At 70.4% G+C, this 40,601-nt stretch carries 38 protein-coding genes; 17 read left to right on the top strand and 21 right to left on the bottom strand.

Annotated elements, in window-relative coordinates:
* The first annotated feature begins 162 nt into the window (after positions 1-162).
* The 6 genes from VGF64_10245 (at position 163) to VGF64_10220 (ending at position 11,893) form a co-directional block, all read left to right on the top strand.
* Positions 163-693 carry a hypothetical protein gene (locus VGF64_10245; GenBank protein HEY1635129.1) on the top strand — a complete coding sequence of 177 codons (531 nt, stop codon included), beginning with the start codon at positions 163-165 and terminating at the stop codon, positions 691-693.
* A 246-nt stretch (positions 694-939) separates the two neighbouring features.
* Positions 940-3,270, top strand: a complete 2,331-nt coding sequence (locus tag VGF64_10240; GenBank protein HEY1635128.1) for an HAD-IB family hydrolase — start codon at positions 940-942, stop codon at positions 3,268-3,270.
* A complete protein-coding gene (locus VGF64_10235; GenBank protein ID HEY1635127.1) occupies positions 3,267-4,484 on the top strand; it encodes a zinc-binding dehydrogenase in 1,218 nt (405 codons plus the stop codon). The genes VGF64_10240 and VGF64_10235 overlap by 4 nt, the downstream gene beginning before the upstream one ends.
* Positions 4,481-6,070 (top strand): lactate racemase domain-containing protein, encoded by a 1,590-nt coding sequence (locus tag VGF64_10230; protein HEY1635126.1) that lies wholly within the window; start codon positions 4,481-4,483, stop codon positions 6,068-6,070. Before VGF64_10235 ends, VGF64_10230 begins: the two co-directional genes overlap by 4 nt.
* A gap of 8 nt (positions 6,071-6,078) precedes the next feature.
* Positions 6,079-6,990 (top strand): lysophospholipid acyltransferase family protein, encoded by a 912-nt coding sequence (locus VGF64_10225; GenBank protein ID HEY1635125.1) that lies wholly within the window; start codon positions 6,079-6,081, stop codon positions 6,988-6,990.
* Between the two features lie 109 nt (positions 6,991-7,099).
* Complete coding sequence (locus VGF64_10220) at positions 7,100-11,893, top strand: glutamate synthase-related protein (GenBank protein ID HEY1635124.1); 4,794 nt, start codon at positions 7,100-7,102, stop codon at positions 11,891-11,893.
* Positions 11,894-12,073: 180 nt separating this feature from the next.
* Here the strand turns inward: VGF64_10220 and VGF64_10215 are convergent, their stop codons facing one another.
* On the bottom strand, positions 12,074-13,471 hold the full coding sequence (locus tag VGF64_10215) for an HAD-IB family hydrolase (GenBank protein ID HEY1635123.1): 1,398 nt from the start codon (positions 13,469-13,471) through the stop codon (positions 12,074-12,076).
* A gap of 195 nt (positions 13,472-13,666) precedes the next feature.
* Here VGF64_10215 and VGF64_10210 point away from each other — a divergent pair, with 195 nt between their 5' ends.
* The 5 genes from VGF64_10210 to VGF64_10190 are packed head-to-tail and all read left to right on the top strand — an operon-like array spanning position 13,667 to position 19,375.
* Positions 13,667-14,704 carry a LysR family transcriptional regulator gene (locus VGF64_10210; protein ID HEY1635122.1) on the top strand — a complete coding sequence of 346 codons (1,038 nt, stop codon included), beginning with the start codon at positions 13,667-13,669 and terminating at the stop codon, positions 14,702-14,704.
* Complete coding sequence (locus VGF64_10205) at positions 14,701-16,548, top strand: GAF domain-containing SpoIIE family protein phosphatase (protein ID HEY1635121.1); 1,848 nt, start codon at positions 14,701-14,703, stop codon at positions 16,546-16,548. Before VGF64_10210 ends, VGF64_10205 begins: the two co-directional genes overlap by 4 nt.
* Positions 16,549-16,602: 54 nt before the next feature.
* Positions 16,603-17,064: an ATP-binding protein gene (locus tag VGF64_10200; GenBank protein HEY1635120.1), complete on the top strand. Its 462-nt coding sequence runs from the start codon at positions 16,603-16,605 to the stop codon at positions 17,062-17,064.
* Between the two features lie 31 nt (positions 17,065-17,095).
* A complete protein-coding gene (locus tag VGF64_10195) occupies positions 17,096-18,010 on the top strand; it encodes a glycosyltransferase (GenBank protein ID HEY1635119.1) in 915 nt (304 codons plus the stop codon).
* A 21-nt stretch (positions 18,011-18,031) separates the two neighbouring features.
* Positions 18,032-19,375 (top strand): alpha/beta hydrolase, encoded by a 1,344-nt coding sequence (locus tag VGF64_10190; protein HEY1635118.1) that lies wholly within the window; start codon positions 18,032-18,034, stop codon positions 19,373-19,375.
* Between the two features lie 37 nt (positions 19,376-19,412).
* On the opposite strand, the gene VGF64_10185 is transcribed toward VGF64_10190, so the two are convergent.
* The 8 genes from VGF64_10185 to def all read right to left on the bottom strand — a co-directional run bounded on the left by VGF64_10185 (position 19,413) and on the right by def (position 27,305).
* The gene (locus tag VGF64_10185) at positions 19,413-21,062 is read right to left on the bottom strand and encodes a class I adenylate-forming enzyme family protein (protein ID HEY1635117.1); all 1,650 of its coding nucleotides are present in this window, start codon (positions 21,060-21,062) and stop codon (positions 19,413-19,415) included.
* A gap of 14 nt (positions 21,063-21,076) precedes the next feature.
* Positions 21,077-22,291, bottom strand: a complete 1,215-nt coding sequence (locus tag VGF64_10180; protein HEY1635116.1) for a cytochrome P450 — start codon at positions 22,289-22,291, stop codon at positions 21,077-21,079.
* A gap of 28 nt (positions 22,292-22,319) precedes the next feature.
* Complete coding sequence (locus tag VGF64_10175) at positions 22,320-22,580, bottom strand: acyl carrier protein (protein HEY1635115.1); 261 nt, start codon at positions 22,578-22,580, stop codon at positions 22,320-22,322.
* Positions 22,577-23,266 carry a GNAT family protein gene (locus tag VGF64_10170; GenBank protein ID HEY1635114.1) on the bottom strand — a complete coding sequence of 230 codons (690 nt, stop codon included), beginning with the start codon at positions 23,264-23,266 and terminating at the stop codon, positions 22,577-22,579. Before VGF64_10170 ends, VGF64_10175 begins: the two co-directional genes overlap by 4 nt.
* Entirely contained in the window at positions 23,263-24,129 is an 867-nt protein-coding gene (locus VGF64_10165; GenBank protein ID HEY1635113.1) for a MauE/DoxX family redox-associated membrane protein, read from the bottom strand. Before VGF64_10165 ends, VGF64_10170 begins: the two co-directional genes overlap by 4 nt.
* Positions 24,130-24,148: 19 nt before the next feature.
* Positions 24,149-25,171 carry a hypothetical protein gene (locus VGF64_10160; protein ID HEY1635112.1) on the bottom strand — a complete coding sequence of 341 codons (1,023 nt, stop codon included), beginning with the start codon at positions 25,169-25,171 and terminating at the stop codon, positions 24,149-24,151.
* Between the two features lie 190 nt (positions 25,172-25,361).
* Complete coding sequence (locus VGF64_10155; protein HEY1635111.1) at positions 25,362-26,612, bottom strand: hypothetical protein; 1,251 nt, start codon at positions 26,610-26,612, stop codon at positions 25,362-25,364.
* 135 nt (positions 26,613-26,747) lie between these two features.
* A complete protein-coding gene (gene def / locus VGF64_10150) occupies positions 26,748-27,305 on the bottom strand; it encodes a peptide deformylase (GenBank protein ID HEY1635110.1) in 558 nt (185 codons plus the stop codon).
* A gap of 203 nt (positions 27,306-27,508) precedes the next feature.
* On the opposite strand from def, the gene VGF64_10145 reads away from it, so the two are divergent.
* Positions 27,509-27,925, top strand: a complete 417-nt coding sequence (locus VGF64_10145) for a hypothetical protein (protein ID HEY1635109.1) — start codon at positions 27,509-27,511, stop codon at positions 27,923-27,925.
* Between the two features lie 37 nt (positions 27,926-27,962).
* Here VGF64_10145 and VGF64_10140 read toward each other — a convergent pair whose 3' ends face one another.
* Both VGF64_10140 and VGF64_10135 read right to left on the bottom strand, forming a co-directional pair.
* Positions 27,963-28,160: a hypothetical protein gene (locus tag VGF64_10140; protein HEY1635108.1), complete on the bottom strand. Its 198-nt coding sequence runs from the start codon at positions 28,158-28,160 to the stop codon at positions 27,963-27,965.
* Entirely contained in the window at positions 28,157-29,290 is a 1,134-nt protein-coding gene (locus VGF64_10135) for an RNA polymerase sigma factor (GenBank protein HEY1635107.1), read from the bottom strand. The genes VGF64_10140 and VGF64_10135 overlap by 4 nt, the downstream gene beginning before the upstream one ends.
* A 410-nt stretch (positions 29,291-29,700) precedes the next feature.
* Here VGF64_10135 and VGF64_10130 point away from each other — a divergent pair, with 410 nt between their 5' ends.
* From VGF64_10130 to dinB, 3 genes are all read left to right on the top strand, one after another.
* Positions 29,701-29,961, top strand: a complete 261-nt coding sequence (locus VGF64_10130; GenBank protein ID HEY1635106.1) for a hypothetical protein — start codon at positions 29,701-29,703, stop codon at positions 29,959-29,961.
* Positions 29,962-30,087: 126 nt separating this feature from the next.
* On the top strand, positions 30,088-30,432 hold the full coding sequence (locus VGF64_10125; GenBank protein HEY1635105.1) for a cupin domain-containing protein: 345 nt from the start codon (positions 30,088-30,090) through the stop codon (positions 30,430-30,432).
* An 88-nt stretch (positions 30,433-30,520) separates the two neighbouring features.
* A complete protein-coding gene (gene dinB / locus VGF64_10120) occupies positions 30,521-31,711 on the top strand; it encodes a DNA polymerase IV (protein ID HEY1635104.1) in 1,191 nt (396 codons plus the stop codon).
* Between the two features lie 35 nt (positions 31,712-31,746).
* Here the strand turns inward: dinB and VGF64_10115 are convergent, their stop codons facing one another.
* The 7 genes from VGF64_10115 to VGF64_10085 all read right to left on the bottom strand — a co-directional run bounded on the left by VGF64_10115 (position 31,747) and on the right by VGF64_10085 (position 37,304).
* The gene (locus VGF64_10115; protein ID HEY1635103.1) at positions 31,747-32,160 is read right to left on the bottom strand and encodes a TIGR03667 family PPOX class F420-dependent oxidoreductase; all 414 of its coding nucleotides are present in this window, start codon (positions 32,158-32,160) and stop codon (positions 31,747-31,749) included.
* A 34-nt stretch (positions 32,161-32,194) separates the two neighbouring features.
* Positions 32,195-32,905: a hypothetical protein gene (locus tag VGF64_10110; GenBank protein ID HEY1635102.1), complete on the bottom strand. Its 711-nt coding sequence runs from the start codon at positions 32,903-32,905 to the stop codon at positions 32,195-32,197.
* A gap of 111 nt (positions 32,906-33,016) precedes the next feature.
* Positions 33,017-33,439: a hypothetical protein gene (locus tag VGF64_10105; protein ID HEY1635101.1), complete on the bottom strand. Its 423-nt coding sequence runs from the start codon at positions 33,437-33,439 to the stop codon at positions 33,017-33,019.
* A 149-nt stretch (positions 33,440-33,588) separates the two neighbouring features.
* Positions 33,589-34,266, bottom strand: coding sequence for a response regulator transcription factor (locus VGF64_10100; GenBank protein ID HEY1635100.1), 678 nt, complete (start codon positions 34,264-34,266; stop codon positions 33,589-33,591).
* A gap of 3 nt (positions 34,267-34,269) precedes the next feature.
* Complete coding sequence (locus VGF64_10095; protein HEY1635099.1) at positions 34,270-35,751, bottom strand: ATP-binding protein; 1,482 nt, start codon at positions 35,749-35,751, stop codon at positions 34,270-34,272.
* 109 nt (positions 35,752-35,860) lie between these two features.
* Positions 35,861-36,793: a hypothetical protein gene (locus tag VGF64_10090; protein ID HEY1635098.1), complete on the bottom strand. Its 933-nt coding sequence runs from the start codon at positions 36,791-36,793 to the stop codon at positions 35,861-35,863.
* Positions 36,786-37,304: a GNAT family N-acetyltransferase gene (locus tag VGF64_10085; protein HEY1635097.1), complete on the bottom strand. Its 519-nt coding sequence runs from the start codon at positions 37,302-37,304 to the stop codon at positions 36,786-36,788. Before VGF64_10085 ends, VGF64_10090 begins: the two co-directional genes overlap by 8 nt.
* Before the next feature lie 90 nt (positions 37,305-37,394).
* Between VGF64_10085 and VGF64_10080 the strand changes: the two genes are divergently transcribed.
* Both VGF64_10080 and VGF64_10075 read left to right on the top strand, forming a co-directional pair.
* Positions 37,395-37,694: a metalloregulator ArsR/SmtB family transcription factor gene (locus tag VGF64_10080; protein ID HEY1635096.1), complete on the top strand. Its 300-nt coding sequence runs from the start codon at positions 37,395-37,397 to the stop codon at positions 37,692-37,694.
* A 14-nt stretch (positions 37,695-37,708) separates the two neighbouring features.
* Positions 37,709-38,191, top strand: a complete 483-nt coding sequence (locus tag VGF64_10075) for an SRPBCC family protein (protein ID HEY1635095.1) — start codon at positions 37,709-37,711, stop codon at positions 38,189-38,191.
* A 39-nt stretch (positions 38,192-38,230) separates the two neighbouring features.
* Here VGF64_10075 and VGF64_10070 read toward each other — a convergent pair whose 3' ends face one another.
* The 3 genes from VGF64_10070 to VGF64_10060 form a co-directional block, all read right to left on the bottom strand.
* Positions 38,231-38,878, bottom strand: coding sequence for a VC0807 family protein (locus tag VGF64_10070; protein HEY1635094.1), 648 nt, complete (start codon positions 38,876-38,878; stop codon positions 38,231-38,233).
* Positions 38,879-39,055: 177 nt separating this feature from the next.
* Positions 39,056-40,294, bottom strand: coding sequence for a permease (locus VGF64_10065; protein HEY1635093.1), 1,239 nt, complete (start codon positions 40,292-40,294; stop codon positions 39,056-39,058).
* Positions 40,291-40,572 carry a metal-sensitive transcriptional regulator gene (locus tag VGF64_10060; protein ID HEY1635092.1) on the bottom strand — a complete coding sequence of 94 codons (282 nt, stop codon included), beginning with the start codon at positions 40,570-40,572 and terminating at the stop codon, positions 40,291-40,293. Before VGF64_10060 ends, VGF64_10065 begins: the two co-directional genes overlap by 4 nt.
* Positions 40,573-40,601 lie beyond the last annotated feature (29 nt).

Below are 40,601 nucleotides of genomic sequence, written 5' to 3'. Positions count from 1 at the left end.
GTCCTCGTTCCGACGGGCAGCAGCGCCCTCGACGAGGGCCCGATTGCCCTGGGCGAGCCCCGGGGGACCAGCCCCGTCGAGAGGTAGCGTGGGCGAAATGGAGAGTGTTTCCGCCCCCGACCCGCTCCCTGCTGCGTCGGTACCGCCGGGCCCGGGGCCGTCGTGAACCCGCTGGACCAGCGGCAGCGCCAGATCACGCTGGCCGCGGCGGGCTTGGCCGCCGTCGTGGTCCTCGCCATCTGGATTCCCCAGCTCGGTGACCACGTGCGCAAGGGTCAGACGACACCCTTGCTCGCCCTGATCAGCGGGCTCATCCTGGCCGGGCTGCTGGCCAGCTCCCTGCTGGTCAACAAGCGCTACATCGTGGGGCTGGCTGCGCTCTTCCTCGCCTTCATCGGCCCTTGGGGCAACTACCCGCTTCTCGCCATCCCTTACGCCGGGTTGGCCGGGTGGCTCGTGATCACCGCCGGCCGCCAGGCCCGGGACGAGGCGGCCAAGAAGCGAGAAGCAACCGGCGGCGCCCCGGCCACGCCGGCCCGAGGCCGCGGCAGCATCCCGGCCCGGAGCTCGGACTCGTCGGCCGGATCACGGCCCCGAGGCGGCGGCCTTCTGCGCCGGGGCCAGCGCGACGAGACCCCGACCCGGCGCAAACCACCACCTGCATCGAGGCGCTACACGCCGCCCAAGAGCTGAGGTTGGCGAGGGCGCCTGTCACCAACCCGACGCGCGGAACGTCCAAGGTGACATCGAGTGAAGCCGGCCCCGAAGGCCGGTACGAGGCGAAGAGCCGGCCCGGAATGCCGGCACGACCCGAAGAGCCAGGCCGGGCCGTCCACGGTGCAAATCCGGCCCCATGATCGAGGACGGCCCGGGAGGCCGGCCCAGATGTGGACGGCCGGCCCATGGAGGCAGATCGAGACCGGATGCTAGAGAGGTGCCGTGATCGGTGAAGCCCTGCGGGGCAAACGCATTGCTGTGACGGGCGCCACCGGCTTTCTCGGCACTGCGCTGGTGGAGCGGCTGCTCAGAACCATTCCCGACTGCGAGGTCGCCATCCTCGTCCGGCCCGGCCGGCGGGCCACCGCCGCCCACCGGCTGCAGCGGGAGATCCTGCGCAACGACTGCTTCAACCGCCTGCGGGCGGAGCTCGGCGACCGCTTCGACGCCGAGACCTCGCGCCGGCTCCGCGTCATCTCGGGTGACGTCGGGCAGGAGGGCCTGGGCCTCGAACCCGACGAATCGGACGTCCTCGCCGGCTGCGACGTGGTGATCCACTCGGCCGCCACGGTGAGCTTCGACGCACCGCTCGACACCGCCGTCGAGGTCAACCTGCTCGGGCCGTCCCGGCTCGCCGAGACCCTCGGCGAGACGGGACGGCCCGGTCCGCACCTGATCGCCGTCTCCACCGCCTACGTAGCCGGCACCCGCCGGGGCGACGCGCCCGAGGCGCTGCTGACCGAGACCGCCTACGCCACACACGCAGACTGGCGGGCCGAGGTCGCCGCCGCCCGCCGGGCCCGCTCCGACGCCGACGCCGAGAGCCGACAGCCCGAGCGTCTGGCCCACTTCACCAAGGCGGCCAGGGGCGAGCTCGGGGCGGCCGGCGGCCCCCTGCTGGCCGAACGAGCGGAACGCCTCCGCGACGAGTGGGTGAAGGAGCACCTTGTCGCGCTGGGTCGCACCCGGGCCCAGTCTTTGGGCTGGCCCGACGCCTACGCCTACACCAAGGCCCTCGGCGAGCGGGCCCTCCTCGAGAACCGCGGCGACCTTCCGCTCACGATCGTGCGACCGTCGATCATCGAGTCGGCCCTGGCCGAGCCCCATCCCGGATGGATCAGGGGATTCCGCATGGCCGAGCCCGTGATCATCTCGTACGCGCGGGGTCTGCTCGGACAGTTCCCGGGCGTGCCCGAAGGCGTGGTCGACGTCATCCCAGTGGACCTGGTCGTGGCCGCCATCCTTGCCGTGGCCGCCGAGGGTCCGCCGGAGCAGCCCGATGTCTACCAGGTGGCCTCGGGCACGAGGAACCCGCTGCGCTACGACCACCTGGTGAGCCTGGCCGAGTCGTGGTTCACCGAGCACCCCTTGTACGACTCGCGCGGCCAGCCCATCGTGGTGCCCAACTGGTCGTTCCCCGGTAGGGGCAAGGTGCAGCGCCAGCTCAGCCGGGCCGGCAAGGGGCTGGAGGCGGCCGAGCGGCTCATGGGCGCCCTGCCGCTCCGGGGCCGCCGCGCCGAGCTGGCCTCACATCTGGAGGAGCGGCGACAGCAGGCCGAGCGGGCGCTCAGCTACGTGGAGCTGTACGGGTCGTACGCCGAGACCGAAGCCCGCTTCCGGGTCGACCGGTTGCTGTCGCTGTGGGAGCGGACCGACGACGCCGATCGGCGAGCCCTCTGCTTCGACCCCGCCGTCATCGACTGGGCCCACTATCTCCACGAGGTGCACCTGCCGTCGGTGGTCACCCAGGCCCGAGTCCGCACCACTCCGGGGCCACGGGTCGGGCCGACGCGCGCCGAGCGCGGACTCCGAGCCGTCCTCGCACCGGAGCGTCATCTCGCCGCCTTCGACCTCGAGAACACCCTCGTCGCCTCCAACGTGGTCGAGTCCTACGCCTGGCTGGCAACCCGCCACCTCAACGAGGGCGACCGGCTGCGCTTCACCCTCCGCACGCTGCGCGAGGTGCCTGGCATGCTGGCGCTCGACCGTCGCGACCGGGGCGACTTCCTACGCGCCTTCTACCGTCACTACGACGAGGCCCCGGCGGAGCAGGTGCGCGCCGACGCGTGGGAGATGTTCAGCGCCCTCATCCTGGCCAAGTCGTTCCCGGACGGTATCCGGCGGGTCCGCGACCACCGCAGTCGGGGCCACCGGACGCTGCTGATCACGGGAGCCATCGACCTCGTCGTGGAGCCGTTGCGCCCGCTATTCGACGACATCGTCTGCGCCCGCCTGGCCGAGCGCGACGGTCGCATGATCGGCGAGCTCGTCGAGCCGCCACCGACCGGCGAAGCCCGCGCCATGGTCATGGCCGACTACGCCGAGACCGAGGGCCTCTCCCTCTCCGAGTCCGTCGCCTACGCCGACTCGAGCAGCGACCTGCCCATGCTGGAGGCGGTGGGCCACCCCGTCGCCGTCAACCCCGAGGCCAAACTGGCGACCATCGCCCGCAAGCGCGGCTGGCACGTCGAGAACTGGACCAGGTCACCCGGCGCTCCCCGGCACCTGCTTCCTTTCGCCCCCCGCCCGGCGACGCCGAGCGAGGTGTCATGAAGGCGCTCCTGTTCGAGCGGAGCATCCCCCGCTACGCGGCGGCTCGAGTTGTCTCGTCGCTCGGCTCCGGTCGGGGCGTGACCGTGGCTCCCCTGCGGCTGACCGACATCGACCCACCCGACCTTCCCGGCCCCGGCTGGACCCGGGTGCGGCCCCGCCTGGCCGGGATCTGCGGCTCCGACCTCACGACTCTGGACGGCAAGAGCTCGCGCTACTTCGAGCCCATCGTCAGCCTCCCCTTCGTCCCCGGGCACGAGGTGGTCGGCGACGTGGAGGGCGCTGACCGCGCGCTGACCGGCCGCGTCGTCATCGAGCCCGTGCTGGGCTGCCGGGCCCGGGGGGTCGACCCTCCCTGCCCGGCGTGCGCCGTCGGCGACACAGGTGGCTGCGAGCGGGTCGCCTTCGGCCACCTCAAGGCCGGGCTCCAGACCGGCTACTGCGCCGACACCGGTGGCGGCTGGTCCGACGGCCTCGTCGCCCACACCAGCCAGCTCCATCCCGTCCCCGACCGGCTGAGCGACGAAGCCGCCGTCATGGTGGAGCCGGCGGCCTGTGCAGTCCACGCCGCCCTCTCCGCCGGCGTGACGGAGGGATCCACCGTCGTCGTGCTCGGCGCCGGGACACTCGGCCTGTGCACCATCGCCGCTCTCCGCCAGCTGACCCTCCCCGGCACGCTGTTGGCGGGTGCCAAGCATCCGGCCCAGCGACAGCTGGCCTCGGCGCTCGGTGCCGACCTGGTCGTCGATCCCGGCGAGGTCCCCCGGGCCGTTCGCCGGCTCACCCGCTCGCTCGCCGCCGGCGCCCAGCTGACGGGCGGTGCCGACGTCGTGCTCGACTGCGTGGGCAGCGCCGATTCGATCGAGCACGCTCTCTCCGTCGTCCGACCCCGAGGTCGGGTCATCCTGGTGGGCATGCCCGGCGCGACCCGCATCGACCTGACGCCCCTGTGGCACCGGGAGATCAGCCTGACCGGCGCCTACGCGTACGGTCGGGAGTCGACAGGCGGTAACGGGTCTCGCCCGCGCACGTTCGAGCTCGCCTTCGAGCTCGTCGACCACGCCGGCCTGGACCGCCTGGTGTCCGCCCACTACCCGCTCGAGCGATTCCAGGACGCCGTGGAGCACGCAGGGTCCGCCGGCCGGCGGGGTGCCACGAAGGTCGTGTTCGACCTGCGCGAGCAAGCTCGCTGGCGCAAGACAGGAGTGACCGGATGAGTCCCCGCCCCGGCTTCGTGCTCGAGGTCGATCGCTCGACGCCGCCGACGCTGATGTGGCACGGCGAGGGCTTCCGTCTCGAGCGCCTGCCCGTCGGCTCGCGGGTGGTCTACCCGCCGGAGGCCCACCGGCCCCTCGAGGACCCCGACGCCGCCATCCGCCACGCCCTGCGCAACCCGCTCGGCGACAGCAAGCCCCTGCCCGCCCTGCTACGTGCCGGCATGCGTCTCACCATCGCCTTCGACGACATCTCGCTCCCCCTGCCGCCGATGCGCAGCCCCGACATCCGCCAGCGGGTGATCGAGGCGGTGCTCGACATGGCCGCCGAGGCCGGCGTCGACGACGTGGTGCTGGTCGCCGCGCTCGCCCTCCACCGGCGGATGACCGAGCCCGAGCTGCGACACATCCTCGGCGACCGTGTGTACGACGGCTTCGCTCCCCACGGGCTGCTCACCCAGCACGACGCCGAGGACCCCGACGGCATGCTCCACCTCGGGCTGACCGACGCCGGCGAGGACGTGGAGATCAACCGGCGTGCGGCCACCAGCGACCTCGTTGTCTACGTCAACATCGACCTGGTTCCCATGGACGGCGGCCACAAGAGCGTCGCCACCGGCTTGGCCGGCTACCGAAGCCTTCGCCATCACCACAACGTTCGCACCATGCAGCACAGCCGCTCGTTCATGGACCAGCACCGGTCCGAGCTCCACTCCTCCAACTGGCGCATGGGTCGGCACATCGCCGCCAGCGGGGTGAACGTGTTCCAGATCGAGACCACGCTCAACAACGACACGTTTCCCGATCAGTTCCGGTTCCTCCAGCGTCGGGAGTGGGAGTGGTCGGTGCGCGACAGGGCCGGCTTCCTGGCCGTGTCCAAGTCGTTGGAGCGCACGCCCGAGCGTCTGGCGCGCTCCATATTCCAGTCCATCCGGGCTCCGCACGCGATGACCAGCGTCCAGGCCGGCGAGGTCGAGGCGGTGCACACCCAGGCCGCTGAGCACCTGAAGGTCCAGCAGAGCGTGGAGGTGGCCGGGCAGACCGACGTGCTCACGATGGGCCTTCCCTACCTGTGCCCCTACAACGTGAACTCGGTGATGAACCCCGTCCTCGTGATGTGCCTGGGCCTCGGCTACCTGTTCAACATGTACCGAGGCAAGCCCCTGGTCCGTCCCGGCGGCGCGCTCATCATGAGCCACCCGACGCCGTGGGCCTTCGACCCGGTCCACCACCCCAGCTACATCGACTTCTTCGAGCAGGTCCTGCCCGAGACGACCGACCCGCTCGATATCGAGGCCAAGTACGAGGAGGCGTTCGCCACCGACCCCTGGTACATCCACCTCTACCGCACCGGTCACGCCTACCACGGCGTGCACCCCTTCTACATGTGGTATTGGGGTGCCCACGCCCTCCAGCACCTGGGCGCCGTGATCGTGGTGGGCGGTGACCGGCGGGCGGTCAGGCGCCTCGGCTTCAAGCCCGCCTCGGGCCTCGGCGATGCACTGGAGATGGCGGAGGACGTCGTCGGCCCCGACCCGTCGATCACGCACCTGCACGCCCCGCCGCTGCTGATGGCGAACGTGAGCTGAGTCGCCTCGTGCCCGTCGTCCCTCGACCGTCGTTCCCGTGGGCCGCACCGACGTGGCCCGACGGAGTGGAGCTGCCGCCCCGCGACCGCTCGGTGGGCGTCGACTACGACACCGCCTGGTCGCGCCGCTACGGCGTTCGGGTGGCCCGGGCAGCCCTGCTCGACTGGCTGGCGCGGCCCCTGGTCCAGGCGCTGGCTTCACCGCGCGTCGACGGCCTCGACCGCATCGAGCACCTCGACGGCCCCGCCATCTTCGCCGCTAACCACGCCAGCCACGTCGACCTGCCTCTGGTGCTGTCGATCCTCCCGGCGCGGTTCCGCCACCGGACGCTCGTCGGAGCGGGCGCCGACTATTTCTTCGACACCCGGTGGAAGGCCGCCCTCTGGTCGTTCACCATCGCCGCCATCCCCATCGAGCGCCAGCGCGTCAACCGGCGCTCCGCCGAAGAAGCGGGCCAGTTGCTGCGTCGAGGCTGGAGCATGGTGATCTTCCCCGAAGGGGGGCGCACTCCCGACGGCTGGGCGCGCCCCTTCCGACCAGCGTCGGCCGGCTACCTGGCGACGCGCTCGGGGCTGCCCGTGGTTCCCATCTATCTCGAGGGCACCCGCCGGATCCTCGCCCGGGGCAGCGGGACGCTGCGACCCGGCTCGACGCGGGTCTGCGTCGGACGTCCGCTGCGCCCCGAGCCCGACGAGGACGCCCGACGATTCTCTGGCCGCATCGAGGCCGCGGTGGCCGCGCTGGCCGACGAGACGGCCACCGACTGGTGGTCGGCCCGGCGTCGTGCCGCGGCCGGCCGGACACCCAGCCTCGGCGGTCCCGCCATCGGCGCCTGGCGGCGGGCCTGGGCGCTGAACGGTGATCGCCCGGTTGCGGTCGACCGGACCTCCCGGCGCTGGCCGCTACGCTCCAGTCGCTAGCCCGGAGGGGCGCAACGTGCGCTGAGAACGCGTCGCGTGCGGTATCTTGAGGTGCCCAGCTCCGGGTTGAATCCGCAGCGCTGCGGCTACCTGCCGGTCAGGCGGGTACGTGGGCAATGGCGCCTCGAGCACGGCTTGCTCACCTATTCGGATCTATCTGACGTTGCGAGGTACCCAAGTGCGCCCTGAGCGAGACGCGTGTGGCATTGGTTTCGTGGCCGACCGGGAGGGTCGAGCGTCACGCGACATCGTCGAGACGGCCCTTTCGGCGCTCGCGTGCATGACCCACCGCGGCGCCGTCGCCGCCGACGCCCTCACCGCCGACGGATCGGGTGTGCTCCTCGGCATCCCCACCGCCATCTTCGGCGAGGGCCCCGGCGGAGTGCCCCACGGGGTCGCCAGCCTCTTCGTCCGTGGTGACGATCCCCGCCCAGCCGTCGAGGCGGCGGCCGCCCAGGAGGGCATCGAGGTCGTCGGCTGGCGCACGCCCCCGACCGACGAGGAGCACATCGGCGGACTGGCCCAGGGCAGCCGCCCCGAGTTCCTCCAGGCGATCCTCGAGGCTCCGCAACCGGACGAGCGCGCCGCCTACCGGTTGCGTCGGCGCATCCAGGGAACGACCAGCGGTACGTACGTGGCCAGCTCCTCGTTCCACACCGTGGCCTACAAGGGCCTGGTGGCCGCACCCCTGCTGTCGCGCTACTACCTCGATCTGTCCGACGAGCGCTTCGCCTCATCGCTCGTCGTGTTCCACCAGCGGTTCTCGACCAACACCCTGCCCACCTGGGAGCGGGCCCAGCCCTTCCGCACGCTCTGTCACAACGGCGAGATCAACGCCATCGCCGGCAACCAGAACCGCATGCGGGCGCGCGCCAAGCTCGGCACCGAGGAAGCCGACCTCGGCCCCGAAGAGCTCTTCCGACCCCTGCTCGACGAGACCGAGCCCGACTCCGGGCGGATCGACTCGGCCGTGGAGGTGCTCGTGCGGGGCGGACGCGACATCCGCCACGCCATCGCCATGCTCGTGCCCGAGGCGTGGGAAGGCGAGCGCGACCTCGACGCAGCGGTGCTCGGCTTCTACCGCTACCACGCCTGCCTCGTCGAGCCCTGGGACGGGCCGGCCGGGCTCATCTTCACCGACGGAGCGGGCGTGGGCGCCGCCCTCGACCGCAACGGTCTTCGCCCCTTGCGCTACACGATCTGCGAGGACGGGATGGTCGCCTGCTGCTCAGAGGCGGGCGCGGTGGACCTGACCGGACGAGGCGAGGTGCGGCGTGGACGTCTGGGGCCGGGCCAGATGATCTTCGTGGATCCGGGACGAGGCGTGTTCCTCGACGCCGAATGCAAGGACCGGCTGGCCGCCAAAGCTCCCTACGCCCGCTGGGCCGCCGACGGTCTTGTCCAGCTCGCGCCCGGGCGGCCCGTCGAGGACACGCCGCCGGCGGAGGAGCTGGAGCGTCGTCAGCTCGCCCACGGCTACACGGTCGAGGAGATGCGCATGGTGATCAAGCCCATGGCGGCTGACGCCAAGGAGCCGGTCTTCTCGATGGGCGACGACACCCCTCTTCCCAACTGGGCCGGCCGTCCCCGACCCATCCACCACTTCCTGAAGCAGCGCTTCGCCCAGGTGACCAACCCGGCCATCGACCACCTCCGCGAGCGGCTGGTCATGAGCCTCCGCACCCTGATCGGGCCCCGCTCGGCGCTGCTGTCGGAGCGACCCGAGGCCGCGCATCTGCTCGAGCTGCCCTCGTTCTTCGTGACACCCTCGACCCTGGCGCAGCTTCGGGGGCAGGCCGCGGCTCCGTTCCGCCCGACCGTGCTCGACGCCACCTTTCCGATCGCTGCCGGCGCCGCCGGCCTGCAGGAGGCCGTGGAGCGCCTGCAAGACGAGGCCGCCCGACTGGTCGCCGGCGGCAGCGGCCTGCTCGTGATCACCCAGGACGGCGTCTCCGCGGAGCGGGCCCCCATCCCGTCGCTGCTCGCCACCGGTGCCATCCACCACCGGCTCGTGTCCGAGGGCCGGCGTGCGGCCACAAGTCTGGTCGTGGTGGCCGACGACGCCCGCGACACTCACAATGTGGCCTGCCTCCTCGGCTACGGCGCCGACGCCATCTGCCCCCGTCTCGCCCTCCAGAGCGTGGCCGCCGACGCCGACGCCTCGGATGAGGGCGGCGCGGTGAGCGCTGCCGCCCAGGAGAACTATCAGGGCGCAGTCGAAGACGGGGTCCTGAAGATCATGTCCAAGATGGGCATCTCGACCGTGGACTCCTACCGTGGCGCCCAGATCTTCGAGATCGTCGGGCTCGGTGCGGAGGTCGTGCAGACGTGCTTCGCGGGGACGCCCTCCCCCGTCGGTGGCCTCGGCTGGCGGGAGCTGGGTGAGGACGTGCTCGCCCGGCACGCCGAGTCCGGCCTCGCCGACGCCGCCGGCGACGGCGCCGCAAGCGACGCTGACGGCGCGCCGGCGCGCCAGGCCGGCGACGGCGACCGGGCCGCCAAGCTCCAGGCGGCGAGGGAGGCCAAGGCGGCGCGCCAGGCCAATGGTGACGGTGACGGCGACGGGGAATCGAAGGAGGCGAGGGCCGAGCGCCTGGCAGCCAGAGCCAAGGCGGCGCGAGAAGCCAAGGCGGCGCGCCAGACCGAAGGTACGCAGACCGCCCGGATCCCGCCCAGAGCCGAGCGCGCCAGCGCCACCGACAACGGTGACGACGACGGCGACGAAGAGGGCGAGCGCCCGCGGCGCGGCGGCCGGTCCAAGCTCGGCAACCCGGGCTACTACCGGGATCTCAAGCGGGGCGGCGAGTACCACGCCCACAACAAGGACGTCGTCGACGCGCTCAATGGAATGACCACCGCCCACCTGCTCCAGCAGGCCATCCGGGGCGATCGCGAGGACATCTACGTCAAGTTCGCCGAGCTCGTGAACGGCCGGCCGCCGACCGAGCTTCGGGATCTGCTCGAGCTGATTCCCATCGGCCCCGCCGTTCCGATCGACGAGGTGGAACCGGCCGCCGAGATCGCCAAGCGCTTCTCGACGGGCGCCATGTCCCACGGGTCGCTCTCGGCCGAGGCCCACGAGACCTTGGCCGAGGCCATGAACCTCATCGGGGGGCGGTCGAACTGTGGTGAGGGAGGCGAGGATCCCTTCCGGTTCCTCACCCGCGGTCAGCCCTCGGGCGACAAGAACAGCCGCATCAAGCAGATCGCGTCGGGCCGCTTCGGCGTCACACCCCAGTACTGCGCCTACGCCGACGAGCTCCAGATCAAGATCGCCCAGGGGTCCAAGCCGGGCGAGGGCGGACAGCTCCCCGGCCACAAGGTCTCCGAGGAGATCGCCCGACTGCGTCACACCCAGCCGGGTGTCTCGCTCATCTCGCCCCCGCCGCACCACGACATCTACTCGATCGAGGACCTGGCCCAGCTCATCTTCGACCTGAAGCAGGTGAACCGCCACGCCCATGTGTCGGTGAAGCTCGTCGCCTGCGACGGGGTGGGTACGGTCGCCGCCGGTGTGGTGAAGGCGCTGGCCGACGTGGTGCAGGTGAGCGGCTGCAACGGCGGCACGGGCGCCTCTCCCCTCTCCTCGATCAAGCACGCCGGCATGCCCTGGGAGACGGGACTGGCCGAGACTCAGACCGTGCTCATCGAGAACGGCCTCCGGGACCGCGTCCGCCTACGGGTCGACGGCGGGTTCATGACGGGTCGCGACGTGCTGATCGCCGCCCTGCTCGGCGCCGACGAATACTCGTTCGGCACTGCCGCCATGCTGGCCGAGGGCTGCATCATGCTGCGCGCCTGCCACCGCGACACCTGCAGCACGGGCATCGCCACCCAGCGCTCCAACCTGCGGGCCAAGTTCGCCGGCACCCCGGAGGGCGTTGCCGCCTACCTGCTCTTCGTGGCCGGCGAAGCTCGCACCCTGATGGCCTCGATCGGCCTGCGCAGCTTCGACGAGGCGATCGGCCGGGTGGAGTGCCTGCGCCAGCGGGCGACCGACGACGAGCGCATCGACACCGTCGACCTGGGCCCGCTCCTCGTCCCCCCCGGCGACAGTGCGGCCCCCCGCCGCTTCATAGCCAGCGTCCCGATCCAGCGTCCGCGGTCCCAGCTCGGCGATCGCCTGGAGGCCGACGCCTTCCGGACAGTGTGGGAAGGTCGGGACATCGAGCTGTCGTACCCGATCGCCAACGGCGACCGGGCCGTCGGGGCGTCGCTCGGGGGAACGATCGCCCTCGAGTGGGGCGGGCGGGCGCCGCTCGGCACTGCCGTTGCCCGTTTCGAGGGAGCCGCGGGACAGAGCTTCGGCGCCTTCCTCACCCACGGCATCGAGCTCGAGCTGGTGGGCGAGGCCAACGACTACGTGGGCAAGGCCATGGGCGGAGGACGGATCGTCATCCGCCCGCCGGGCAACGACGCCGGGGACCCGGTGCTCGCCGGGAACACCTGCCTCTACGGCGCGACCGACGGCTGGCTGTTCATCGCCGGCTCGGCGGGTGAGCGCTTCGCCGTGCGCAACTCCGGTGCCACGGCCGTGGTGGAGGGGGCCGGCGACCACGCCTGCGAGTACATGACGGGTGGGACGGTCGTCATCCTCGGCCCCGTGGGCTACAACCTCGGCGCGGGGATGACCGGTGGCGCCGCCTACGTCTGGGATCCGCGCGCCCTGCTCCCCGCCCGGCTCAACACCGCGCTGGTCGCCATCGGGCGCCCCGACTCCCAGCACGTCGACCAGCTCCGGTGGCTGGTCGAGCGCCACCACGAGCTCACCGGCTCTACCCGTGCCGGCGCGCTGCTCGGCAGGTGGAACGAGTTCATCGACGAGGTCTGGCTCGTGGCCCCGGTCGACCGCATCGCCGGCATCACCACCCAGCAGGCGGGGCGGGTCGTCGCCAGCGCCTGACCGGGCCAACGGGTCTTTCGGGTTTCTGCCACCCAGACGCCGTGCAGTCAACGGGAGTAGCCGACCCCCGCTGTCAGTGATTGGGCGCGGAGCTCCGGCGGTGGAGGGCCACTTTCGACCGAAGGTGGAACACGACGAGGGCCGATGGAGCGCTGCCCGCTCCTGCCGCTGGCCCCAGGGTCAGCGGGCGGGGGCCTCCGCTTGGCGACCGGCGGGCGTGGCCCGGGCGATCTCTTCGGCGGTGGGCTCCCGGGGCACCCGGGCCTCCGGAGGGAGCAGGTCGACGATGGCGGCCATGATGCGCTCGGTGTCGGCCTCGGGGTCGGTCAGCTCGAGGCGGACCGGTCGGCCCACCCGTGTGCGCACCGAGGGCGGGTGCACGACGTTGGTCAGATTGGGTATCCGCGACGAGCGAGGCCACACGGCCTCGGTTCCCCAGAGGCCGATGGGGATGACGGGAGCGCCCGTCATGGCGGCCAGGCGGGCGGCTCCGGTCCTGCCCTTGAGCACGGGATCGAAGAAGTCCCGGCCCCGCGGGATCGTCCCCTGGGGCTGGATGGCCACCAGGTCGCCGGCCTCCAGCGCATGCGCCGCCTCGCGCAGCGGCTCGTCCGAGCCGCTCCCCCGCTCGACCCGTATCCCGCCCATGGCGCTGGCCATGGGGCCGATCACCGGCGCGTCGAAGACCTCCTTCTTGCCCAGGTAGCGAAGCGAGCGCCCGCTCTTCAACACGGTGAGGCCGAGCGCCAGAACGTCGAAATAGCTCCGGTGATTGGCCACCAGCACCGCCGGACCACGTTTGGGAATGTGAGTCAGGCCGCCGATGTCGAGCCGGACGAAGGGCAGCAACTGGGGCTGCACCAGCATTCGCGCCAGATCGAGGGGCTCCATGCCCATGAATTTGGGCACTCCCGGAGGCACGTCGAGATGGAGCACGGGCCAGCGCTGGAGCAGGGCGAGCGGCAGCAGGCGGAGGTCGGGGTTCACCGCGTGGGGGTGGCCGACCGCCGACAGCAGCGGAAGGTCGTACACGCTGTCGGAGTAGGCGAAGCTCTCGTCGAGGGAGACGCCGGCGTTGCTCGCCCAGCGACTCACGGCACTGAGCTTGCCCCGAGCCCACACGAAGCCCTCTACCAGGCGGCCGTTGTACACGCCGTCGTCCTCGGCGTAGCGGGTCGCCACCACGTCGTCGAAGCCGAGGCGCTCGGCCAGGGGCGCGATGAGGTCGTACGGGGTAGTGGTGGCCATGACCAGTGGGTGCCCGGCGCGCCGATGATCGGCCAGCAACGGCCGGGCGTACGGGCTGACGAGGGCCTCCAGCCGATCGGCGGCCGCCTTGCCCGCCTGGCGGACGACCTCAACCGGCCAGCCGCGGGCCATCAGCACCGCGCTCCTCGTCAGGGCCATCGACGGCAGCGTCTCGCCCATGAGGTTGTAGATGCCGAACAGCAGCGCCTCGCCCGGCAGGCGGCGGCCGCCGGTCAGGCCCGCCTCGGCGACCGCCTGGTTGATCGCTGGTCCGCTCGGACCCTTGAGGAGCGTGCGATCCAGGTCGAAGAAGGCGGCTCCGGGGCTCATCGCGCTCACGCTACTCCCGCGTCATCCCCCAGACGCGGCGAAGGGACCGGCCGGGGGGGTAGCCGGTCCCTTCACTCAGATCCCAGAGGTGCCGGGAGGGGGGAATCGCGGCCCTCTGTGGTCTGGCGACCATTATCGACGCCGCGCTGCCATCTGTCCAACAGTTATTGACGATATGTGTCATCATTTGAAGCGATGGATCTTCGACAGCTGAACACCCTGCTGGCGGTCGCCGACCAGGGCAGCTTCACGGCCGCGGCCGACGCCCTCAGCACCGTCCAGTCCAACGTGTCGGCCCACATCGCCCGGTTGGAGCGCGAGGTCGGCGCCGTCCTGGTGGACCGCTCGACCGGCGACCTCACCGAGGAGGGCGAGGCGGTCGCCGCCCGGGCCCGACGCGTCGGTGTCGAGCTCGAGGCGGTCCTCGGTGACCTGGCCGCGCTCCGCGACGAGGTCGCCGGCACCGTCCGCATCGGCATGGTCGGGACCACCGCTCGCTGGCTCGCTCCCCACCTCCTCCAGACGGCGGCGGCGCGACACCCCAAGCTCCACCTTGTCGTGGTGGATGGCATCTCCACATCACTGGAGCCCCAGCTGGCCACCGGTCAGCTGGACCTGGCCGTCGTCAACCCTCCGGCCCCGACCGCCGACCTCACCTTCACCCCGCTGTTCGAAGAGGACCTGGTGCTCGTCGTCCGGGCCGACGATCCCCTGGCCAAGCGGGGACCTCTGGACCTGGCCGAGCTCGCCGGGCTCGAGCTCCTGCTGCCGTTGCCGGGGACGTCGTTTCGTGACGAGCTGGACCAGGCCGTCCGACCACGGGGGATCACCCTCACCCCGCGGGCTGAGCTCGACGGGGTACGGCTGATCGCCTCGCTCACCTTCGACGGCCACGGACCGGCCATCCTCCCAGCCACCGCGGTGCCCGAGTACCTCCGGCGCCAGTGGCGGCTCGTCCAGGTACGGGGGATCCCCCGACGCCGAATCGGCGTGGCCCAGCGATCTCGGGGCCTGCCGTCGGCCCCGGCGCGGGCACTGCTGTCGATCCTGCACGACGTGGTGACGGACCAGGCCACCACCCCTGACGAGCTGCACGTGGTGCCCGAGTTGCTCGCCGGACGGTTAGGGTTGGCCCCTCGACCCGCCCGCCCCGCCGGTGGGTCCGATCCGGGAAGAGGGGTGACGGGCGTGGAGGGGGGCAGCAGGGTATCCGCCTCCAGGCGGACGCGATGACGCGACCTGCTCGAGCCGAGCGCCCGCAGGTGGTTGCCCGTCGTCTGGGCTTCCTGCTCGCTGCCAGCCAATCGGTGGCCGCCCGTCTCGACGAGGACGACGCCCTGGCCGCTCTGGCCCGCATCGCCGTCACCGCCATGGCGGACCTGTGCATCATCGACCTGCGTGAGCCCGACGGTCGGCTGCGGCGGGCGGCCGTGGCCCACGCCGATCGAGACATCGAGGCGCAGGTACGCGAGGCCTTGTACCGCTGGCCGCCCGATGCCGCGGGCGAGCACCCGGCGGCCGAGGCGCTGCGCACGGGCGAGACGCAACAGGCGGCGGACCTGGCTGCCGGGTTGCCCGACGCGATCGCCACCGACCCCGACGCCGCGGGACTGCTTCGCCGGTTGGGACTCTGCTCGTCCCTGGCGGTGCCGCTGACGACTCGGGGTCGCACCCTCGGCACCGTCCTGCTCCTGTCCACGGCGACCGGTCTGGGCTTCGGCCCCGACGACGTGGACGTCGCCGAGGACCTCGCCCGGCTCGCCGCCCTGGCCGTCGACAACGCCCGCCTGGTCGCCGCCGAGCGCGCCGCCCGAGAGACAGCCGAGGCGGCCCGAGCTCGGGTCGCTCTCCTGGCCGAGGCCACGAGCCTGCTCACCGAGACGCTCCAGCCCATCACCGCGCTCGAGCGCCTAGCCGCACTGATGGTGCCGGGGTTGGCCGACTGGTGCCGGGTCGACCTGCTGGACGAGACGGTGGGTGTTCGGCGGGCGGCCATGGCCCATGTCGACCCGGCCGCCGAGGCGGCCGTTCTGGCGGTCGAAGAGGGCGTGCCCGTCGATCCGTCGAGCGACGCCCCCATGGCCCAGGTCCTGCGAACCGGGAGCCCGCTGCTGCTCGACGAGGCCACTGACGACGTGCTCGTGGCCAGTGCCCGCACGCTGGACCAGCTCGCCGTCTACCGGTCGCTCGGTCTTCGCTCCCTGCTCGTCGTGCCGCTCCAGGCTCGCGGCGAGGTCCTGGGCACCCTCACGCTGGGCTCGGCGGGCTCCGAACGCCACTTCGACGAGGACGACCTGGCGCTGGCGCGCGACCTGGGCAGGCGGGCGGGGTTGGCCGTCGACAACGCCCGCCTCTACCAGCGCGAGCACCGCACCGCAGCGGTGCTCCAGCAGGCCCTGCTGCCCAAACAGCTCGCCGCCGTCCCGGGCCTGGCCCTGGCGGCCCGCTACCTGCCGGCCACCACGGGGGCCGAGGTCGGCGGGGATTGGTACGACGTCCTCCCCCTCGCCGACGGGCGCGTCGGGCTCGTCATCGGCGACGTGGTAGGCCACGACATCGAGGCGGCCAGTGTCATGGGGACCCTGCGCCACGTTCTCCGCGCCTACGCCTGGCCCGGCGGCGGCCCCGCGTCCGTGATCCGCCGGGTCGACGAGCTCGCCCGCGGACCCGAGTCAGATGCCCTCGCCACGCTTGTCTACGCCCTCTACGATCCCGCCCGGCACCAATTGGCCTGGAGCAGCGCCGGCCATCCTCCCCCGTTGCTCGTGCGACCGGACGGACGGGCCGAGTACCTGCTCGGCGCCAACTCGACCCTCGTCGGGGTGGGACCGGATGTCGATCGCACCGAACGAACGGCGACCCTCGACGTCGGCACGACGCTGGTCCTCTACACCGACGGTCTGGTGGAGACCCGCGTGGACTCGCTGACCAACGGTCTGGACCGTCTCGCCGCCCTCGCCCAGCGACAGGCATCCGCGTCGCCCGACGACCTGGTCGACCTGCTCCTGACCGATGTCGAGGCGGCAGAGCAGCGCAAGGACGACATCGCCATCCTGGTGGCGAGGGTGGTCGGCTGATGGCGTGCGGCAGCCCGCGGGCCGGTCAGCTTGGAACGTGGAGTCGGCGGGTAGATGGCCGACATCGAGCTGACCACCACACTTCCGCACGACCCGTCCAGCGCCGCCGAGGCGCGGCGGTTCCTGCACGGCTTCCTCGCCGATTCGGGCGAGTCCGGCCTCGATGAGGTGGCGGCGCTGCTTGTCAGCGAGCTCGTCACCAACTCCGTGGTGCACACCCGCTCGGCCCCGGAGGTCACCGTCCGCCTCGACGAGGGGCGGCTGAGGGTGGAGGTGGCCGACGAGAGCCCGACACCGCCCGTCCGCCACCGCTACAGCCCGCGAGCCGCCACGGGCCGGGGCATGATCCTCGTCGGTGAGCTGGCGGCAGCGTGGGGCTCGGAGCCCGCCGATACGGGCAAGATCGTGTGGTTCGAGCTGGACACCGGATCTCCGACCGCACGGGTCGAGCCGGGCCGTCGTCGCCTTCGCAAGGCCCAACGAGGCCAGCCGGTGACGCTCTGGACCCGTCGCTAGGGCGACGACGAGAGCCAGCGGTTCGTACGTGGTGATCGGGGCGCTGCCCGTCGCTCCACCGTGGGGCCCCGAGAGGCGGGATGTCCCCCTCGAGGTCGTCGTGGTGCACCGCGACCAGCCCGCGGCATGTGTCCGGACGGTGCTGGCCCTGCATCGTCAGGGGCTACCGGTGCACGTGACAGTCGTGGACAACGGCTCCGCCGCGGCGGGACAGTCGGCGCTCCAGGCCCTGGCCCGGCGGCTTTCCACCGTGGAGGTGGTGACGCTCGGGCGCAACACGGGGTTCGGGCCCGCGGCCAACGTCGGCCTCCGGCGGTGGCTGGAGCGCGGCGAGGGCGAGTGGGTCGCGGTGGTGCCGCACGACGCCCTGCCCCAGCCGGGCTGTCTGTCCCGCATGTTAGGGGCCGCGTCGTCCCGTCCCGATGCAGGTCTGGTCAGCGCCGAGTTCGGCCGGGCGTACGACTCCAAGCCCGTCATCGACCGGTACATCGGCGCCTATGCGTCGCCCGGCCGTGCCGGCGAGGGCTGGGAGGACGCCGACTTCCCCCACGGCACCCTCCTCGTGGCCAGGCGGGCGGCCCTCACCGAGATCGGCCTGTTCGACGAGCGCTACTTCGCCTACTGCGAGGAAGCCGACCTGGGGGTGCGCGCGACGCGCGCCGGCTGGAAGGTGGGCATCATCTGGGGAGCCGTGGTCGACAACCCCGGGCACGGCAACAGCGAGGTCGTCCGCTACCTGAAGCTCCGCAACACGCTCCTTCTCGTCCGCGAGCACTTCGGTTCCTATCCGGCCGCCATCCGGTGCACGTTCGCCCTACTCACCCTGGCGGCCCGGTCGTGTCGCAGGCGGGCTGAGGCTGGCGACGCCCACCGGCGGGTCGAAGGACGGGCGATCCTCGACTTCGTGCGCGGCCACTTCGGCCCGCCGCCAGCGTCCCTGACATGAGAGTCAGATACGGTGGCGGGTGTGAGCGTTGGGGACGAGCAAATGTGCGACGCACATGTGACCGTCGAGGATGAGTCGGCCACGTCGCCGCCCGCGGCCGCGTCGCCGCCCGTAGCCGCCTACCGGGCCGCTCGGCGCTTCTTCACCGACCCTCGCACGGTCGGGGTCGCCCAGGCCGGTCCCCGGACTGCCGCCTTCATGGCCCGTACCTGGGCCCGCAGCCGCGAGTCCGTCGAGGACCCCGATGCGGTGCCCGCTCGACCGTCGCTCGGCCTCGCCGTCCAGGTCCTGCTGGACGAGCTGCTCATCTCCAGCATGAAGAACCCCCGGCTCCTGCCTCGCCGGGCGGACTACGAGCGCGCCGGCATCGAGGTGGCGCAGGCCTTCGAGCTCTACCGGGAGCGGGGATGGCTCGACAACCCCGAGACCTACCACCGAGCGCCGGCCCCGCCAGAAGGGTGGTCGACGCGCGGCGAGCGGGTGCTCGGCCAGCCATACGAGCACCTGAGCTTTCAGAGCGGGTACGAACCCCATCAGGGCGAACCCGGTCGAGGGCGCTGGCTCGAGAAGGACGCCAACCGCACGGCCCACGCCTGGGTGCTGCGCCAGCCTCACGCGGGTCGCCCGTGGGTGGTCTGCGTGCACGGGTTCGGCACGGGCGCCCCCTTCGTCGACCTGCGGGCCTTCCGAGCCCGACGACTGCACGGCGAGCTCGGGTTGAACGTGGTGGTGCCGGTGCTCCCCCTGCACGGCCCGCGGCAGGACACAGGGATCGCCAGCGGCGACGGCTTCATGTCGATCGACCTGGTGGACACCGTCCATGCCCTGGCCCAGTCGGCGTGGGACGTCCGGTCGCTGATCGGCTGGGCCAGGGTCGTCGGCGGCGACGCACCGGTCGGCCTCTGGGGCCTGTCGCTCGGCGGCTACGTGGCATCCCTCGTGGCGGCGCTGGAGGACGGCCTGGCCTGTGCCATCGCGGGCATCCCGGCCACTGACATCCTCGACCTCTACCACCGCCACAGCCCGATCGCAGTGCGCAGGCGGGCGCTCGAGCACGGCGCCCTGGGACCCGACGCGACCGCGGTACAGAGCGTGGTCTCGCCGCTCGTGCTCACGCCGAAGCTGCCGCGCGAGCGACGGTACGTCTTCGCCGGGCTGGGTGACCGCATGTCCACCTCAGGCCAGGCGCTGCGCCTGTGGGAACACTGGGACCGGCCCAGCGTGGCCTGGTATCCCGGGGGCCACGTCGGCTTCTGGTGGGTCGGAAGCGTCAACCGGTTCGTGACCGAAGCGCTGATCTCGTCCGGGCTCTCCGCCGGACCGGCCGACGGCCACCGCCCCCCGGCAGACGTCGCCACGAAATAGATCGCCGTCATGCCGGGCAAGCGCGACGCGGCCTGCACTAGCCCCTGGTGCCCAGCGCCTCCTCGGCCAGCAGGAACTTCTGCACCTTGCCGTCGGCGGTCATCGGGAGCATGGGCCGGATGCAGATGTGGTCGGGCACCTTGTACGCGGCCAGGTGCTCCCGACAGTGGGCGAAGACCTCCCCCGTCGTGCACGTCGATCCCGCAGCGGGGGTGACGAAGGCCCATACCTGCTCGCCCGACGGGCCATCGGGAACGCCAACGACGGCGCTCTGTTCGATCGCCGGCAGACGTGCGAGCACGCGCTCGACATCGTCGGGGTAGACGTTCTGGCTGCCGCGGACGATCATGTCGATCTTGCGGCCGACGATCCGCACGTTGCCCAGGCGGTCCATGGTGGCCAGATCACCGGTGCAGAACCACCGCTCCTCGTCGCCCTGTTCGGTGGACGCGCTGGCGGGCGCCGGGCCGAGGTAGCCGGACATGGCGCTCGGCACCTTGCAGCGCAGCTCGCCGATGTCGCCGTCGGCCACGCGAACACCGTCGTCTCCGACGACCTCGACCTGGGAGCCTGGAAAGGGCCGCCCGACCGTGCCCGTCTGCACTGCGACCGGGTCCTCCAGCCTGCTCACCAGCACACCCCCACCGAGCTCGGTCGAGCCGTAGCCGATTCCGACGCCGCACCCGAACCGCTCTCGCACCCGCTGCGCGAGTTGCGGCGAGACCGGACCACCGCCGAGGCCCACGACCAGCAGCGAGGACGGGTCGAGGGACCCGATGGACCGCACGGCCAGCATCAGCTCGGCCATGGATGGCGTGGCCGCCAGGATGTTGACCCGCTCGCCCTGCACCAGCTCCAGCGCCACCCTGGGGTGGAACGAGCGCATCGTCACCAGGCGGTGCCCGCCGAGGAGCGCGCCCAGGACGACCTGATGACCGGACACCGAGCTGAAGGCGATCGGTGTCATCCACATCTGCTGGCCTCGGGCCCGGAAGGCCCGGCGGCCGTGCCGGCGCAGGATCGTGGCGACCCGGCGGGCGCGCTCGCCGGCAGTCCCGTCGAAGAAGCTGGCGTGCAGTCGATGCAGGGCCATGGTCGAGGCGATGACGGTTCGGTGGGTGTGACCGACCAGCTTCGGGCGCCCGGTCGTCCCCGACGTGCAGAAGGCCACCGCCAGGTCACCGGCGCCGGCTGTTGCCGGCTCGGGCAGCTCGTCTCCCGCCCATCCCGAGAACCCGGCCTCCCCGACGGCGAGCGTCCGGTCGCGGCCGACCAGCGCCACGGCCACCGACTCCAGCGATCGTTCTGTCGCCGCCGCCCGCTGGTCGCCGTCGACCACGACGGTTTCGACCCCGGCGGTAGCCACCATCTCGGCGAGCTCGCCGGGCGTCGACCGCAGGTCCAGGTGGACAACCACCGCGCCCAGACGCCAGACCCCGAAGACCGTCTGCACGGACGCGGCACCGTTCGGCACCAGCAGGGCAACCCGGTCTCCTGCCCGGACACCCCTGCCAGCGAGCGCCTGCGCCAGACGGTCGGCACCCGTGCGGATCTCCCGGAGGTCCTGACGTTGCTCGCCGCACACCAGGGCGACGCCACCAGGGCTGACGTCGATGGCGGCGTCGAGGGCCTGGGTCAGGTTCATCCCGGCCCGCAGAGGGGACCCTGTCGACTTGATCGGGCTCATCGGGCTCATCGGGCTCATCCGTCTCGCCGGCCGAGCCGGACCCGCAGCTGGCTCGGCGAGCGCACGACCTGGCCGGTCATCACGGGGGGATTGCCCGCCAGCGCCATGTCCGGATAGCGAGCGAGGAGCGCCGACACCGCGGCACGAAGCACGGCCCGACCGAGATGGCTGCCGACGCAGTGGTGGGGCCCGTGACCGAAGGCGAAGTGGTCCGTCGGCGACCGGCCGAGGTCGAACTGCCCGGGCTCCGTGTAGCGAGCACCGTCGCGATTGGCCGATCCGATGTGGGCGAGCACCAGCGCTCCCGCCGGGAGCGGCGAGCCGCGCAACTCGGTGTCGGCGGCCACCGTCCGACAGGTCCACTGCATGGGTGCCTCCCAGCGCAGGCCTTCCTCGATCGCCACGGACAGAAGACCGGGATCGGCCCGCAGTCGGCTCAGTTGGTCCGGATGAAGAAGCAAGGCGCAGAGAATGTTGCTCAGTGCAGGGCCGGTCGTCTCTGTTCCCGCCCAGACCAGCAGGGTCAGCAGCGAGACCACTTCGCCGTCGTTCAGCGGCGCTCCGTCGATCTCGGCGTTCACGACCTCGCTGATGAGATCGGCGCCCGGACGGCGACGCCGGTCGGCGATGGCCTCCCCCAGCAGGCCGCGCAGGGCGCGTGCCGCCCGGACGGCGGGGATGGGCCGGTCCATGAACCCGGCGATGGCGGCCGACAGCTCGCCCAGCGAGCCCGCCACCTCGGGCGGCAACGCCATCATCCGCGCCAGGGAGTCGACCGGTAGACGGCCGCAGACCGCCGTCGCCAGGTCGACCGCGTCGCGGTCGGCCAGATCGTCCAGCAGCTCGTCGAGGACGGGAAGGACCGCCCTGGCCATCAGGCCGGGCACCCGGCCGGGGCCGAGCATCCCCGCCACCAGCCTGCGGTAGGGCCGACGTGCCTCGGAGTCGAGGCTGATCATCGTCTGCCGGCCGAGCACGGCACCGTACCGATCGCGCACCACGTCGAGGGTGAACATGGCCTGGTCCCGCAGCACCCGGGCGACGTCGTCGTGCCGGTAGACGGCGTACATCCCGACAGGGCGGCCGTCAGGAAGCGACGCGAGATGCTGGACCGGGTCTCGCCGCCGCCGATCGGCGAGCTCGCCGTGGTAGTCGTCCTCGGTCACGACGTCGAAGCGGAACCAATCGCGCGAGGAGCGCTCGCTCGTCGACGATCGAGCCGTCGTCACGGCGAGCTGTTACTCAAGAGTCCCGCACCTATCCGGGCCCGCACGCCGCCCTGCGGTAGGTCTGGTAGACGTCACCCAGCGTCTCCCAGTCCGGGACATCGTCGTCCGCCAGCTCCACGCCGAGCTCCTCGACGACCAGCAGGATCTCCAGGGTGCGCAGCGAGTCGAGCCCGAGGTCCGCCAGGAGGGACGTCTCGCTGCCGAGCGTCCGGTCCCAGTCGAGCTCGTCAGCCAGGTGGCGGTAGAACTCGAGCTCGACGACGGCCTGTTCGGTTGCCCTCGTCGTCATCGGTCGTCGCCTCCCTCGTAGCCGCCCGACGCCCGGCGGGCCAGGAGCCTGGCGATGGCACCGCGTTCCCAGTCCGTCCGGTACACCGCAGCGATGTGCAGGTCCCAGTACCGACCCTGGTAGAACTCGTGGTCCCGAAGGCATCCTTCCTCTCGGAACACCCGCTCGACGCCGCTCGCCACGGCGCCCCACGTGAATGCCAGAGACTCGGCGTAGAGCTTGCGGAAGCTCCAAGTGGCGAAGAGATAGGTGATGAAGAGTGCTCCGGCCTCGACACCCCACCCACGCCCCATGGCGGGAGGGCTCATCAGCACGGCCACGTGGGCGAAGCCGCTCTTCAGGTCGGCGGAGTGGGCGACCACGAAGCCCACCGGCTCCCCGGTGGCCACGTCGCAGACCATGAACTGCACGAGGATGCCCGCCCACAGCTCGCGGAGGAACACGTCGTAGGCGGGCACGGCGCCTCGGTAGCGCCAGCGGAAACCGATCTCGGGGGACACAGCCATGCTGTAGAGGAAGCCGTAGTCCTCTGGGTAGACCGGCCGCAACATCACCCGCCTGCCCGCCATGGGAGGCGGCTCGGGCATGACGTCGGCGGCGCGGCGCTCCCCCGAGCCGTCGGCCGCGGCGTGCGGTCGATTTCCCGCCGCGGAGCCGACGAAGCGCTCGTCCACATCCCGCGTCATCGCTCGCGACTCCGCATCTCCTCGCGGAGGAGCACCGACCCCTCGCGCTCGTCCACGACGGCGACGGTCCGCGTGCGGATGAACGGGTCGAGCGGGATGCCGAACACCACGGTCGCCTGCGCCCCGCCGTAGCGGCCCGGGAAGGTGGCGAACTCCCAACACCCCTCCCGCCAGATCTCGGACGCCTCGTCGGCGCGCACGTAGCCCGAGACGCGGCGCCAGAGCGCGGTCTGCGGCAGCCACCGCGTCTCCCGGGAGGGGGGTCCCTCGGCCTTGGCGCAGTCCTCGCCGATCCGCCACCGCTCGATGGTCCACTGCGAGCGCCGGATCCACCCGACTGCGGCGCGCGCCAACCCCTGACGCTCGGGGGACACGACCACCAGCGCGATCAGCTCGACGGCCACGAGCGCCCAGACTCCCGGTCCCGCGCCCGCCGTGGTCCACCCGCCGCCGCTCACCAGGGCCAGCAGGCAACAGCCGAGGAGCAGGCCGGTCCGCAGCAATGACTGCCACCACGGCGCCGCGCTGCTGAGCCGTCCAAAGCAGCCGCAGGGTGACCCCGGACGAGCCCGATGACCAACGGCGATGTAGACCAATCCGGCGCCGAGGAGCACGGCGGCGGCGGCGATCGGCCACCGCCGGCCGGGCAGGGCGAGCATGCACCCGCCTACACCGAGCTCCGTCAGGGTGACCACCCTCCAGGCCCGTCTCGATCGATGCGCGGACCCGGCCAAGGTGGTCAGGGCCGACGACCGAACCAGCTCCCTCAGGGCCCCGGCGGGAAGCTTGGCCAGTCCGGCCACCACCAGGACGAGCCCGATGACCAGTCCTTGGACGCTGGCCAGCGACCCCGCCGTTGTCATCGCCCGCCTCCCGGCCCGCTCAGGCGCCCACGGTCGTCGGGAAGCATCCCTGCGTGGGTGGGTAGAAGCGGGCGAAGGTGGGCTTGGTGAGGTCCACCACCACACCAGTGCCCGAGCAACCGGGGATGCTGCAGGTGTTGCCACAGAGGCCGACGTTCTGCGCCGGACCGCAGTCGGAGACCTGGAGGGTCGACTCGCCCTGACCACACGGCGTGATCGTGAACGAGGAGCCGCAGGACAGGAACGTCTGGTTCTTGCAGCCCGAGGAGCAGCTACAGCAGGTGCTGCCACAGAACCCGCAGCCGGCATCCAGGGCGGGCCACGCCGCCTGGTTGTTCTTCGAGGTGTTGCAGGTGCCGCAACGACCGGCGCCGTTCGGACAGTCGAACCAGGTGGCGTAGCCCTTGAAGCTCGGATCACCCTGAGCAGCCGGCGCCGCTGATGGAGCCGCGGCCTGGACGGCGGCCAGCCGGGGATCGCTGTACAGCAGGGTGCTCGCCATGATGCGCTGCCCGGTGCGAAGGCCGATGACATCGACATGGGTACCCGGCACCATCGCCGGGCGGCTGCCGTGCAACTGTCCCGACATGTGGTCACCGCTGCCGTACCGGGTGGTGTCGCCCACCCCGATAACGACGTCTCTTGGCGCAGCGTCGTGCACGTCTCCGGCCTTGATCACATAGCCCGACCCCGTGGCCTGGCTCACCGTGCCGTGCGCGCGCGTGAGGTTGGCCCAGCCCCGCCCGATGGTCCAGTCCGGCGCCAGCCTGATGAGCAGTGCGTCGCCCGTCCGGATCTCGTCCATCGCCACGTCGCCGCCGCGCCAGAACGTCGAGGCCCGGGTGGCGGTCAGCCGATGGACTCTGTCGGCGACCGACAAGTCGATGTGACCGGGCAATACCTCCGCGACGGTGCCCTCGAAGGTCGTGTAGGTATCGGGAGCGATTCCCCCGGCAGTGGGCAGCGGCATGTGCTGCTTTTCGAGATAATCCCTCACCGGAGCGGGGAGCACGACCGCCGCCATGCCCAGGGCAGCGCCCATCATGAATTCCCGCCGGGAGACGGATGACCGCCCTGCACCCACTGGCCATCTTCGGTCCGGCACGGAGATCCCCCCCTCGGCCATTTGACGAGCCAACAGCCGTCGTCAGCCAGCCACACTACCGTCTCCGCCTCCCGAACTGGTGGTTGTCCGTCGCGCCGCGTAGAGCGCGCACCGCCTCCGTGCGGGATTAGCTCCGCTCGACCGTTCGTCGCTTGTGCCGGGGGTGACGAGGATCATCGGGCGGGACGAAATCCCGCTTGCCGGTCCCATCCACCAAGGCCCAACCCTCGTTGGTCTTGAGCGCATGATGGAACCGGCAGAACCGATCCATGAGATCGAAGGCGGTGAAGTGGGTCCTGGCCCAGTCCTCGCGATGGTCGTTCTCGAGGTGTATCTGCTCGACACAACCCGACGCGGCGCAGGACGGATACAGCCACTGCAAGGCGCTGCGCTGGTGCGCGTTCGGACGTCGGCCCAGATGGGCCACTCCCACCACTTCGGTGCCCTTGGTCAAGATGGCCACCACGAAGGGGTTGGCCATCTCCAGCAATTCGCGGACCACCGACATGGCGACCGGGCCGTAGCCGGCCAGCTCGCAGGTCTCACCCTCACGGGGCGCGCCGGCCAGGAACGCATCCCAGTCCACGCGAAAGAACATCGTGGCGGGCGCACCCCGTTGCCGACGCCGCTTGTCGGGCGTGTCCGACCTCAGCGCGGCCCTCGGGGGCTCGGCGCTGGAGGCCTCCATGGCCAGCGTCACCAGGGCGTCGAAGGCGTACGCGTCGGGGCCCTCCCGTCGTCCCGCCCGGCGAGCCCGATGGAAGGCCTGGTCGGTGATGGGGGCGAGGGCAGCCATGATCTGGGCCCCGTCCTCCGGGTTGCCCTGGGCCCGCAGCTGCCACACCCCATCGGTATCGGTCCAGGCCCGCAGGCTGCGACGGGTCCGGATGTCGCGACGTCGGGCCTCGAGGTCGACGGCGGCGGATCTGACCCGGCTGACCTCCTGGCGCAGCTCGTCCAGCGATCCCGCGGCGGCCACCTCGACCAGGTGCTGCCCGGCACTGGGATCGGCCGCCGTGCCCTGGCATATCAGCGACACCTGCGGCGCGGACAGCCCACCCCGGCGGGCGGCGTCGGCTACGGCCGGCTGCTGACCCATGGCCTCGCCGGTCTGGAGGACCTCACGGGCCGCACCCAGAGTGGTCCCCGTCGCTCGGGCCAGCTCGTGGGCGGCGGAGCGGGAGCCCCGTCGGCGGGCGTCGCCACTGCAGCGGGCCACCCGGGCCGCGGCCAAGGCTTTGATGGTCGACGCCGTCGACTCGATCGCCACCGCATGGGCCAACGCCCTGCGAGCGTCATCCACCGACAGCCGGTCGGCGTCGAAGCCGGCTGCATATCTCCCTGTCGCTTCCCGCAATCCGCCCAGCGCCTGGCACATGCTCGCGCTCCATCATCCTCGTCCACTGCCGAGGCCGGCGACCGAGGAGCCGGCAAGTCCGTCGGGGACTCGTGATCCCAAACGTGTGTTCGACGCTACCACCAGCCTGTATCAGCGCGAAGCGCGGGACGAGGTTCACAGGAGCCCTGAGTGCGGCGACCGCTTCACCGCGACCTCCTCGCCGGCGAGCACGCGTTCGCGAATCTCGTGCAGCGCCCGCCGTCGCGTCGTGGGGTCCAGCCGGTCGATGAAGAGGACGCCGTCCAGGTGATCGGTCTCGTGGGCGAGACAGCGTGCCAGGCGCTCGGTTCCGTCGATGCGCACGGGCTCACCATGCTGATCGAAACCTTCAGCGACAATTCGGCCTGGTCTCGCCAGCTCGTACTCGAGACCTGGCAGCGAAAGGCACCCCTCGATGTCTTCGATGGACTCGGGGGACTGCTCGACGAGCAGGGGGTTCACGATGTGGCCCATGCTGCCGTACTCGGACATGGACTCATCCGTGACGACGTAGGCGAAGACGCGGAGACCGACGCCGATCTGCGGAGCAGCCAAGCCCGCCCCAGCGGCGTCACCGAGAGTCTCGGTGATGTCGGTCACGAGCCGGCGGAGCTCGGCGTCGAAGTCGGTGACCGGTGTCGCCGTGCTGCGAAGGACGGGATCACCGAAGATCCGGATGGGGCGAACGGCCACCCGGGCATCGTCGCACAACTGGGACCGGAGGCAGCTCTGGGGCCGGCTCGCCCGAGGGTGGTCGGGGGCCCGCTGGTCCGCGCACTGGGCGGACCCCACAGCGGTTCCCCTCCGGCCGCCGGTTTGGTCCCACGCCGGCGGGCGCCGCTACGTTCGTGCCCTTGGGTCTCGCCCGTGAGGTTTCGTCGATTCGACTCGTAGCGGTGGCTGCCTGCCTCGGTGCGGCTGGCGTGCTGCCCGCCTGCGGCGGCGGGAGCTCGTCATCGTCGCCGTCCACGACCGTGGTCCCGGTCAGCGCCGAGCGCGCCGTGGGGGCCTTGCAGACCAGCCGCGTCGGCATCTGCCAGACGACCAGCGGCGGCCTCGCGCCCGGCATCACCGTCCAGGCCACCAGCCGTCTCGAGCTCGACTGCAGAGGGACGACGAGGGCCATCTCGATCTTTGCCTTCGACGATCCGAACATCGCCTTCGCCATCGCCGGGGGCGGTGTCGCCAGTGGCGACGACGTGTGGCTGGTGGGCAACCTCACGGTGGCGGGCGTCGCGCTCACGGGCGCCCAGGCCTCGACCTTCGACAGGACGATGCGCTCCCTGGGCGCGCATCGCTACCAGGGCGCCTGAGCTGGTGCCGCGGTTGGCCTGCGGCGGGACGGAGCGTCTAACCCAGCGGGTTGTACTGGCAGTAGCCGAAGTTGATCTCCGCGATGGCAAGGCAGAACCAGGGGCTTCCGGTGGCGGCCACCCGGACCGGGGGCGGCGTGGAGGCTCCGGCCGGAGCAGCCAGACCGAGGGAGGCAGACCCCAACCCCAACGCCATGAGGACGATTGGCGTAGCGAGCAGAGTGCGACGAATCACGGGATGCTCCTTCGCAGTTGATTGACGCTGGTGTCGGCGGTGCTGACCAGGCCCGAGGCTGTCGCTTTCGGATTGATGCCGGCAGTGACGCCAGCGACGCTGGCGTGCACCGGTTCCTGATGGGCCTGCTGCGAGGCGGCGGCCGCGTTGGTGAATGTCGCCCCGAGGACGGCTGCTCCGCCGGCGGCGGCAACCTGGCCGGCGGCGGACGGGAGGGGAGGCGCGGCGGGGAGACTGGCCGAGACAGCGGGGACGGACGGGACGGACGGGAGGGTGATGCCGGGAATGGACGGCGCGACAGGCGGCTGAGGCGTGGGGTCCGCCGATGGGGCGTGCGACGCGATGAGTGGCTGCGGACGGTGCGCGTGCGCGCCCGATCCCGTCGCCCCGATCACCAGTGCGCCGATCGTGACAACCGAGGCGACGCTGCCCACGACCGGAGCCAGGCGCTGGCCACCCCACTCCTCGATCCGGGCCCGCATCGACCCGAGCCTGCGGTAGGCCCAGCCGGCGACGGGGAGGCTGACGAGGGCTCGGCGCTCGTAGCCCGCCATGGTGAGCTGACGGTGCAGCGCCCGCCGGGCGCGCCAGAGCAACGTCTCCACGGCCGCGAGTCGCACGCCGTAGTGGGTGGCGATGCGGCGGTAGGACCACCCCTCGTACTCCCGGAGGTGCAGCACGTCTCGGTGGCGACTCGTGAGACGGCCGAGCGCGTCCTGCACCGCGGTTGCATCCATCGACGTCAGGACGGCCTGCTCTCCGTCGGCCGTTGTGCCGGGGTCGATGCTCTCAGCTGGCTGACTCCGGGCCCGCTGACGGTGGATGTCCACGCAGACCCGCTTGGCGATCACACTCAGCCACGGGTAGAAGCGTCGGTCCCCGTTCAGAGTCGGAAGGGCTCGGAACGCTTTGGCGAACGCCTCTTGGACGGCGTCCTCCGCCGTGGCCGAATCACCCAGATACCGGAGACATGTCCGGAACAGACGCCGATAATGGCGGCTGTAGAGCTCGGCGAAGGCCGTGTCGTCGCCCTGCTGGAACCGGTCGACCAGCTCCCGGTCGCCGTCAATGTCAACCTGATCGGGGTACTCGGCCGTGGCGCCACGGACCCGCACCACCTGCTCAGCCATCGATAAGGCTCGTCGGGACCCCCAACAGCCTGGGCTGCCTGATCCGCCGCGCCTGCCCGCTCCCCTCGACCGCCCAGCCCAGCGTGAATACGCGTCCACAAAACCCCAGCTCACGCATGAGCGCCTGTCGTACCCGGCTGTGCCCGAAATCAACCGGTGAAAGCAGCTCACCCGCCCGAGGGGTCTCGCCCTCACACCAGGGCCTCCGGCGGGCGGTTGAGGCTCTCCGTTCCTGGTCAGAGGCGGTCGCCACGGGGCCCGGCATGGGATCTATCTTCGACACTGAAAGGTTGAAACCTTGTCGGCGCCCGGCACCGGGTTTTTCCGATGCCTGGGGCGGGAAGAACCGATGAATCCGACTATCGAAGGAGGCGGCTTCGGTGCTTGATGTGACATCCTCAGCATCCCTAGTGATCCGAGAGCTCGTTGCCAGCACCAACGCGACCGGTGGCGCCGGTCTTCGTATCTCCCCTGCCGAAGAGCCCGCGGGCGCTTTCGCGCTCAGTGTGGCCCCCGGACCGGAGCAGGACGATCAGGTCGTCGCCATCGAGGACGGCGAGGTGTTCCTGGACCCGAGTGCGGCGCAGGCGTTGGACGACAAGACCCTGGATGCCGACGTCGACCCCCAGGGTGCCGTCTCGTTCTCGGTGATCGAGCAGTCCTCTTCCTGAGCCGCCTCGCACCGGCCAGTCACCTCGGTGGCCCACCACGGCCCCCCGAGCGGGTCGTGCTCTGATCGGGCATACTCGTCAACAGTCCGATCGTGGGGAGGCGACGACATGGCAAGAATGGTTCGCATGAGTTTGGACTCACCCGAGGAGACCCGGCCGTTCGGGGCCGGCTCCGGGAAGCTGGACCTGGTTAACCTCGAGGGCGGGGGCGTCGGTCGGGCGACGTTCCAGCCTGGGTGGAAGTGGTCCGACCACGTCAAGCCGATCGCCAAGACCGACAGCTGCCAGGCCGCCCATACCGGCTACTTCATCTCCGGACGCATGAAGATCGTGATGGATGACGGCGAGGAGATGGAGTTCGGGCCCGGCGACTTCATGATGGCCCCGCCTGGTCACGACGCCTGGATCATCGGGGACGAGCCGTGCGTCGTCATCGACTGGCAGGGGTTCGCCGACTACGCCAAGCGGTAACGCGAGGCCTTCGCCTGCCCACCCGCCTCGAGCAGTAGATCGGCACCGTCGCCTGCGCCGACCTCGCCGGGTATGCGAACATGTGTTCGTGTCCGGTGAGGGACCGATCCTGCACGCCGATCTCGACGCCTTCTACGCGTCGGTCGAGCAGCGTGACGACCCTGGCCTGCGAGGACGCCCGGTCATCGTCGGGACCGGCGTAGTGCTGGCGGCCAGCTACGAGGCCAAGGCGCATGGCGTCCGCACGGCGATGGGCGGCGGCCAGGCCCGCCGGCTCTGCCCCCGGGCGATCGTGGTCGAGCCGCGCATGTCCGCCTACGCCGAGGCCAGCAAGGCCGTCTTCCAGGTCTTCGACAACACCTCGCCCCTGGTCGAAGGGCTGTCCATCGATGAGGCGTTCATCGACGTGGGCGGGCTGCGGAGGGTCTCCGGCACACCGACCGAGATCGCCGTGCGACTGCGGGACGACGTACGTGACCGGGTCGGACTGCCGATCACCGTGGGGGTGGCCAGGACGAAGTTCCTGGCCAAGGTGGCCAGCGCGGTGGGCAAGCCCGACGGTCTCCTGGTGGTGCCGCTCGGCGGCGAGCTGGCCTTTCTTCATCCGCTTCCGGTCGAGCGGCTGTGGGGCGTCGGGCCGGTGACGGCGGACAAGCTCCGTCAACGAGGCGTCACGACGGTCGGGGAGGTCGCCCAACTCGGTGAGGACGTGCTCGTCTCGATGCTCGGACGAGCATCGGGCCGGCACCTGCACGACCTCGCCCACGACCGCGATCCCCGGCCCGTGGAAGTGGGCCGTCGCCGGCGCTCGATCGGGTCGCAGCGGGCACTGGGCCGCTCGCGGACCTCACCCGAGGCCCTCGATGCTGCTCTGGTCGGCCTCGCGGACCGCGTCACGCGTCGGTTGCGGGCCTCCGGGCAGGTTGGTCGCACCGTCGTGCTCCGGTTGCGCTTCGACGACTTCTCGCGAGCCACTCGATCCCACACGCTCGAGTGGGCGACGGCCGAGACGCAGACGATCCTGGCGACCGTGAGAGCGCTGCAGCACACGGCGATGCCGCTGATCGAGAGTCAGGGCCTCACGCTCGTCGGGGTTGCCGTGGGCGACCTCGACAACGGTGGTGCCGTCCAACTACCGCTCCCGTTCGGCCGACATCTCGGCGTCAGCCTTGACGTCGCGCTCGACGAGGTGCGGGACCGGTTCGGCTCGGCTGCCGTCACTCGTGCGGTGCTGCTCGGGCGTGACCCGGGCCTGTCCGTACCACTGCTCCCCGACTGACGCTCCCCCGGCCTCGCTCCCCCACCCGGCAGGACTCACCATGCTCGCACCCTGGAGGGTGTGATGCGGATGGTGGTCGAGTACTCCCGACGCAGCTCATCGGGCGTGGTCTGCAGCTGGGTCCGGATCGCGTCGTTGTATTTCGCCAAGTAGGCCTCGATTCGCTCAGGTGATGGATCCCCCTCGAGGATCTCGGCCACGCCCTCGATCGTGACCACGTCACCGCCCTGGCCGTCACCGTCGAGATGGAGCGACACCTTCGGGTTAGCCCGGATGTTGCGGAGCTTGGCCGCCTGCGGTTGGCTGGCGACTTGCAGGTCCGTCCCGTCGAAGTGGAACCAGACGTATGACGACTGCGGCTGGCCGTCCGCCCGAACGGTCGTCAGCCAGGCTACGGACGCAGACGACAACCGATTGGCCGGTACTGAACCGGGCTCGACGATCGCCACGATCACACCCTAACCGCCACTTCGGCGAGGTGCGCTACAGGCCCTGGGGGAAGGTGAAGGACTTCGGCGGAACCGTCGAAGAGCCGACGTCGAGCTGGATCAGGGCGTGTGCCGTGAGTGGGATCGACCGGACGTCGCCCTTGTACTGCTTGCCGTTGACGTAGGCCACGACGTTGCCGAGCGCCGTGCTCACCCGGGTGGACGACAGGGGCTGCTGCCAGATGTCGAAGAAATTACCCAACGTGTAGGTCTTGGGAGTCGGCGACTCGATGTGGATCACACCGTCCTGGGTGTGGGTGTGGAGCCAGTAGAAGCATCCACCAGACGCGATGAACGTGCCCTCTGACGAATTCTGCTCGGTGGTGGGTGGCGTGATGCCGATGCCCCTCGGGACAGCCTGCAGCGCGCCGTTCGAGTAGACGGCGATGTGCGCATGGATGTGATAGGCGAGCTGCTCACCTGTCTGGCAGGCGATGCCGTCGACGGGCTGCCCGTTCGCCTGGCCCTGGGTGGAGGCGAGGACCGGCGCCTTCAGCGGATCGGTCGCCGGCGAGCTGGGCTTTTTGCTCGACGCGCTCACGGGATGGGTCCGCTGGTAGCGGCTGTAGCCGACCGTCCCCGCACCCAGGAGCACGATGAGCACCAGCACCATGTAGAAGCCGATCGGTGCTTTGCCCCGCTTCGTGCGGCCCCCGCCCGTGGCGGCGGCGCGAGCGACACGCTTTCCAGGTGAACGCTTGGCCATGACCCCACGATGCTAGCGAGAGATCCACACCTGCCGTGATCGGGGTGCGGCCCGCTCGGTCGGGGTCACCAAGCTCGCGACCAGGTGGAATGCCCTCCGAACTGCGTCGCCTCAACCCGGGGGATCGCCCGACACCTCCTCCGGGAAGCGTCGATCCCAGCTGCGCGCCACGAGGATCACCGCGACCAGGAGTACGAGCTCGACCCACCGAACAGCGTCGGTGACGTCGAGCAGTACCACGCGGGAGGCGCCCATCGCAGCCAGCGCAAGCTCGGCACCCAGCGCGACCAACGCCGTCAAGTAGACGACCGGTGCCCCATAGCGCTCCACAACCTGAAGGATTCTCTCCTGGCTGCTCCCCTCGGCAGCTATCCGCGCGACGTGGGGACGCCCGCGATGGGGAGCGACCCGCTGCCAGATCACGATGACCTCGAGCAACAGCACCCCGGTTATCACCAGGGAGTACCCGGTGGCCCGCGACTCCCCTATGTCGACCAGTGAGAACACGACTCGGGCGGCCACGACAGCTATCACGAATGAGAACAAGCGGGGCCGCCGTTGGAGCAGTCGGGCGAATCGTCCCCCCGGCCCAAATCGTTCTCCCATCGTCGACACGGGTGCTGAGTGTCGCATCGAGCGGGCTTGAAGTCACGGATCGTCGGGTGATCACTGCCCACGAGCTCTCAATCGGAGCCCAGCGCGTACCCGACCCCCGGAGCGGTCCGTAGGAAGCGACCGTGATCGTCACCGAGCTTGTGACGAAGCCGATGCACATAGACCCGGAGATATTGAGCCTCGCTCTGGTACCCCGTGCCCCATACCTCCTGGAGGATCATCTGGTGGGTGCACACCTTGCCAGCGTGGCGGGCCAGGAAGGCCAGGAGGTCGAACTCCTTGGCCGTGAGCTCGACCTGTCGACCAGCTGACCGAGCCTGATGGTGAACGAGGTCGAGCTCCAGTGACCCGACCGCGAGCTCGGCCTCGGCCTCGTGGTGCGGCGGCTGGGCATGGCGGAGAGCAGTTCGGATCCGAGCTTCGAGCTCGGCCATCCCGAAGGGCTTGGTCACGTAGTCGTCAGCGCCACCGTCGAGTGCCGCCACCTTGCGATCCTCGCTGCCGGTTGCCGACAGCACGATGATGGGAATCTGGCTCCATTGACGGATTCGCCGACACACCTCGAGTCCATCAAGATCAGGAAGGCCGAGGTCGAGCACGACGACGTCCGGGGAGTCGACCGCCGCCCTGGACAAGCCTTCCTGACCGCTCGCGGCAGCGAGTACCTCGTGGCCTCGGGCGGGCAGGCTGACGCGCAGGACCCTGAGAAGCGATCGGTCGTCGTCGACGACGAGCACCCGGGCCACGGCTCAGACGGTCTCCGGGGAGAGGGATGAGGCGGGGAGGCTGAACACGAAGCGGGCGCCCGAGCCCGCTGCTCCCTCGACCCAGATCCGCTCACCGTGAGCCTCGACAAATGCCTTGGCGATGGCCAGACCGATGCCTGCCCGTCCGCCGGCCTCCCGCCGATTGAACAGCTGGAAGATGCTCGCGCGCTCCTCAGGGGGCACTCCCGGGCCGCGGTCCGCGACGGTCACACGGACCTGGCTGTGGCCGTTGAGAGCGGCCGTCACCGTGATGTCAGTGTGCTCGGGCCCGTGTCGGGCTGCGTTCTCGATCAGGTTGGCCAGCACCTGGCAGATCAACAAGTGGTCGACGTCGACCAGGGGAAGTCCCGCCGTGGCCACCCATCTCACTCGGCTTGGCCCAACCGCCGGCCCGACGGAAGCGAGGGCCTCCGAGACGAGGTCGCCGACACCCACTGCTTCTCGGCGCAGGTCCAGCGCCCCGGCCTGGATGCGGGTCATGTCCAGAAGATTGGTGACCAGCCTGTCGAGCCGGTCGGCTTGGAGGTCGATCAGGCCGAGCAGCTCCCGGGAATCTTCGCGAGAGAAGCTCACGTTCGGGTCGATGAGGTTCGACGCGGAGAGCTTGATGGTCGCCAGCGGGGTGCGCAGGTCGTGCGAGACGGCGCTCACAAGGGACCGGCGCAGCCGGTCGACCTCTTCGAGCAGCTCGGCCTTGACCGCCTGCTCGCGCAGCTGCGTTCGTTCGAGTACCAGAGCCAGATGATTGACGAACGTGCGGAGCAGCTCCCGGTCGGCCCCAACGGCCGGGAGCCCTCGGACGGCGAGCAGTCCTACCGGACGGTCGGACACCGACAAGGCGATGGCTTGCAGACGGTCCCGCGCCAACACAGCCATGCCGACGCTGACCGGCAGCCCCGAGTCAGGCGCGAGTCGGCGGAGTTCGTCGTCAGAGAGCGGTTCGCCGGCAGATGCCACGACCTGCAGGCGCTCCTCTCTCGGGACCAGGAGGGCCGCACTTCGCAGGTCGAACGCGAGCCGCATGGTCGTCACGATCGTCTCGAACTGGTCGGCCGTGGCCTTGTCGCCGACCAGCAGTTCGGACAGCTCGAAGAGCCGACCAGCCTCTTCGGCCCGTTGCTGCGCCTCTCGCCGGGTCGAGGCCAGACGGGCGACGACCTGGGCCACGAGGATCATCACCACCGCGTACACCCCCAGCGCGGCCCAGTTCTCGCCGTCGCCCACCCGCAGCGTGTAGTAGGGCCGAACGAACACCACGTCGTACAGGAGGAAGCCCGCGGCCACGGCAACGAGTCCGCCGACCAACCCAGCGACGACCACGCCGGCCACCACGGGCACGACCAGGACAAGGGCAATGGTGGCCACGCTCAAGTGACTGCGGATTGGGAACAGGACCGCTCCCAGGGCCACTACCAGCGCAATGGAGACGAACGAGCCAGCCAGGCTGCGACGAACAGAGATCAAGGTGCCTGGTCCATGTACTCGAGCTCGATCATCTCAGTGCTCCGAGGCTACCGGGAGCTCGGCCGTTTCCGGGTCCCGGACGGCCCCCGTTCGTCCGATGGACGGTCGGTCAGGCCAGGACCCGCTCAACGCCGAGGCCGCCGATGACCAGCCTCTCCCCATCGTCACTCAGCAGCTGGCGGGTCCAGGTTGTACAGCCGCCGTCGGCGACCTCGATCTCGGTCCCCCGGCGGTCTGTGCCAAAGATCTTGTAGCAGGCGTCGACGTAGTACCCCCGGCCGGAGGCTCGGTCGGGATCCATGCCCAAGGCCGCGTCGGGGAACCGTTCGTCCAGTGGCACCAGGACGGCGCGATCCAACGTGTCGGGGCGGTCGGCCAGGTCGGTCAGCGCCACGCGAATCCCCCAGTCAGGGCGCGCTCGCTCGACGAGACTCACCAAGTACCCGATCATCTCGGAGAGCGCTCTGGCCTCGAAGGTGAGGGACCCTTCGCCCCTCCCCGCTGCCGCCAGCCCGACAATTCGAAAATGCGCCGATGTTCGCGGGCCGCCAAAGGCCTGGGCGCGCACCTGGCGTTGGGAGGAAACCAGACGCACAGGCTCGGACCGACGCCCCGGGTCGTGGAGCAGGCGCTTACGGCGTATCGCGCACTCGAGGGCAAGAACGTTCGTCGAGTCGGCTACAGCCTCGGTATTGCGAATCGTGCTGATGACCTTGTTCTGGTCGACCGTGGCCACGACCGAGTTGGTGCCTAGCGGACACAACGGCGACAGCTCGATGGCCCGGTAGCCGTCGGGAAGGAGCGACCAGACGAGCTGCTCGAACCACGTGATCGCGTTCGGGTCCAACGCCGAAGGCCGCGTGAACCGGTTCTCCTCGTGGCGAGCGAGGAGGTCGGCTGGTGAGCTACGCGCGACCCGACGCCGGTACACCTCGAGCAGCAGCGACTGCAGGTCGGTCGGAGCAAGCCGCTCGGCCAGCACCTCGACGAGGTCGTGAACGCCAGTGTCCCGCACGATGCGCTCGATTGGCCCCTCAGCCACCGTCGCACTCTTCTAGCGCCAGGGTCATCCGGAGCTCGTCCCGACCTGGATCAGACGGCAAGGGCTGGTGCTCACCCGTCGGGACGAACCCGACGCGCTCGTAGACGGCGATGGCGGCGTCATTGCCCGCAGCGGCCCAGAGCCCGACGGCGTGAGCGCCCGTTGCTCGCGCCCAGACCACGACCTCTTCGATCAGCCTCTGCGCGACACCCCGCCGACGGAACTCCGGCGCCACCCACATCGAAACGAGCTCGACGATCTCTCTGCACTCGGGCATCCGAAAAGCGCCAATGAGGCCGACCCACTCCTGGCCCACTTCGGCGACAAATGTCGCCGCGCCAACCCCCGTCGACCGAGCTTCGGCTGCTTCTTCCCAGGCAGCCCGCGGACGCCCCGACTCGGTCCCGAACGACGATGCGAACGCACCCGGCGCGTCCAGCAGCGCCCGCAGGCGTATGTCCCTCAGCCGATCACCCTCGCCGGACCCGATGCGGCGTACGCGCCAATGCATCGACGTATGGTCCCCGGAACCACGGTCGACGGCAATCGACTTGTCGACCCCTTGACAGGATCATTGGTAAGTCGTACCTTACCGTTCGTGGTGACTTACCGAACTGAGGGGTGGACCGCCCTGGGCGACCAGACGAGGCGAGCGATATTCGAGCGCCTCGCTGATCACCCCCAGGCGGTCGGCGAGCTTGCCAGCCACCTACCGGTCACCCGTCCCGCGGTCTCCCAGCACCTCAAGGTGCTCAAGGACGCGGGTCTGGTGATCGATAGACAGGCCGGCACCCGCCGCATCTATCAGCTCAATCCCGAGGGGATCGGTGCCCTGCGCGCCTACCTCGACCAGTTCTGGAACCGAGCCCTGGCCGCCTTCAAAGCGGCCGCCGAACAATGAGAGGAGAAGTCCCGATGACCAGCCAGGTGGCAGCCACGTCAGTGCGGACCTCGATCGTCGTCGAGGCGCCGATTGCGCGTGCATTCTCGGTATTCACCGATGGGATCGGTGGGTGGTGGCCTCCCGAGCACCACCTCCTGCGAGCGGAGCTCTCAGAGATGGTGTTCGAGCCCCGACAGGGTGGCCACGTCTACGACCGCGGGGTCGACGGCAGCGAGTGCCGCTGGGCGCGCGTCCTGACCTACGACCCGCCCCTCAGGTTCGTGATCAGTTGGGACATCAACCTGCAATGGGAGCTCGAGAACGACCCTGAGAAGACGAGTGAGGTCGAGGTCCGCTTCGTCGCCGAGGGGTCTGATCGGACGCGGGTCGAGCTCGAGCACCGCAATCTCGACCGCCACGGAGAAGGCTGGGAGCAGATGAGCGCCGCCGTCGGCTCGCCTGACGGATGGGGCGTCGGCCTCAGACGCTTCGCCGACGCCGTCCGGGCGGCATGACGTCGTTCAGGTTCCGGGGTCCGCCGCCCACCGACTCAGTCAGGTGCCGGCTGAGCGGTACCGCAGTGCGAGGCCCTCCCCTCGAAGGGTCTGGCGGAACCACAGGGTGGAGACCGCGATGGCAGCGGCGATCACGGACGTCGTGACGCTCGTCTTCAGCAGCACGAAGTTGCCCAGCGACTGTGTGAGCAGGAACCACAGCCCAAGAGCTGCGTTGGTGACGAAGACAACTGTCCACAGCAGCGAGATCCGGAGGAAGAACCGCTGCACGTAGGGCCGCTTGAAGAGACTTGGATCGAGGGGGCAGAAGTCCTTGGCCAGACGCTCGGCCAGCGGCTTCCCGGCCGGGACCGAGATCAAGAAGGCGGCAGCCAGGAGGAAGGTCCCAACCGTCGGCTGGAGGAAGTAGACGAAGCCGCTACCGGTGGCCAGCGCCGCGGCCGTGCGCACGGTGAGCAGGACGCTGGCGATCAGCAACATGCCGGGCAGGTGGCGCCCCGTCAGCAACCGTCTGCCCAATGCCAGGTATGTCCAGGCCAGAGTGGCCAGTAGGGCACCCCGCAAATCGAGGACGGAGAGGATCACATAGAACAGCGCGGCCGGGGCGATGGTGCTCTCGAGCAACTGGGGCAACGCATGGTGAGCCATGGCCCGAGGACCGGGAAGATGGATCGGAGTCAGGGCCACTCTGCCTCCTTCTGTGGCCTGTTCGGGGAACAGACCTGGGCGAGGATGGGGGCACGGCTCCTACAGTCTTCGCCATCGAGGTGAGAGCGACCTTGGAGCAGCCTGAGATTCCGCTCAGCAGCCTCGAGCGGGCCGAGCGCCCGAGAGTCGCCGGCTGCCGCCCCCGGGTTCAGGGGGTCAGCCGGCACGTGGACCGCTGCTCTCGTGGTCGGCCTGGTCGGCGTACTCGGGGTGCTCGGCGTGGTCGGCGTGGTCGGAGTCGTGCTCGGGGCCGCCACCCATCATCCGGAGCATGGATATCCCACCGGTTCGCACGAACCGATAGACGAGCACCGCGGCGAGTACAAGGAAGACAATATTGAGCACGCTGGTGTAGTTGAGGGTGATCGACTCCTGCACGACCTTGGCGTTACGGGTAGTGGGGACGAGCCCGAGCGCGCCGAAGAGGAACTCTATGGTGTACCCGGCGAGGACCATCGTGGCGTAGAACGTGCCAAGGATGAACAGCATCATCCGGGTCCCGTAGTACTTCCGGTAGATGTTCAGGATCGGCAGGATGATCAGGTCGGCGAAGATGAACGCCACCACTCCCCCGAAGCTGATCCCACCGTTCCACAGCACCCCTGCCAGCGGCACGTTGCCGATGGAGCACACGAAGCTCAGCATGCTCACGATCGGTCCGATGATCGGCCCCCAGAGCTTGGCCGCAAGAGGATGAGCCGTCAGAAAGAAGTGCCCCCAGAATGAGTCGGGCACCCACGCCCCGATAGCCCCGGCGATGAGCAGCCCGATGGCGATGTCCCGGATCACGGCGGCCCACTCCGCGACGAATATGTGGGAGACGGCGGTGGAGGCGCCCTGTGAGCGGAGCCGGCGCCAGATGGAACCGGAGGTCTGGATGCTCATGTCCATCGCCGCGTGGCCCTCCATGGAACCGGCCAGACCTCGATCGGCCTGCTCCCGAGCGGACTCGAGCAGTCGCTTGCGCAGGAAGAGGCGGAACGCCACCGCAAGCAGCACGATCATGATCGGGCCACCCACGAACTCGGCCACCGTGAACTGCCAGGCAATGAGCAGGGCGAGGATGATCCCTAGCTCGACCACGAGGTTGGTGGACGCGATCTCGAAGGCCATGGCCGAGGTGAAGCTGGCGCCCTTTCGGAACAGCGATCGGGCCAGAGCAACCGCCGCGTAGGAGCACGAGGATGAGGCGGCACCCAGACCCGATGCGATGGCAATGGTCCTGGGTCGGTCGTCGCCAAGGAGCTTCACGACCTCGCTCTTGCGCACGACCGCCTGGACGACGGCAGCAAGGGCGAACCCCAGGATCAGTGCCCACAGGATCTCCCAGGTCATGGACCCGGCAAGACTCAGGGCGTGCCCGATCCCGCTCAGGACGCTCGCTCCGACGATCACGAGCGCACGAGGCGCTCGATCGCCGACGTTGCCTCGTCGACCTTGGCGTGAGCGTCCGGCCCTCCGCTGGCCAGGGCGTCCTGCACACAGTGGGAGAGGTGGTCACCCAACAGCTCGAGGGCAACCCCCTGCAGGGCGCGGGTGGCCGCCGATACCTGGGTCAGCACGTCGATGCAGTACGCATCCTCGTCCACCATGCGCTGGAGACCCCGGACCTGACCCTCGACCCGCCGGAGGCGCGTCCTCACCCGATCCTTGTTGTCTGCGTATCCGGGCATCACTCTCCCTTCGGCCATCTTGCCTCCGC

This window comes from Acidimicrobiales bacterium, assembly GCA_036491125.1.
Lineage (GTDB): Bacteria > Actinomycetota > Acidimicrobiia > Acidimicrobiales > AC-9 > AC-9.
This window is presented reverse-complemented; position numbering and strand designations above follow the sequence as displayed.

Excerpts from the sequence above, each read along its gene's own strand:
- VGF64_10215 (HEY1635123.1), bottom strand. The coding sequence starts at position 13,471 with ATGAGCCCCGGAGCCGCCTTCTTCGACCTGGATCGCACGCTCCTCAAG.
- VGF64_10155 (HEY1635111.1), bottom strand. The coding sequence starts at position 26,612 with ATGTGCCAGGCGCTGGGCGGATTGCGGGAAGCGACAGGGAGATATGCA.
- VGF64_10205 (HEY1635121.1), top strand. The coding sequence starts at position 14,701 with ATGACGCGACCTGCTCGAGCCGAGCGCCCGCAGGTGGTTGCCCGTCGT.
- VGF64_10210 (HEY1635122.1), top strand. The coding sequence starts at position 13,667 with ATGGATCTTCGACAGCTGAACACCCTGCTGGCGGTCGCCGACCAGGGC.
- VGF64_10235 (HEY1635127.1), top strand. The coding sequence starts at position 3,267 with ATGAAGGCGCTCCTGTTCGAGCGGAGCATCCCCCGCTACGCGGCGGCT.
- VGF64_10185 (HEY1635117.1), bottom strand. The coding sequence starts at position 21,062 with ATGAGCCCGATCAAGTCGACAGGGTCCCCTCTGCGGGCCGGGATGAAC.
- VGF64_10230 (HEY1635126.1), top strand. The coding sequence starts at position 4,481 with ATGAGTCCCCGCCCCGGCTTCGTGCTCGAGGTCGATCGCTCGACGCCG.
- VGF64_10175 (HEY1635115.1), bottom strand. The coding sequence starts at position 22,580 with ATGACGACGAGGGCAACCGAACAGGCCGTCGTCGAGCTCGAGTTCTAC.
- VGF64_10200 (HEY1635120.1), top strand. The coding sequence starts at position 16,603 with ATGGCCGACATCGAGCTGACCACCACACTTCCGCACGACCCGTCCAGC.
- VGF64_10170 (HEY1635114.1), bottom strand. The coding sequence starts at position 23,266 with ATGACGCGGGATGTGGACGAGCGCTTCGTCGGCTCCGCGGCGGGAAAT.
- VGF64_10110 (HEY1635102.1), bottom strand. The coding sequence starts at position 32,905 with ATGGCCAAGCGTTCACCTGGAAAGCGTGTCGCTCGCGCCGCCGCCACG.
- VGF64_10060 (HEY1635092.1), bottom strand. The coding sequence starts at position 40,572 with ATGCCCGGATACGCAGACAACAAGGATCGGGTGAGGACGCGCCTCCGG.
- VGF64_10135 (HEY1635107.1), bottom strand. The coding sequence starts at position 29,290 with ATGGCTGAGCAGGTGGTGCGGGTCCGTGGCGCCACGGCCGAGTACCCC.
- VGF64_10085 (HEY1635097.1), bottom strand. The coding sequence starts at position 37,304 with ATGCATTGGCGCGTACGCCGCATCGGGTCCGGCGAGGGTGATCGGCTG.
- VGF64_10075 (HEY1635095.1), top strand. The coding sequence starts at position 37,709 with ATGACCAGCCAGGTGGCAGCCACGTCAGTGCGGACCTCGATCGTCGTC.
- VGF64_10165 (HEY1635113.1), bottom strand. The coding sequence starts at position 24,129 with ATGACAACGGCGGGGTCGCTGGCCAGCGTCCAAGGACTGGTCATCGGG.
- VGF64_10160 (HEY1635112.1), bottom strand. The coding sequence starts at position 25,171 with ATGGGCGCTGCCCTGGGCATGGCGGCGGTCGTGCTCCCCGCTCCGGTG.
- VGF64_10125 (HEY1635105.1), top strand. The coding sequence starts at position 30,088 with ATGAGTTTGGACTCACCCGAGGAGACCCGGCCGTTCGGGGCCGGCTCC.